We start from the raw sequence: 57,671 nt of genomic DNA on the forward strand, positions 1-57,671 counted from the left end.
CAGGAACAGTTCCACAGCGTCGGCATTGTTGTAATAGCTCACCACGTCAACGGTGTCGCCCGCCTTCCAGTTCCAGTGCGGGTAGAGGTGCAATACGGGTTTGTTGGTAAATACGCTCTGGTACAGGTAATACACATCCTTGGGGAAGCCTGCCAGGTCGATGATACCGAAATAAGAGCTGCGTGCCGGCCAGGGGTAAGGGGTGGGCTCGCCCAGGTAGTCGAAACCGGTCCATACATACATACCGGAAACATGCGGGTAGCGGAGCAATTCCTTAATACTTTCCTCGTGGGTAGAACCCCAGGGAGCGCTCACATGGTCGTAGGCCGATACGGTATGATCGGGGTTGCCGCCACCGGGAATGGGCTTGTCCCAGGCCTCGGGCCAGCGGCGGATGGAGTCCATGGGCAGCAGGTCGTAATGCCCGCGGGTTTGCAGGGCCGATGTGCTTTCGGTAACGATAAAGGGTTTGCCCGGCCAGCGCTGCTGCACCCCGCCCCACTCCTGGTGGTGGTAGTTGTACCCTACCAAATCGAAGGCGCCGGATTGCAGGAGCTGGTTGCTGCTGACGGTTTCGTTGTTGGCGGTGGTAATAGGCCTTGTGGTATCCAGCGAGCGCACGATGGCTGCCAGCTCACGGCTGATCACCCGGCCGGTGCTGTCGCCCTTGGCGGCATCGCCCCACTGCTCGGGAATCTCGTTGCCCACGCTCCATACAAACACCGAGGGGTGGTTGCGGTCGCGGCGCACCAGGGCTTCCAGGTCTTTTTTATGCCACTGCTCCCAGGCAAGGTGATAGTCGAACGGGCTCTTGGCTTTTGCCCACATATCAAAGGCTTCATCCATTACAATAAAGCCCATCTTGTCGGCAAGCTCCAGCAGTTCGGGAGCCGGCGGGTTGTGCGAAGTACGGATGCCATTACAGCCCATGGCCTTCAGTATTTCCAGCTGGCGCTCCAGCGCACGGGTGTTGAGGGCGGCACCCAATGCGCCCAGGTCGTGGTGGTTGCACACCCCCATGATCTTGAGGGGCTTGCCGTTGAGTGAAAATCCTTTTTGAATGTCGAAGTTGAAGCTGCGCACGCCAAACTTTGTTTCGTAGGTATCCAGCACTTCGTTACCCTTTTTCAGCTGCGAAATGGCCTTGTACAGGTAAGGGCGCTCCACCGACCACAGCTGCGGCGTAGTGATCTTCAGGGTTTGCTTTACCGCTCCTTTTGCAGCAAGGGTTGAGGTGGCCACCTGCTTACCCGTAGCATCATAGAGGGTGGTCACCAGCTGGGGATCGGTGGCACCACCGGCAACGATATTGGTTTCGATGGCAACGGTTGCCGACCCGGTATTTACCACGGGTGTGGTTACGAATGTGCCCCAATGGTCGATATGCGTTGGGTGCAAAGTGGTGAGCCATACATTGCGGTAGATACCCGAGCCGCTATACCAGCGCGAGTTGGGCTGCCGCGAGTTGTCCACTTTTACGGCAATAACATTTTGGGCTCCGCCATACTTGAGGTGGGGCGTCAGCTCGTAGCGGAACGACATATAGCCGTTGGGATAAACACCCAGCGAATGGCCGTTGATGAACACCTCGCTGTTGGTGTACACGCCATCAAACTCGATGAACACCTGCTTTCCTTTTGCTGCTGCGGGCAGGGAAAAAGTTTTGCGGTACCAACCCATTCCACCGGGCAAGGCACCACCACCGGTACCCGCAGGATGATCCTTGCTGAAACTGCCTTCAATACTCCAGTCGTGTGGCAGGTTCAGGGTACGCCAGCCGGCGTCATTCACTGCAGGATCGCTGTAGGCGCCCACACTATCCAGCCTGAATTTCCATCCATCGTTGAACCCCTTGCGTGCCGTATGCTGTGCCTGGCTGTACACCGACAGCAACAGCAGGCACGCTATTAAAAACCTTTTATTCATGCTTATTGAAAAAATTAGCCCCTTCTACTTTCCTTGTTATAACTGCAATGGCAGAGACATGTAGCTAGGCTTAGAAAAAGAAACTCCGGTCATAGACATGACTGGAGGAAATGCTTGCAATATGAAAGTTTATACGGCAGTAAACATGCCGCCGCAATATTGTAGGTAGTCCATCCCCATTGTTGCTACGCAAACAAGCAAGAGATGTATAAGGAACCGCACCGCAGCTAAAGCGATGCGGTTCCTACATTTTTATGGAATGATGTAGTGGAAAGACAACCACTCGTCCTTGCCGGCATCGTAGCTGGTACCAAACCAGATACCCTTGGTGCGGTAGTCGGCGTTGAAGGCTTTTACCACTTTGATGACGTTGCTGGCAGGACTCAGCGAGCTGGCCGGGTTCTGGATCAGCAGGTTGTTGTTCAGCGTGATCTCGTTCTTGCCTTCATCGATGCTGAAAGTGCCGGTAGTAATCACACCGTTCTGTGAGCGGGTGTACTTCAGCCCGGTATGTTCAAAACGGATCCAGGAGTTGGCAGCCACCGCATCCCAGCCTGCATTCCATCCCCAATCGGCAGTGGAAGCCTTGCCGGTGGTCCAGCCATTGCCCTTGGCGATCCAGTCAATGGGGTTGCCATTGGCATCGAGCGCCCAGAAGCGGCCGGCGTTGGCGCCGCCGGTAAGCATGTTCAGCAACTCGCCGGGCTGGAAGGTGGGGTTAAACCCTTCATCAGGCTTGCGTTCGGCAGGAGCGGGTTTTACCCAGTTGTCGCTGTACTCCTTGGAAATAAAGTTGAGCACCATGAACTCGGGCTTGGTCTTGTTCTTCACCGCCAGCTGCATGGTGTTTTCCGTCAGCGACAGGATGCGCCAGCTTAAAACAGAAGCCGCATCGGTGGGGGTATAGCTCACACTCAGGGGGGTGGCGTTGCTGGTGGTCAGCGTCATGGTGGCCACGTCCAGGAAGAAGGTGCCCGACTCCGCATTCACACCGGCAACACCCTTGTGATCGGTGGTCAGGAAAGGACCGCCTTTCAGGCTGAAGGTCATCGTGCCGTAATCACGCTTCTCGGCAGCCCAGGTATCGCTGATATAGTTGGGTGCATAGGTCCAGCAATCGGCGCCACCGGGGGTGGTGCATTCCTGCTTCCAGAGCACGCTCTGGCGGTCGTCCGACAAAGAACCATAGGCAACGTCCTGTCCGGCAAAATAGATGGGGCTGGTAAAAAACTTCTGGTCGCCGGCAGCATTGGCATCCAGCAGCCAGGTCTTCTCTTCGCCCACACCACCGGTGAGCAGGGTCCACAGGGGATCGTTTACATAGTTCAGGTTGTCCTGTGTCACCTGGATGGTTACCGGCTCGGCTTCCACCAGGCCACCGCTGGTCATGGCGGTGTACTTAATGGTGTATTCACCCTTGAAGGCAAAACGCACCGTGTCGCGCTGGCGGGTCGATTTACCCGTACCGAAATCCCAGATGGGTGTCGACTCGGGTGTATTGTTGATCAGGATCACCGTGTTGCCACCGGGGTCGATGGACTTGTCCTGCACCACTTCAAACTTGAGTTGTGAAGCATCCATCAGCCCGTCGAGGCTGTAATCTTTGTTACAGGAAAGCAGCGCGAACAACCCGATAAAGAGTGTCCATGCCAGATGTTTATAGCGTTTCATACTTGTTTGTGTTGCTTTTGAAGATGTGAATTACCAGCCCGGGTTTTGTTTCAGCACCCCATTGGAAAGGGTGATCTGGGTATAGGGAATCTGGGCAAGACCCCTGGTTTCCCGCACCTTGGCAGCGCTGATGGTTTTCTGGGCATTTACCCCGCCGTTCTGCACCGTGGTGCTTTCGGCAATGGCTTCCGCAGCCACGTCGATACCCTGGCGCAGCAGGTCCCAGTAGCGGATACCTTCCAGGGCAAACTCCAGCCTTCTTTCGTTGAGGATGTTGGCGGGTGTTGCCGCCAGCGAGGTGAAGTTGGTGCCATAGGCCCTTCTGCGCACCTCGTCGAAATACTGCTGTGCGTTGGGCGAGCCCAGTTCGGCGGCCATCAGCAGCACATCGGCATAGCGGATGGACACATAATCTTGGAACTGGCCAATCTGGAAGTTCACACCACCCATCTTCTCGGCAAGGCTCCGGCCGGTCTCGTCGGCCATGGGCGTGTATTTCTTGGTGTAGTAACCGGTATACTCACGCTGGTCGTTCTTGTTTTTGAAGTCCAGCTTTTCATCGGCAATCGAAATGATGGATGCACCACGGCGGGTATCGTTGGCCGCATAGGCGTTCCACAGGTCGGGGTTAACGGTAACACCACCCCATCCCTGGCTGTACGGCGGGATGGTTTGCACCCGGATGCCGTTCATTACCAGCCAATGGTTGCCATCGGTATTGCCATTGTAATTGCTGGTATAGGTATAGCGGATCGAGAAAACGGTTTCCTTGTTGTTCTCACCCACATAGTTTTCTACTGATGCGGCGGGCCACAGGTTGGCAAAATTTTCCACCAGACCAAAACCACCGTTGGCAATCACGTCTTCCTGGTAGGCCAGGGCCTCGGCCTTGGTTACCACGCCTGCTAGGTCGGCTTTGCCATAATAACCGGTGTAGTACAGGAACACCCGGCCCAGCAGGGCTTCGGCAGCCCACTTGGTTACCCGGCCAAACTCGGCGGCAGGTTGTGCTGCACGGCTAACGGCAGGCAGGTTTTGCGCGGCAAACTCCAGGTCTTCGGCGATGAGGCGGTACACATCATCGGGGTTGGCCTGCGCCACGTTCTCGGTAGTGGGTGTGGTGATCAAAGGAATATTACCCCACAGCCGTACCATGTCGAAATACAGGAAGGCACGGATAAAGCGGGCCTCGCCCTCGTAGGCCTGGCGCTGCTGGGTGTTGGTGCCCCACTGTATCTGGTCCATCTTGCCCAGCAGCATGTTCACCCGGTAGATGGCCTTATAATAAGCCACCCAGTTGCCGTTGAACAGGTTTTGGTCCGAAGGGGAGCGCAGCTTGTCGAACTCGTCGATCATCTGGTAACCCAATCCATCGGAGGCGCCGGTGCCGCCAAAAGCATTGTCCGACATCACTTCGGCCGCCGTGGGCAGGGCCACGCCTTCGGCCCATATACGCTGCAGGCCATCGTAGGAGCCCACCAGTGCCTTGTAGGCATCATCCGGGGTTTTGTAAAAGTTCTGTTCCGTAGCCGTAGTCACGTCCTCGGTATCGAGGAAGTCTTTGGAGCACGAGCCCAGCGTAAGCAGGGACAGTGCCGCTATATAAAGTTTATGGGATTTCATCTTGGTCTTTTTGTGTTGCGTTAAAAACGAATGTTGGCACCAACCATCAGGGTACGGGGACGGGGGTAGTAACCCAGGTCAACACCCGAGGAGAAGCTTTCGCCATACCCGATCTCGGGGTCCATGCCATTGTAGTTGGTAAAGGTGTACAGGTTCAGCACCGAGGCATAGAGGCGCACCTTGCTCAGGAAAGGCTTCTGCAACACCTTGGCAAAATCATAACCTACGGTGATGTTGTTGATGCGCAGGAAATCGCCCTTGTGGATGAACAGGTCGGAGAACTGTGTCCAGTTGCGGTTGTCTTCGGTGACGCGGGGCATGCGGTTGGAAGAGCCGGGACCTACCCAACGATCCAGGATCGCCGCAGAGTAGTTGGCCCTTGCGTTGGCATGGTTGCGCCAAGACTGTACGATTTCGTTGCCGGCCACGCCCGCTGCCAGCAGCGAGAAGTCGAAGCCTTTGTAATCGGCATTCAGCGACAGGCCAAAGGTGAAGTCGGGGTTGGGATCGCCGATCATGGTGCGGTCGGCATCGTTGATGATGCCATCGCCGTTCCGGTCCACAAAACGCACATCACCCGGTTGTGCATTGGGCTGCACCAGCTGTCCGCCCTTGTTGAAGGCACGCACTTCCTCTTCGGTCTGGAACACGCCATCGGTTTTCAGGCCCCAGAAATAACCCACGGGGAAACCGTTCTGTGCGCGGTAAAACTCCAGCGAGTTGTCGAACAGGGCGTTGTTGTTGCCATGGATGATCTGGTCGAGGGTAGGAATATTGCCGATGCGGTTTTTGTTGTACGCACCGTTCACACCTACCGAGTAGTTGAATTCGCCAACGCGGTTGCGGTAGTTGATGGCCAGCTCCACACCTTCGTTGCGCACGTTACCACCATTGATATAAGGTGCATCGGCACCGGCAGTGGCCAGCACGGGTGCTACCAGCAACCAGTCCTTGGTGTTCTTTACATAATAGTCGAAGGTGACGTTGATGTTGCGGTTGAGGGTGGCGTCAAAACCCAGGTTGGTCTGCTCCGAGGTTTCCCATTTCAGGTCGGGGTTGCCCAGGCGGCTGGGATAAGCACCCGGAATAAGCGTACCCTCGGCATTGCCAAAAGTATAGGTGGCGTTGTTGAAACTCACCGGTGCCAGGTACTGGTTGTTGGTGATGTTCTGGTTGCCCACCTGTCCCCAGCTGGCACGCAGCTTCAGGAAGTTGAGCCATTCCACGTTTTCCAGGAAGCGCTCACGGGTGGCTACCCAGCCCAGCGACACGGAAGGGAAATAACCCCAGCGGCTGCCGGGTGCGAAACGTGAAGAGCCGTCGGCACGGAAGGTGGCGTTGAAGAGGTACTTCTCGTTATAGTTGTACTGCACCCGTCCGAAATAGGAAGCCAGCGCCTCCTCGTAGGGCGAGCCCGTGATGCTCATCAGGGTTCCTTCTGTGTTGGTGGCGTTCGACAGCCAGGCATGCTCCAGGTCGGAGAACACAAGGTTGCGGTTGCTGCCAAAAATGCCCGAGCCCGTGGTGCGGATAGCTGTGTTACCCACCATGGTTTCGAAATTGTGCTGACCGCCTACCTTGAAGGAATAGCTCAACAGGTTGTCGAACTGGATATTGCGGTTGCGGCCCATACCCTGGCTTGCCACCGTATTGTTGTTGAACGAGTAGATCGACAAACGATAGATGGGGGTAAAGGAGCGGTTCTCGGAGGCATAGTAGTTCACACCCATGCTGGAGCGGAAACGCAGGCCCTTGATGGGCTCCACCTGTACATAGATATCACCGAAGAGCCGCTGGTTGTTGTTGCGGTTCTGGTTGCCGTAGTACATGGCGGCATAAGGGTTGGCCTCACCGTTGTACCAGGTCGAATTGCTGTTGTCGTAAAAATTACCCAGCGAATCGTACATGGGAACAAAGGGGCTGGTGTTGAAGGCGGCACGCAGTGCGTTGTTGTACTGGTTGCCTACGCCGATGCCGTTGTTCTCCTGGTAGTTGAAGGTAAGGTGCTGTCCCAGCTTGATGATGTTCTGGTACAGGTTGTGTTCCGAGTTGATGCGGAAGGTATAGCGCTCGAAGTTGGACAGGCTTTTACCACCCACAATACCCTGCTGGCCGGTATAGCTCAGCGAAGTGGAATAGGTAGAGCCGCCACCGCCGCCCTGCACACCCAGCACATAGTTCTGGGTGGGTGCATTTTTCACAAACATCTGGTCCAGCCAGTTGGTGTTTACGGGCAGGTTGGCAATCTGCTCATTGGTAAAATAGGGCGCCTTGCCCGAGTTCACGGCAGCCTCGTTCTGGATGGTGGCATACTCACGGGCATTGAGCAGTTGCGCCTTGCGCGGCGGGTTTTGCACACCGTAAAATGCATCCAGGGTCACCTGTGCTTTCTGGTTGGCACGGCCGGTACGGGTGGTCACCAGGATCACACCGTTGGCAGCCTGCGAACCGTAGATGGCGGCCGAAGCCGCATCTTTCAGCACATCGATGGACTGGATATCGGCGGGGTTGAGGTAGGAGATATCGTTGGTATACACCCCATCCACGATGTAGAGGGGACTGGCATTGCCGATGGTGCCCTTGCCGCGGATCACTACGTTGGTACCCGAGCCGGGTTGGCCGGATGCAGCCGTGATCTGTACGCCGGGTGCCTGCCCCTGGAGGGCTTGCAGGGCGCTGGTAGTGCTCTGGCGCTGGATGTCTTCGCCCCGTACCGACAGATTGGAGCCGGTAACCAGCCTCCGCTTTTGGGTACCGTAACCGATCACCACCACTTCTTCCATGCGGTTTTCGGCTTCCTGGAGCTGCACGCTTACGGTGCCGGCGCCGTCAACCTTTACCTCGCGGGGGGTATAGCCTACCGATGTAACCACCAGCACTTCGCCGGGCGCCGCATCGATGGTAAAGCGACCCGCATCGTCGGCCGTGGTGGTGCGGGTGGTTCCTTTTACAGTAATAGTGGCTCCCGAAAGGCCGGAAGCAGTTCTTTGATTGGCAATGGTGCCGCTGACTTTGACGGTCTGCGCCCACACGCTGCCGCTGAGCAGGAGGGCGAAAAAGGCCGTCATTGCCAGCTTCGGTAACCGCTGACTTGATGCAGTTTTTTTCATACAGAAGCGTTTGAAACTTTCAGGTTAAGAGGCGTTAGAGTTTAATAGTGATTTTCTTCCCTTCATACACCTGCTCTTTCGTTGCAGGTGCGGCAAAGTCGAGTGCCTTTGCACCTTTGGGCGTGATGCTGGTGATGCGGAACACCCTTTTGGCAAGCATGCCGGGGTAGCTGCCCTGCTGTGCGCCGATGGTCAGCGTTCCTTCCTGCTCGTTGTAGGTGAGGGGAATATTGGTGAACAATCCTTTTTCATAATCGTAGGTGGTACCGCCATCCTCGTAGAGGGTGAAGGCGGCATCCCTGCCCCGGTACACATACAGGTGAATGGTATCGGCAGGTTTCTCGTCGGTGTACTGCAGCTCCGGACCAAAGGGAACGATGGATCCTTCCTTTACATACAGGGGCATGCGTTCGTAGGGCGCATCGGCGGTGATCTTCTGGCCGCCGGCATACCATTTACCGGTGTAGAGGTCGTACCAGCCCTGGCCCTTGGGCAGGTACAGCTGGCGCTGGCGCTGCTGGTAGTTGTACACGGGGTTCACCAGCAGGGAAGGCCCAAAGAGGTACTGGTCGCTGATGTTGAGCACCGCGGTATCTGTTGCAAAGTCCATCACCAGGCCGCGCATGATGGAGGCATCCTTGTGGTAGGCGGCGCCGGCCAGCGAGTACACGTAGGGCAACAGGCGGTAACGCAGCTTATTATAATACAGGATGCTCTGGTAGGCCGGGTGGGTTTCGGGCGCAATATTGTAGATCTCGCGGTAGGGAAACTGGCCATGGGCACGGAACAGGGGCACGAAGGCACCAAACTGGTACCAGCGGGCATTCAGCTCGCGCCACTCTTCCAGGGCTTTCTCATCGGGCTTTTCAAAACGGTTCTCCACCACAAAGCCACCGATATCCATGGTCCAGTAAGGCAGTCCCGACATCGAGAAGTTGACACCCGCAGGAATCTGGGCCTTCATATCGTGCCAGGTGGCGCCGATATCACCACTCCAGATGGCAGCCGCATAGCGCTGCGAACCGGCAAAACCCGAGCGGGTAAGCAGGAACACCCTTTTGTTGGGGTCAGTGGAACGCTGGCCCTCGTAGATGCCCTTGGCATTTTGCAGGGGGTAGGCGTTCAGGTACTCGGTGGCCGTACCCAAAGCGGTGGGGCGCATTTGCAGCTTGCGTTTCTCCGGCGATACGTTCGACAGGATATCGGGTTCGCTGGCGTCCATCCACCAGGCATCGATGCCCTTGGTGTAGATCTTTTTGTTGATCAGGTCCCAGAAGCCTTTGCGGGCATCGGCATTGAAGGCATCATAAAAGGTAGACACATAGCCCTGCCCGATCCAGTCGCGCTGGCGGTCGGCAATGTTTCTTTTATACAGCCATCCTTTTTTATCGAACTCCTTGTAAGCAGCAATGCCTTCATAAAACTTGGGCCATACCGAGATCATGATCCGGGTATTGTACTGCTTGTGCAGGGTGTCGATCATGCCCTTGGGGTCGGGGAAACGGGTTTCGTCGAAATCCTGGCTACCCCAGGCGTCTTCCTTCCAGTAGCTCCAGTCCAGCACGATATTGTCGAGGGGGATCTTACGCTTCCGGAACTCGGCAACGGTATTGATGATCTCCGCCTGTGTTTTGTAGCGTTCACGGCTCTGCCAGAAGCCCATGGCCCACTTGGGCATGATGGGCGCCTTGCCGGTGAGGGTGCGGTAGCCCGCAATCACTTCGTCCATGTTCTGGCCATGTACAAAATAGTAATCTACCTGCTTGCCGGCCTCCGATGCAAAAGCATAGCTGTTCTCTTCGGCTGCCGACAGGGGTTCCTGCCATTTCAGGGAGATATAGGACTCACTTCCTTCGGGTATCCACTCGATGCGTACGGGGATCTTTTCCCCTTTGCGGATGTTTACGGGTACCAGTGCGGGGGCAGGGTTCCAGGCCTTGCGCCAGCGGTCGAGCACCACCTTGCCGTTCAGGGTCACTTTCAGGCTGCCACCATAGGTAAAGCGGAGCTGGTGCAAGCCAGTGGCGTCGCTGCCGATGCTGCCTTCCCAGGCCACCAGCCCGGTAGCAGGGGTAAAATTGGCAGGCAGCTGCGCCTTTGAATCGCCCAGGAACTCCATGCTGATGGCGGACTCGGCTTTTTGGAGAACCGCCTCATTCAGGTTGGCCTTGTTGTTATAATAAGATGCGGTGAGCCAGCCTTCTACACCTTCCTTTGAAAAGATCTTCAGGTCGGAAAGGGGACGCAGGGGGCGCACATCGCCGGCAGTGGTAAGGGAATAGTTGTCCCACAGGATGCCGTAATTTTTTGAGGAGATCAGGAAGGGAACGGCTACCTCGGTATTGTTCTGGAAGAACTGCACCTGCTGGCCGCGGTAGTTGAACACGTCGTCCTGGTGCTGGCCCATGCCGTACCAGCCTTCGCCGGGAGCGGCCTGGAAAGCCTGTACCAGTTTATAGGTGCGCTCGCCCTCGGCAATGGTGGGGATAAAGCTGCGGCCCATGGCACCTTTTTCGGTCACGATCTGCTTGCCGGCATTGTCCCAGAACGATACAGAGCCGGTTTTCAGGTTCACCAGCGCTTTTACCGTTTTTGTTTTAAGGGTGAGGGCGTCCTTGCCGGGCAGTACGTCCCAGCTCAGGCCGGGCTTTTTTTGGTAAACGGTCACCAGGCTCTGGAACTTAGGCAGCTCCTTTCCGGGGGCGGCGGTAACGCGGATGATATTATCGGTTACCACTTCCAGCTTCACGGTATTGGTGGTACCGGTGTAGGCAGGATCGGTATAGATCAGTACCCCGTCGGGGGTTTTTACAAAAGAAGGGGGGTCGGCCTTCGCCTTGTTGAAGGCGATAAAAAGAAAGCAGCACAGGAGCAAGCTCAGCTTATTCATACAGCAAGATTTCGCAAAAGGGTGTTTGTAAATGCCCGGTAAAACTATGCTTGCTGCGCTCCCGCAAGGGTATCCGAATGTTTCCGATTAGGTATTCATTTGATTCCGGCTATTGATTATCAAATTGTTACGTTTTGAACCACGGAGCCACTGCGGCACAGAGGTACACGGAGTGATACGCTGTGAACCTCCGTGTCATTGTGCCTCCGTGGTTCAAAAACCTCAGGATGCCGGGGTTTTCTGTGTGCCGGGATACTGCGAGGGCAGCACTTTGAACTCCTCCTTGAAGTATTTCGAAAAATTCTTGGGGTTGTTGAAGCCCACCTGGTAGGCTACCTCCGAAACGGTGAGGCCGCTCTTTTCCAGCAGCTGGGCGGCCCGCTTCATCCGGATGGAGCGGATGAACTCGAGCGGCGCCCGGCCGGTGAGCGAAACGATTTTCTTGTACAGGGCTGCCCGGCTCAGGTGCATCTCGCGGCCTAGGTCCTCCACCGAAAAGTCGGGGTCCTGGATGTTTTGTTCCACCACTTCCAGGGCCTGCTTGATGAACTGCTCGTCCAGTGGCGTCACGGTGATTTCGCTGGGGTTTACTTCGATCTGCTTCTGGAACTTTTTCTGGAGCAGCTGCTGCTGGGCCAGCAGGTTGCGGATCCGGGAGGCCAGGATCTCGAACGTAAAAGGCTTGGTGATATAGTCGTTCACGCCGATGGTAAAGCCCTCCACCTGTTTTTCCTCGCTGCCCATGGCCGTCAGCAGGATCACCGGGATGTGGGCCGTCAGCGTGTCGGACTTGATCTTCCGCGCCAGCTCGATCCCATCCACCAGGGGCATCATGATATCGGAAACCACCAGGTCGGGGTCCACTTTTTTCAGCCGCTCCCAGGCTTCCCTTCCGTTTACCGCCTCTTCCACGTGGTACAAACCTTTCAGGTTGTCCTTCAGGTAAAAGCGCAGGTCCTCGTTGTCCTCCACCAGCAGGATGGTCTTCTTACGGTTCCGCCCGGTTTCGGGCTCTTCCCCGGTCTCCCCGGACGGCAGTTCTTCCCCTGCTCCTGCCGCTGTAGCGGGCGTGGAAATCTTGTAGGCCGGTATCTGCACGGTAAAGCAGGTGCCCTTGTCAGGCTCGCTGTCAACAGTTATGATGCCGTTGTGGAGCCTTACAAACTCCTGGGTGATGGCCAGCCCGATACCGGTACCCTGGTTTACCATGCTTTCCGGCACCTCGTTCTGGAAAAAGCGCTCAAATATCCGTTCGTGCTTGTCGGCAGGGATGCCGATGCCCGTGTCCTTTACCTGGAGGGTCAGGGTTCCGCGTTCTTCCTCCCCTGCCTGGTACATCAGGTGCACAGCAACTTTTCCGCCATCGGGTGTGTATTTGAATGCATTGGAAATCAGGTTAAACAGAATCTTCTCAATCTTGTCCTTGTCAAAATAGATCTCCAGTTCCGGCACATTGGTATGGAAAGAAAGCCCGATGGCCTTCTTTTCGGAGATATCGGAAAAGGATTGGGTGATGTCGCGGGCAAACTGTACCATATCGCCGATGGCCGGGTAAAGCCGGATCTCCTGCACTTCCATTTTCCGGAAATCGAGGAGCTGGTTCACCAGGTTCAACAGGCGTTTGGCATTGCGGTGTACCAGGTTCAACTGCTTTTGCTGCTCGGGGTCGCTGGTCTGCCTGATGATCCGGTCAAGTGGCGAAAGGATCAGGCTCAGCGGGGTGCGGAACTCGTGGCTGACGTTGGTAAAGAACCTGGTTTTCAGTTGGTCCAGCTCCTGCACCCTTTCGGCTTCGCGGCGCTGCTGCAGCAGGGTAAAGCGCATATGTGCCCGGTCGAGGGTAATGCGGCGGCCCAGGTACAACAGGCCTGCCACCAACACCATATATAAGGTATAAGCCAGCGGGGTGCGCCAGAAAGGCGGGGCAATATAAATGGCAAGGGTCTGCTCCGGGCTCCACACCCCCCTGCTGTTCAGCACTTTTACCCGGAAGGTATAATGGCCGGGGTCGAGGTTGGTATAGGTAATACGGCGCTGGCTGCCGTCGGTATACAACCAGTCGTCGTTGAAATCCTGGAGCCGGTAGGCATACCGTTCGCGGCTTGCCTGCGAAAAGATGAGCGAGGCAAACTCGATGGAAAAGACATTCTCACTATGCTTCAGGCGGAGCTCGCGGGTTTCGGGCAACGACTGGCCCAGCAGCACCCTTCCGTTGACGGTATCGCCCACTGCCACATCCTGGTTGAAGATCTGCAGCCCGGTAAATACTACCGGCCTGAGGGGCAGGGGCGGAACGGTGCGGGCAGGGTCGATGATATTGAACCCACCGGGGCCACCAAAAACCAGCTCGCCGCTTTTGAGCCGAAGCGCCGCATTTTCGTTGAACTCCCTTCCCTGCAGGTTGTTGGCCTCGTTGTACTGTACCACCGAGAAGGAAGTGCGCCCGCCCTGTTCGCTGGGTACCAGGCTGCACAGCCCATTGGGCGTGGCAACCCACAAATGCTGGCGGCTGTCTTCCAGTATGTTGAGGATGGCATTGTCGGGCAGCCCCTGGGCGGTGGTAAAGATTTCAAACCGGCGGCCTTTTTCGTTCCATAGGTTGAGCCCCTCGCGGGTGCCTACCCAGATGCGCCCTTTGCTGTCTTCGAGCAGGGAAATGACATTGTTATTGCTCAGGCTGTTGCGGTCGGCGGTCTGCACATAGTGCACCGGGCGGGTACTGCCTTTTGGGAAAACGGTGATCCCGTTGGCGGTGCCGATCCAAAGGTTGCCCTTTCGGTCCTGGAGCAGTGCTGCAATATAGTTGGACTGCAGGGGGCTGGGCTGCCCGCCGCGGTAGCGGAAATGCGCAAAGCGGCCGGTCTGCCGGTCCATCAGGTCGAGGCCGCCGTCGAGGGTGCCTACCCAGAAACGGCCATCCCGGTCCTCGAAAATCTCCCATACGCGGTCGTCGGAAAGGCTGGCAGGATCGGCCTCGCTGTGCCGGTAGTGCGTAAACCGCTGCCCGTTGAAGCTGCTCAGCCCGCCAAAATAGCTGCCGATCCAGAGCTTGTCCTCCCGGTCGATAAAAAGGCTGACGATCACGTTATTGCTGATGCTGTTGGGGTTGGACGGATCATGCAGGTACTGGGTAAAGGTGTTGGCCTTCCGGTCGAAATAGACCAGGCCGCCGCCATTCGTACCGATCCAGAGATTGCCTTTCAGGTCCTCCACAAAGCGGTTCACATCATCGTAGGGAAGGCTGCCCGGCTGCCGGTCGCGGTGGTGGTAATGGGCAAATTTTACCGTACTGCCGTTCCAATAGTTGAGCCCCTGCTTGAAGGTGCCGATCCAAACATTACCCCTTGTGTCCCTGTACAGGGTAGTGATACTGTTCTGGCTCAGGCTTCTTGGATCCTGCGGATCGTTGGTCAGGTGCTGGATGGCATAGCCCTTCTTTTTATCCACCAGGTTGATGCCCCCATGGTCGGTAGCTACCCATACCAGGCCGCTACCGTCCTGGATCACCTCGGTGATGAGGTTGGCATTGAGCCTTGCGGGCCGGGAAGCTTCATCCAGCTGGTCTACCGTATTGCTCTTGGTTTTTACTATGAACAGTCCCCGGGGGGTGTTGGCCGTCCACAGCCAGAGGTCGTCGTCGCTGTCGGCATACAGCCGGTAGCTGTACCGGCCGCCCCCCAGCCTGCGGAGCGCATCGAGGGAGCGCACCACCTTTCCCGAGCGGATGTCCACCTGTTGCAGCAGGCCGTCTTCGTACACCAGCCAGATACTGCCCCGGGCACCTTCGCGGAAACCCGTGATCCTGCTGGCCGGCGCCCCGGCCCCATGCCGACGGAACAACTGCGCTTTCCCACCTCTGGCTTCGTAGGTATACAACCCCGCGTTCTGGTAGAGGAACCAATAACGGCCTTCGCTGCCCTTCACACTCCCCAGCAAAGTATCGGCGGGCAGGCCCATGGCCTGGTTGTAAGCGGCTGCCTTGCCGAACTTATCAGTGCGGGCATCATATATACAGGGTACATCGCGGGAGGCGACCCATATTTTGCCATCCGGCAACTCGTAAAGCGCATTGATGTCATTATTCACCAGCGAGGTGGTATCCCCCCGCTTGTTGCGGTACACCTTGCTGGTATAGCCATCGTACCGGTTCAGTCCCGACATGGTGCCCACCCATACAAAACCCCGGGCATCGCGCAGCACGGCATTCACCTGGTTGTGCGACAAGCCATTATAGATATCCAGCCGGGAAAAGCGGTACTGGCCCTGCTGGGCCCAAAGCGGGTTGGAAAGGCATTGGAGCAATACCACAGCCAGTACGCCGGCAAGCCGCACCATGCCCCGGCCAAAAGCAGTTCCGGGTTGCGGCCTGGTGGTTGGTTGGGAACAGTGAAAGCGGTCGGAAAAGAAAAGGGAAAGATTAAACGTTTCGATGGTGTTTTGTCTGGTTGTAAAGGTTAGCGTCTGGTTGTTAAAGCTATCAAGTTTATGCAAGGCATAAACGGACCGCAACAAAGTTACAGGTACTCTTGTGATAACTTTATCAATGCCGCCCATCAGGCCGGGCACCGGCAGTTTTAAAAAAGCTGCGCCCCTTGTTCCGGAACCTATCCGGCATACTTACAAGGGCGGAACCCCTGCCCTGATCGCCGGCGTTTAAAATGCCGCCGTCATTTTCTATAGTAAAAGAAAACACTTACCCTTTTCTACAACAGCCCATGGGCATTTCTCCTTGTGTAGCTTAAACAAGTGCTATTTTACGTTTAAGGATGAGCCTGTTTTAAGTAGTTTTGCTACTACAAATCCAAATTCCTATACCGTGAATAATGTAGCCTGCACCGAAGTTGAGGCCCTTCAAATTCCCAGGTCCTTTTCCACCCCATTGCCGGCAAGGCAGCTCCCTGCCCCTGCAGGCTACACGGGCAAAGATCTTGTTGCCCCTGTACAGGGGAATGGTAGCAGCATTCCAGGAATTGCAGATCAGCTGCTCGACCGCGTTACCGATATGATCATCGCCACCGATGAACACTGGCGTATCACCTATATAAACGCCCAGGCGGCCCGTACCCTGCGCATCGGGCAGCAAGAATATATGGGCAGGCTTTTCTGGGAGTGCTTTCCCCGCCTCCTGAATACCGAGATAGAAACCTATTACCGGAACGCCATGCAAACCGGTGAAGCCATCCATTTCGACGTATTTTTTGAGCCCATGAGTAAATGGTTCGGCATCAATGCCTACCCATCTGCCACCGGTCTTTCCATCTTTTTCCGCGACATCAGCAGCAGGTACCATACCGAGGCGGAGCTACGCAGCTCGAACGAGCGTTTGAAGCTGGCGGCAAAAAGCGATGCCATTTACGACTGGAATATCAATACCAATGAACTGCACTGGGATGAGGGCCTGAAAAACCTGTTTGGGTATGACGCCAACCAGTTTTGCCTGAAAATCTGGGAGGCCGCCATCCATCCAAACGAAAGGAACAAGATTGTAGCGGAACTGTATAAGGCCTTACACGACCCGCAATGCAGCTTCTGGAAGATGGACTACCGCCTGAGGTGCACCAACGGCACTTACTGTTTTGTGTTTGAAAAAGGCCATATCCTGAGAAACAGCAAAGGCAAGGCCATCAGGATGGTGGGGGTGATCCAGGATATCAGCGACCGGAAAAAAACAGAAGAAGAGCTGCTAAGGCTGTCCCTTGTGGCACAGCAAACCAATAATATCGTAGCCATCACCGCCCCCGATGGTACGATCATGTGGGTGAATGATGCTTTTGTACGCATTACCGGTTATACCGTTGCGGAAGCCGTGGGCAGGAAAAGCGCCGAAGTATTTGATGGTCCTGAAACCGACCCCGAAACCATCCGGCTGGTACAGGAAAAATTCCGGAACAAGGAAGCCTTCCAATTACAGGTGCTCAATTATAAAAAGAACGGGCAAACCTACTGGTCCGAACTTTCCTGCCAACCCGTGTTTGACGCACATGGCGAACTGCTCCATTTCTTTTCCATTGCCACCGACATTACGGAAAAGAAAAAGTTGCAACAGGTACTGGAACAGGAAAAAAGAAAAAGACAGCAGATGATCACGGCTGCGGCCATCAAGATACAGGAGCGCGAAAGAACACAGGTAGGGCTGGAGCTCCACGACAATGTAAACCAGATCCTCACCACGGTAAAATTGTATACCGAGCTGTGCAGGGACGGGCTTTGCGATGTGGATACCACCCTCACCAAATCATCCCAGCTGCTTCAGGCCTGTATCGACGAGGTGCGGGCACTGTCCAAAAGATTGTCCGGCCCTACCCTGGGCAAGGTAAAACTGTACGACAGTGTAGTAGAACTGGTAGCATCCATCCACAGCAGCAGCCGGCTGACCATCAACCTCCATGCCTGCGCCATTGCCCACCTTATTGTAAACCAGGAGATCCACCTGGGTGTTTACCGCATCCTTCAGGAGCAATTCACCAATATCATCAAGCATGCGGCGGCCACTACCGCCGATATTGTCTTTAGCATTGAAGACAATCATTTGTGCTTTACCATCAAAGACGATGGTAAGGGTTTCGATATACATGCCAAAAGACCGGGCATTGGGCTGACCAATATGCAAACCCGCGCCGAGAGCCTGCAGGGCAACCTTTTCATCAACAGCACCCCGGGCAGGGGATGCACCATGCTGGTGGAGCTGCCCCTTTAACCCTGCCACCGGGCAATAGGTACGGGTGCGGGCACGTTCGTTGCATAGGGTTGGTGCACTGCTCCGTAAGCGCCCGCAACCAAGGAGGCTGAAGCCAGCCATGCGCTTTACGGAACCCCGTCCCGGAAAACCCAGGCATGATCAAACAACTGACGCTCCTTTTTATGACCCTATCACAGGCTGCCCACACCAATGCCCAGGTTCCGCCCGAACTGCTGGCATTTGGCCACCACAAGCAAATACCGGAAAATTTAGCCAAGAACATACTGACCGCCCTGTCGTTCTACCCCGAACTGCGCGACACCCGCATCCATTTTATTTTAAAAGAAAACATCCGGGGCTCGGTGATGCAGGCCCAACCGGTATTTCATACGCTGTTGCGCAAAAGGGCCCACCGCCGCTACCGCATCCATATCAGCGAGGAATTCAAGCTGGTAAATGCACGGCAGTCCATCACCGAAATCCCCGATACCGTTATGATCGGGTGGATCGGGCACGAGCTGGGACATATCCTCGATTATGAAGGCCGCACCAATAAAGGCCTGATGCATTTTGGCTACCGCTATGTGCTCGACCCTTCCTTTGTAAAGCAAGCAGAAAGAGTAGCCGACACCCTGGCGGTGGCGCGGGGCATGGGCCGGCATATCATTGCCACCAAGCGCTTTATCCTCGATCATGCATCCCTGCCGCAGGCCTATAAGGACAAGATCGCAAGGCTCTACCTCTCGCCCGATGTAATATTGGAGCAGGTGCAGCAGTTAGAAGCGAAAGCTTTAAAAGATGATTTGCCACAAAGGCACCAAGACGGAAAGGAGCACTAAGCATTTTCTTTGTGTTGCTTCCTGTCTTTCTGCCCTTGTGGCAAATACTCAGACTCCTTGCAGCATAAATTCCCGGAACTCCCTGAAATCCTCTTCCTTCATCACCCGGGGAATCTTAGCCTGCCCGCCCAGCTTTTTATAGGTTTCACTCCAGTTGTAAAACTGTGCTACCGGAACGGCTTCCACAGCTACACCTTTCAGTGCCTTGGTACGGGCAACGGCGTAGTTCTTATTATTGTCGACGAGCTCGGTGTCGATGATCTCAGCGGCTTTTACCCTATCTATTTCCTTGTCGGTGCCAATTACCCACTGCATGATGAACTGCTCGTCCTGCAGCACGGTGGAAGCCACGAACTCCTTGACCTCGATATCAAATACTTCTTCCAGTTTTTCGATGGCCGCATTCATCTTCTGCACCGACAGCTGCTCGCCCACCACGTTGAGGTAGTGCTTGGTACGGCCGCTGATGCGGATCTCGGAGCGTTTTTTATCGGTGATGATGACGGTATCGCCAATCATATAGCGCCAGGCACCCGACACCGTGGAGATCAGCAAAACATACTCCTCCCCTTCCTGTGCCTGCTCCAACGTCAGCACGGGTGCACCCTCTTTCACGCTGCCGTCCTCGTTGATATTGAACTCCTCGAAAGGCACAAACTCGAAGAACACCCCATTGTTCAGGATGAGCGCCATGGCATCGGTATCGGGTCTTTTTTGCGTAGCCAGGTAGCCTTCCGAAGCCAGGTATGTATCGATATAGGTGAGCGGGCGTGCCAGCAGTTTTTCCATGCTCTTGCGGTAGGGCTCAAAGGCTACGCCGCCCGAAGTGTACACCTGCAGGTTGGGCCATATGTCGTGGATATTGTTCAGCCGGTTGTGGCGGATCACTTCCTGGAGCATCAGCTCTACCCAGGAAGGGATACCCGAAATGCTGCCCACATCCCACTTGGGTGCCTCCTGTGCAATGCGGCGCACCTTTTCGTCCCAGTTTTCGATGGAGGCGATCTCGATACCCGGTTTGTAGAACGACCCGAACCAACCGGGGATATTGGCCGCACTGATGCCGCTGATCTCACCTTCCTGGTGGTCGATCTGCTGGATGAGGCTGGTGCTGCTGCCCAGCATCAGGATGTCCTTGGTAAAAAAGTCGGGCGGCAGGTCGAAGTTCTTGAGGCTCATCACCTGCTGGATCCCCGATTTGCGGATGGCCGCGATCATATCGTCGGTTACGGGAATGTATTTCTTGTTGCTGGTGGTGCCGCTGCTCAGGGCAAAATACTGCTGCCCGCCGGGCCAGGTGATGTTCTGGTGCCCTTCGAGCAGGAAGTGCCACCACTCGTTGTGGAGCCGGTCGTAATCGTACAGGGGCACCCGCTGCTGGAAAGCCACCACCGGGTCGGGGCTGGCCAGTATGTCGGTAAAATTATATTTCAGTCCAAAAGCGGTCAGCCTGGCTTTTTTGAGTAACTGCAGCAACACTTTGCGCTGCGCTTTATAGGGATTGGGCTCGCGGTTAACGAGGCCGTTGAAATTGATTGCTCTTTTGATCACTCCGCCTAATAGGGCCATGGGTTAAAGGGTTTGCCCCTTGTTTGGCAAGATTTGTACCCGATTTGCCGGGGTTTCCTTTAAACCTCCAAGGTCTTAAAGACCTTGGAGGTTTTTCCATTCCGCCCTGATTCTCCGGACCATCGTTGGTGAGCCGCCATGGTACCCGATACCCAAACCCCTGCCCGCCAGGGGTTTGATCCGGCCCTGCAGCCGTACTTCCGGCAACACCCCGGGTTTTGTTTTATCGGGGGCAGCCGCTTTTGTGGTCAGTTCTGCCAGCAGCTGGTCGCCGCTAACCGCCACACGCAGGGTACAGGTGCCCCGAAAGGCACTCGTGGAAAGGGCTGCTCCAAAAGGGGTAGCGGTACCATTGGCGTACTGCACCAGTACCGCATCCACCGCGTCCGAATGCCTGGTGGTACGGATGAGTCGAAGACCATAACCGCTGCGGGTAGTGCCATCCCATTGCACCAGCACATCCATGTAGCGGTGGGCTACGCTAAAGCCCTGCCCTGCCGTTTTGAAGGGCACCAGTTCCAGCTCCAGTTCCATATTGCCCGAAGGCATGCCCAAGGGGGTATAGTACAGCACGCCTTCGCGGCCCTGCAGCAGGCCCTGCATGCCGCCGGCGCCTTCACTGCCGGCACCAAAGTACCACGCATCTCGGGTGGTATCGGCGGGGTACTGGTTCTCGCGGTATTGGGGCGCCACATGCCCCAAGGTCCAGAAGCCGGGCAGCACCCGGGGCTGGTTGCGGGTAGACAACTGGGCAAAATCGGTTACCAAAAGGTTGCGGGGTGCCAGGATGTCGGTGGCTTTTACGGGCCGGGGCGCAACAACCATAACCGCCGCACCCGCTTCCGATCGGATATGCCGGGGGCTGATTCTTGCCATCAGCCACCACCCTTCATCCCCGGCAGTGAAGGTATAGGTGCGCAAGGGCAGCTTGTCACGCGATACAGCCACCTCAATTGGGTTGGCGCCCTGCGCATCGCGGCAGCGATACCATTTAATATCGCTCTGGTCGCGGAAGGGAGTTGCCAGGGTATAATCCAAGGCCAGCTGGCCATTTCTAAATACAAAGCGGGGTGCTTTTTTGAAAAGGGGTGCCTCCAATATCTGCGGCAGCACCGTTACCAGGGCTGCAGCCTCCAGCCCCGATGCGGCGGTTGCCTGTATCACCACCTGTACGGCGGAATCCCTTTCGTTGGTGGGCGCCACCCTGCACCCCAGTCCATCTGCGCTGGGCTCCAGTCTTACCAGTTGGCGGTGGGCAGGCGCAACCGTCCACTGCGGCGGGCCGGCAGTACCGGGGTAATTGCCAAAGCGAAAAGCTTTTGCAACGAGCAGGGTTTCGTTCTTTCCTGTTTCAATCGTGTCGCGGCTTTGGGTCAGCACCAGTTGCACGGGCAGGCTGGAAAGCTTCTTACCCGTAGCCCGCTCGGTTTGCTCCACTGTGCTTTTAATGCCCATCGGATCCCAGTTGTCGTTACCCCGCAGCAGGTTATAGGTATTGTAAACAGGTTTGCCGTTGGCTACAAACCTGTATCCATCCAGTGCGGTGTGCCCTTCCAGGTCTACGGTCGCCTGCGGGTTTTGGGCGCCAATCAGCAGGGGCTTGCCGCCGTACTGCACGCCCCACTGGTAGTTGCGGAGGGTATGGGGCACCACTTCCTGCCAGCCCCAGTAGGTATTTGTTTCGGAAGCAAAGCGGCTGTCGATAACTGCAACCGGGCCACCCGCCTTGGTAAGATACTGGTGCGGGCCGGCAAAGGAGCGAAGGGCGCACCCGAGAAATACCGCCCCCGTCCCGGTAGTATTGTAAAAAGGCTTGGAGGAATAAATATCGAAAGTGGAATGCAGGTACACCCCGGTGCCACAAAGGGCATCGTCGGTACTTTCGAAATGACAGCTGTCAAACAACACCCTTTTGGCGCCGGTAAAAGGACAAAGGTTGAGGCGGCTGATAAAGCGGGTATTGCGGGCCAGCACCTTATCGCCGTTGCAGTGAATAAGCTGTGCCTGCACAATAGCTTGCGCCCTTTGGGGCCGGTTCAGTTCCGGCTTCAACGGAAACTGCAGGTCCACATTACAGTAGTTGCCAAAAGTGATGTTCTCGGAGCGGGTACCATCGCCGCTGATGCGGAGCATGGTGAAGTTGCCCACCGCACCAATGGTTTGCCCCCTGTTGCAGGCCAGCACCACGTTGGCTGCATCGGGGTTAAGGCCCTGGAAGCGGAGCCAGGGGCAGTCAATTTCCAAAGCATAGGGTGTATTGCCCCTGTGTGGCCGGCGGGTGACGGTATCGTCGGGGTTGTCGAGCCAGTATACCCAGGGCGCTATGTACAACACCATGGGTTCGGCTTCACTGTCTGCGCTCAGTTGTGCAGCTGCCTTGTTTACTGAATTGAACACATAGGGTTGCCTGGCCGCCTCCGCATCGGAAAGCTGGCCGTCGATAAAGAATGCTCTGGGACCTAAGGTGATGGTATCGCCGGCATAGGTTACCTGCTTCCCTGAAAACAGGATGGGATGTGCGGGATCGAGGGAGCGGTAAGCACCCTGGGCAAAAGCAGTAAGAGCGCACAAAAAGGAAAATACCAGCAGGAGCAATCGGGGCATGCATTCTATTTGTATCCAAGATAAATCATGCCGCCCGCCTGGCAGCCAGGGAACTGTGGGGTGCTATCCTGCTCCCGGGAGTTGAACCACAAAGACAGGGAGTACACGGAGAAAAGGAAATGTTTCATTTACCACTGGCTGTCTTGCATTATCCCGCCTTTGCCAAACCGGTTTTATGCTGCTTTTGTTCAAGCTTAACTTGTTCCTTTACTTTTTAACGGGCAACGAATGCCAGCCCATGTTGCGGTAGCTTTCAAACTGCGGTTTGTTGAAAAACAGGCCGGGGGATGGGCCACCACACCCTGATGGGGTTAAAACTCAAAAGCCTGCCGGATGCACCCACCCGTGTTGCCGCCCGAAATGATTGGGTGAAAACCCCCTTTCAACTGCCTGTTTCAAACTGTAACTTGGTAGGTACTTAACCAAATCCACTTGCCATGTCATTGTTGCCCAAAGTCGAATTCGACAACCCCGCCGAGATCGCCCTCACCCACCAGGACACGCTCCGCAAAACCGTTGGCATCCTGGGCATGCTCCTGCCCATCCTGTTGTACCTGGCGCTATGGATCGACCTGGGTCATACCCGCACCCTGGAGTCCATCAGCCATTATTACCTGACCCGTGCCGGTGGTGTATTTGTGATCATCGTAAGCCTGCTGGCCGTTTTCCTGATGGTGTATAAAGGCCGCGACCCCATCGATTTTTACGCCAGTACTTTTGCAGGCGTCTGCGCCCTCCTGCTCCTGCTTTTTCCCACCAGCAATATCAGCGAGGTGGAATGCTGCAGCAGCTATGCCATCACCCAGCTCAAGGAGTCGACCTTCAGGCCCAAATTCCACCTCATTGCCGCAGCCCTCTTCCTGCTCACCCTGGCCCTGATGTCGCTCTTCCTGTTCACCCGCTCCAAGCATGCCCCCGAAGTACGCGGCAAACAAAAGCGCCGCCGCAACCGCATCTTCCGCACCATGGGTGTCATCATGATCCTGGCCCTGCTCACCATTGTTGCCGGTTTCTTCCTGCCCGCCTTCCAACCTTTTTACGACCATTACCGGCTTACCTTCTGGATGGAAACCGTGGCAGTGGAAGCCTTTGGCTTTGCCTGGTTTGTAAAAGGCGAAGCCATCCTCAAAGACCGCAACACCCAACAGGAACCCAGGGAAGGCGGCAATATCGTTGTCATGTCGACCGGCAAGCCAGTGAATAAATAAGTTGGGAGTTTGGGGTTTGGGGTTTGGAGTTAGGGGTGGAGCGTTCAAGTAGTTCAATGAGTTCAATGTAACCCAGCAGGCCACCAGCAAACTGAACCTGTTTCTTTAAAACAGGTTACCCGCCAACCCAAAACCAACAACTAACAACCAAAAACCAAAAACCCCAAACTCCAAACCCCTAACTCCAAACACAAAACCTAAACACATGTCCACATTCAACATCACGCCCAAACTGCTTGAGCAACTGTGTACCGTAAACCAGTACCGGCTCCGTGCAGACGAACTGGTTTTTGTAGGCATCAGGGGCGCCATTACGGCCCTGCCCAACGACAATAGCTGGAAAAGCAAACACAGCCTCTCGCTGATGGATGTCAACTATACCAACCCGCGCTGTACCCTGCTGCAATGGCGGCCCAAAACCGGTGAACTGGCGGCCTTTCCGGCCAGCACGGTTCCGCATATGCGGCATATACGGGAAGCCAAACAGCGCGATGGGAAGGGCGCCAACTGCCTGATGACCGGCTTTTATACCGATTACCGCAAGGGCGTACACAATGCCAGCAAACCCAGCGGCCACGAAGCATTCAGGCAAAATGCCGTACAGCCCATCCGCCGCAATACCGACGATTTTGACTTCGACAAGGACGACCGCATCGAGTACAGCAATCCCTTCGACAATATCCATTGCGGGTGGTTTGCCGGCCTCAGTGCCGATGCCTATGCAAGCGCCGGCTGCCAGGTGGTGATGGGTTTTCCCAGGTGCAAAAAAGAAGGCCGCACCGAAAATGTGGGCCCCTGGAGGGTGTTTCATAAAAATGCCTACAGTATTGCACAGCAAAGTTTCCAGTACCTCCTGTTTTCGGGTACCGAAGTTTTCAGCCTGGGTGCAGGTGAAAAACCCAAAAATGCCAAATTGCGCTATGGTTCTCAGGGGCCACTGGTAGCGGAACTGCAGGCAGCTTTGAAAGAAAGGGAGTTCTATGAAGGCACCATTGACGGCGAATTTGGCGAACGCACCATGAAAGCGGTGATCCGCTTCCAGGAACATAATTTCGGCAGGAGCGGCGCCGATGGTATTGTAGGTGCAATCACCGCTGAAGCCCTCGATGTGGCCCTGCAACTGGCACCCAGGCTGGAGCCGGGCAATGTAATGGGGTGAACATAATTACACCTCACAGGTTTTATACACCCCACAGGTTTTTAGAACCTGTGGGGTGTTTTATTTTATTACCGTACCGAAACCGCCTGGCCGATACCCGCCACCAGGTACACTTTCCCTTTTTGGGTAGCAAAACGGGTCACGAAACCGTGCTCGGTTTGCACCGACTGGCTTTTTACCCCGGCAATCCGGATGGGGTCGGGCGTGCGCAGGATACATTCCGCGCCATTGAGCGACCGGATGGCAGCGGCCACCAGGTGCCCCCTTTTCCACTGCATACCCACTTCAAAGCCGCCCCGGGCCCTTAATCCCTTCACCGTACCATCGGTCCAGGCATCAGGCAGGGCGGGCAGGAGGTGTACTTCGCCCAGGTGGCTCTGGAGCAGCATTTCGGCGATGCCGGCCGTGCCGGCAAAATTACCGTCGATCTGGAAGGGCGGGTGGGCACAAAACAGGTTGGGATAGGTGCCGCCGCCACCGCCGGCATAACGGGTGCCCTGCTCGCCGGTAAGGTGGAGCAGGTCGCGCACCAGCTTATAGGCATGGTTGCCATCGAGCAGCCTTGCCCAGAAATTGATCTTCCAGGCCTTGCTCCAGCCCGTGCCCTCATCGCCCCTTATTTCGAGGGTGCGGCGGGCGGCTGCGGCCAGTTCAGGCGTTTTCACCGGTGAAATCTGGTTGGCGGGGTGCAGGGCATAGAGGTGCGACACGTGGCGGTGCTGCGGTTCCACATCCTGCCAGTCCTTGTACCATTCCACCAGGTTGCCGGCCTTGCCTACCTGGAAGGGGTAAAGTTTGGCTTGCCTTGCCAGCACGGTATCGCGGAGCGAAGCATCCAGCCCCAGCTTTTGCGAAGCGGTTATGAAGTTGGCAAAGAGCTCGCGGATGATGCTCATATCCATGGTGCTGGCCTGGGCAATGGCGCCCTTCACGCCTTTTTCATCCATAAACTCGTTCTCAGGCGATCCCGAAGGCGCTGTTACCCAATAACCCTTTGGATCCTGCACCAGCCACCCCAGCGTAAACTGCACGGCGCCCCGCATCAGGGGGTAGGCGGTATCGCGTAAAAACTGCTGGTCGCCGGTATAGAGATAATGATCCCAGAGGTGCTCCGACAGCCAGTTGGCACCCATGGCCCAGTTGGCCCATTTGGGATCGCCCTCGCCCTTATTGCCCACGGGGTTGGTGAGGGCCCAGATATCACTGTTGTGGTGGAGCACCCAGCCATCGAGGTTGTAAAATTCTTTTGCCGTAACCGCTCCGTTTACGGCCTGCGCCTGTATCAAGCGGAACAGGGGCTCGTGGAGTTCCGACAGGTTGGTAGGCTCGGCGGGCCAATAGTTCATCTGCACATTGATATTGGTGGTGTAGTTGCTGCTCCAGGGTGCCCGCAGATGGTGGTTCCAGATGCCCTGCAGGTTGGCCACCGTACCGCCCGGGCGGGAGCTGGAAATCAGCAGGTAGCGGCCAAACTGGAAATAAAGCGCTTCCAGCCCTGGGTCGGCGGCACCCTTGCTATAGGCTTCCAGCCGCTGGTCGGTGGGGAGGGTGGCGGAAGTTCCGCTCCTGCCCAAATTGAGGGTTACCCGGTTGAAGTATCGCTGGTAATCGGCCTGGTGGCGCGCCAACAGCTGGCCATAGTTTTTCTGGACCGCGGCAGTCAGGAATGCATCGGCTTTTTTCACTTCATCGATGCCCTGGCTGTCGGGGCACTTGTCGAAACCATTGAAGCTGGTGGCTGCCGACAGCAGGAGCACCACTTCCGTAGCATTTTTGATATGGATACCCGAAGTATCAGTTTGTACCGTACCATCCCTGTTCAGTGCTTTTGCCAGCAGGATGTAGCGCATACCGGCACAACCTGCGGTATCGCCGTTGATCACGGCGTTGGGTTTGCGTACGTAGTTGGGCTCCACATGTGCGGGCGCCTTGCCTTTAAGCACCAGCAAATCCTTGCCCCTTGCCTCTTTTTGGTGGGCAAACAAACTGCGGGCGCCCACCAGCAGGTTGAGCGCACCTGCCTTGCCGGCGCTGATGCGTACCACCATCACCCCATCGGGGGCGGAGGAAAACACTTCCCGTGTAAACTGTACGCCACCGGCCTCAAACCGGGTGGTAGCCTTTGCCCCGCTGATATCCAGGTCGCGGTAATAGTTGGAAGCCGTAGCGCCGCCCAGTTCCTGCCGGATGCTGAGGTCGCCCAGGGGCAGGTAGGACTGCGAGTACAATCCCTGCATCTGCTTGCTCAGGTCGGAAGCTTTTTTATAATCGCCGGCAAAAACGGCTGCCCGCACCTGTGGCAGGTACTGCGGCGATTGGGGGTTCACCGATTTGGGTACCGGCCCGCCCGACCACAGCGTGCTTTCGTTCAACTGGATCAGTTCATTTTCCACCCCGCCAAATACCATGGCGCCCAGGCGGCCATTACCTACCGGCAGGGCTTCGGTCCATGCGGCGGCGGGCTGGGTGTACCAAAGTTTTAAGGGGGATTGACCAAAGCCGAAAACCGGCAGGGACAGCAGCAGGCCAAGTACAGTTCTTTTCATGGTGTTCGATCGGGATAAAATAAAACCCGGAAAGGGTTGACGTATGTCCTACAATATAGACCATCATTACTGGAAATAATCAGGGACTGGCAGGCACCACAAGATGTATGGGCTGATCCGGATTTTCACTGCCTAATTTTTTACAGGTGGGTCGATGACCGGGGTCATGGGCTGCCAGCTGCACCCGGCTAATTTGGTATTGCTTTTCCCGCCCTTTGAATACGCACTGTACGGTCAAATTCTGCTCACACTAAAACAGGACGTATGAAAAAGCACTACCTACACCTATTGTTGCCGGCACTCCTTTGCCTGGCCGCGCTTTCCTCCTTCGGCCAGGTACAACAGCAACTGGTGCTTCGCTACAATGGACCCGGCAGCAATAACGACCGGGCAACCGCAATGACGTTTGATCCTGAAGGATACCTGTACGTTTTAGGCAATGGCGGCTTCAAGCAGTATACCGGTAAAGGGCAGGAATACTGGAGCTACCATTTTATGTATTTCGGTGCAGGAAGGCGTGCGGTGGCGGACCATGCATACAACATCTACATTACTGAGGAGCATAGGCTGATCAAGGGCAGCATGAGTGATTATGGTTATTCCTATATTGGCAATTACGGCGGCAATGAACTCAAGCTGGATGCCAGCGGCAACGTATATGTGGGCGGACAACAGGAAGGCGATTTTGCCACTGCCAAATTCGATGCCGCCGGTCAGCTTGTTTGGGCAGCCCACTACAACGGTCCCGGCAATGGCCCTGATTCCCTCACCGGCCTCGCCGTAGACAGTTCCGGCAATGTATATGTATGCGGGGTCAGCAGGGGCCTTGCCGATGACGATTTTACCACCATCAAGTACAATGCACAGGGGCAGGAACTATGGGTACAACGCTATGGCGGCGGGGGCAGTAAAGACGCTGCCTACGACCTTGCCATTGACACCCTGGGGAACGTGTATGTTACCGGCGAAAGCGGCGGCGATTATGCCACCGTTAAGTACAGCCCTTCGGGAGCACTATTGTGGGTGCAAAAATTCAACGGGCCTGCAGGGCTGATGGATGCGGCACGTGCCCTTGCCCTAGACAGCGCCGGCAACCTGTATGTTACCGGCGGCAGCACGGGTGTGGGCAGCGGCCTGGATTATACCACCCTTAAATACAATACTGCAGGCAAACTGCTGTGGGAGCAAAGGTATAACGGGACGGGCAATGATGCAGACACGGCAACCCTGATGGCGCTGGATGCATCCGGGAACATCATCATCACCGGTAGCAGTATGGGCAAGGGCAGCGGTGAGGATTATGCCACCCTTAAATACGACCCTGCCGGCAACCTGTTGTGGGCCAACCGGTTTAGCCAGGATGACGAGGGAGAGGGCGGCGCCCGCGACCTGCTGCTGGACAGGGAGGGGAACGTGTATGTTACCGGCGTGGCCACCGTTAGGTACAATGCAGCAGGGCAGGAACAGTGGAGCAGGCATTATTATAAGAGCGGCCATGGTTGGGACGCGGCCAGTGCCATGGTGGTGGACAGCTCGGGCAATATGTACCTTACCGGCAACAGCGAACAGGATTTTGGCCACAACCCCGACTATGCCACCGTTAAGTTTGACCCCAATGGAAAAATGCTTTGGGTGAGCAGGTACGAAAGTCCGGTGGGTGGAGCAGACTTTGCGTCAGCAATTGCCGTCGACCGCCAGGGCAATACCTATATCACCGGGTGGAGCGCAGGAAAGGAAACAGGTTTCGACTATACCACCATTAAATACAATGCGGGTGGTAAGGAACTGTGGGTGCGCAGGTATAATGGACCTGGCAATGGGGAAGACAAGGCCGTTGCGCTGGTACTCGACAGCCTGGGCAATGTGTATGTAACCGGCTCCAGCCGGGGCAGCGGAACGGGGCTCGACTATGCCACGCTTAAATACGATAGCGAAGGCAGGTTGCTCTGGGAAAAAAGGTATGACGGCAAAGGATCGGACGACAAGCCCGCAGCCATGACCATCGACCCAAAGGGTAGGTTGTACATCACCGGGCAAGGCCATGTGCCGGGTGGCCCAACACAACCGGGTTATCTCACGCTTAGCTACGACAGCGATGGCAACCAGCGATGGGTACGCGGGTATGGCTCCGGCGCCTATGCTACGGCACTGACCCTCGATGCATTAGGCAAGCTCTATATTACCGGCAGCAGTCCCGCAGCAGCCACGGGCCATGATTTTGTTACCCTTAAATACGACCCTGACGGCAGGCAGTTGTGGGCCGCCCGGTACAACGGACCGGAAAACGGCGCCGACCGCGCCAATGACCTGGTTGCCGACCAGGATGGCAACGTATATGTGACCGGTGTTACCCAAAGCGGAACCTATTTTACCACGGTTAAGTTCAACAAGGACGGGGTAAAAGCATGGGATGCCCGCTACCGGTTCCAGGATGATCCCTATAACACAAACGAAGCCAGGAAAGTCGCCCTTTCACCCGATGGCAGCATCATTGTCACCGGCACAAGCTGGGCGGATTTTGCCACCGTGGGTTACGACAGTTCCGGGCAGGAGCTTTGGGTGAAGCGTTATGACGAAAGTTATGGCAGCAGCGAACCGAGTGCCCTCCATGTTGACAAGGCAGGCAATATCTATGTTGCCGGCACCAGCGATACCGGAGAAGACCCCCTGGGTGATTGGGATGATTATATTCTTTTTAAATACAAACCCATACCCGGTGGCATCATATCCCGGTTTTCTGTACCCGATGCCATCTGGGATGCGGAAGGCAATACCTTAAGGGATGGCGACACCCTGAACCTGGCGACTATGTCCCATAGGGAAATCAATATCCAGGCCCATACCGATCCCCAGCAGGCAGACAGCGTGTACATGGTGCTGGACGGCCCCCAGCATCACAGCCAGATGGAAACGGCAGCGCCCTTTGCTTTGTTTGGCGACAATAATGGCGACTACAATGCGTGGATACCAGCCCCCGGCCATTATACCGTTACTGCCACCCCCTATTTCAACGGTATCAAGGGTCAGCCTACAACCATTCGCTTTTACGTGCTTGACCAGGCGGTTACCCACTTTGTGCTGGTAAATGCCGATACCGATAAAGATATCGCCCCACTGCAGTATGGCGACACCCTCAACCTGAGCGCCCTGCCCACCCGCAACCTCAACATACGTGCGGTGGTGCAGCCCGAAAAGGTAGGCAGCGTGGTGTTTAACTGGAACGGTACCCAAAGGGTGGAAAATGCTGCGCCCTATGCCCTGGGCAGCGACAATGCCGGCAATTACCACCGCTGGACGCCTGCACCCGGCGAACATTCCCTCACTGCCACGCCCTATGCCCACAAACATGGTTATGGGAAGGAAGGTGCCTACCACGGTATCCGGTTTACCGTGATTGATAGCCTCTCCCTTTCTGGTTTCACCCTCCTGGATGCGGACCGCGACAAACCCATCATGCCGCTATACGACGGGGCCGTGATCGACCTGGCACAGCATCCCCGGATCAATATCCTTGCAGTGCCGGGCATCGGCAGGATCGGCAGTGTGCGGTTTGGCCTGAACGAGCGGGCCAATTACCGCCTAGAGAACCATGCACCTTTTGCACTGGCAGCCAACCGCCTCCAGGATTATCTTCCCTGGCAGGCCGCACCCGGCACCTATACCATTACGGCTACGCCCTTCGGGCAACACGATGGCGCAGGTAAAAAGGGCACAGCGCTGCGGATCAGCATTACCCTTATCCACAGTACCAACCTACCGGCCATCCTTACCCGCAATACGCAGGTAGGAACCCCGGCACTGGCGGAAAAAGGCCTGTACCTGCAGGCATGGCCCAATCCCGTTGCTACCACAGGACAGGTAAGCTTTGGTGCCGACCGGGACACTTACCTGAGCGTGGAACTGCTGGCAACAAACGGGAGCAGGATACAGCAGCTGTTTGCGGGAGCGGTAAAAGGGAAGACCCCGTACCGGCATACCCTATCCATGGCGGCTTTGCCCCCGGGCACCTATATCCTGAGCCTGGTGACGCAAACAGGTGAAAGACGCACCCAGAAGATGGTCAAGCCGTCCTGGTGAGTACAAAGCTGCCCTGTCCAGGATGCGGGATTAAGCAGGAAAAAGCAATTACCCCATACCGGTAGGATTATTGCAGGCAAATGTCTTTTTTACCACGACAATAAAAACTTATGCGCATCTCTTCATTTAAAACGACCCTCCTGGGTATGATCCTCGTTCCGGCTGGCTTGCTTACCGCCTGCGGCAATAGCGAAGGCAATGGCGGCACCGGCGCTTCCGACACCGCGGCTTTAAGTACCACACCCATGACCACCGATACCGGTACTGGTATGACCGGTGGCAACGGAGCCGGTGGTGCACAGGCCGTACTGAGCGGCACCAAGGCCGATACCACCCTGAGCGGCACCGCCCGCTTTATGGAAGCCGGTGGCCGGGTAACCATGAACCTCGACATCAGCGTGCCCAAGATGGCCAACCAGACCGTGGCCGTACACATCCACGAGCACGGCGACTGCGGCGAAATGGGCAATGGCGCCCACGGCCACTGGAATCCCACCAAGGAGCCGCATGGCAAATGGGGCGAGGGCCAGTTTCACCGCGGCGATATCGGTAATGTAACACTCGATGCTTCGGGCAAGGGCACCCTTCAGCTCGACACCGACCTGTGGTCCATCAGCAATACCGACAGCACCCGCAATATCCTCAACCGCGCCATCATCGTGCACGGCGGCAAGGACGATTTCCAAACCCAGCCTACCGGCGGTGCCGGCTCAAGGATTGGTTGTGGGGTGATTGCGAAGATGTAATAATCTGTAAAGCAGGTTGGCGTATCGGTGTATAAAAGAGGATGCCGAAACAAGTTCGGCATGACAGGGGCTGTGGGTTCCGCAATATGACGCCGCGTGATCACTATCCAAAAACCCAGCAAAAAAGGCAGCCCCTCCAGGCTGCCTTTTTATATGTAATCGGGGTTGCTACAACCGGTTCAGTTCATCAGGACCGCTGCGCTGTTTGAGTTCCGCCTTCAGCCCTTTGCTAAAATTGTACCGCAGGGTAAGCCCCAAGGTGCGCCAGCGCATATACTGGTCAAACTCGTTGATATTGCCGCCATAGTTGGCCGCCCACCTGTAGCGCCAGCCCTTAGTGAGGTCGGTGATGTTGAGGGCCAGCTCCCATTTCTTTTTTGCGAAGCTTTTGTTGAAGGCCAGGTCGATGCGGTGGAGGGCCTTTTGCTGGTACAAACCGGAAGCCGCAGGGCCCCGGTACAGGAAGGTGGCTTCTACCCGGAAGGCCTTGGGCAGCAGCACCGTGTGTGCCGACTGTACATAGTAGAACAGCTGCTCGTTCACCAACTGTTCGGTACCCTGGAAGGTGGTGAACTTGCTGTAGGAGAGCTGCGCAGTATTGCGGGTATCCCATTTCTTGGCCAGCTTCACCGGTATGATGGCCGAGAGGCCGCCGCTGTATGCATCGTCCACATTGCCCGTGGTGTATACCGTTACCGCATTGGCGGCATCGGGTATGGGCAGTTCAGTCATCACGTCCTTGGTATACTGGTAAAAGAGCTGCACCACGTAAAGCTTTTTGATGGTCTGGTTCAGGTTGAAGAGGTCGGTGTACTGGGGCCGCAGATAAGGGTTGCCCACCGTCCAGGTATAGGGATCGCGGTAGTACCGGAAGGGGTTCAGGTTGCCGTAATTGGGCCGGTTGAGGCGGCGGCTGTAGCTGGCGGCGACATTGTAATTATCTGAGTATTTGTGTTGCAGGAAAACCGACGGGAACAGGTTGAGGTAATCGCGTTCCGTAACCTCGCCGGTGGTAAAGGACTCGCCTTTCGAATGGGTTTGCTCGGCACGGAGGCCCGCCTGCAGGGTAGTGTTTTTACCCAGCGAGCCGCTCCAGTTGAGGTAGGCCGCATAGATGCTTTCGGTATACCGGAAATAGTTGGTGCGCTGCGGGTCGGGTACCTTGCCGTTGTTGTTGAAATAAAACCGGAAATCATTGTCCGATTCCACGCGGCTCACCCTGCCGCCGGCCTCCAGCTTCTGTGTTTTGGTGAGGGGATGGCTGAAGTCGATCTTTCCCGAGTAGATATCAAAACCGTTGGGCGTATAAGTATAGAGGTTGTCGGTGGTTTGCTGCCCGTCGGCCAGGCGGAGGAAGCGGTTGAAGAAATTGCCATCGCCCTTGTTTCGTACTCCTGCCAAATCGAAATCGGCAGATAGGGTGGTACCTGCCGTGTCCAGTTTGCCCGTATAGTGCAGGTTGACGATCCCGTTGCGGATGGTATTGCTGTTGAAATTGTCGGCGTCAATGTACTGGCTGGGCGACCGGGGCGCATCACCGATATAGGTTTCGGTTAAAAATTCGGCTTCGGCGGTATTGGTAAAATAGGAACCGATAATGCCCACGCTGTGGTTCTGATTGATGGTAAAATCGGTGCCCACGCGGATGGAGGGCGGCCCGATATTGGACCAGTTGCCGATGGCCGTCTGGTCGAAATAAGTAGTGCGTTGCGGGGTGCGGAACACCCGGGTGAAAGTAGCTTCACGGCCGCCGCCCCTCCGGTTGAAGTCGGACACCAGGAAGGCATTCCAGCGGCCGCTTTTATAGTTCACCGTGGTGCCGGCGCCGTAAAAGTGCTGTTTGAAATTGGTGGAATAGCTGCTGTACACGCTGCCGTTCACACCCTGCAACACATTTTTTTTGAACACAATGTTGACGATGCCCGAAGTGCCCTCGGCATCGTATTTCGCCGAAGGGTTGGTGATCAGCTCGATGCTCTTGATGTTTTCGGCCGGCGTGCTTTCCAGCAGGTTGCGGAGGTCGCGTGCCGACAGGTAGGTAAGCCTGCCGTCGATCATCACCGTTACGCCGCCACGGCCATTGAGCTGGATACTGCCTTCGGGGTCTACAAATACCCCCGGCGACTTGGACAGCAGCTGGAAAGCGTTGTTGCCGGCGGCCATGGCGGTACCCTGCACATTGATCACCATCCGGTCGGCCAGCTGGGTGATGGTGGGCCGCATGGAAAGGATGTCCACATTCTGCAACTCCTTGCTTTCCCTTTGTACCGTGATGGTGCCCAGTGCAATGCTGGCCCCGCCGGTAACCGCAACGGGGTCGGTTTCCTTTTTGGCAAACCCGATGGCGGTTACCTGCACCACGTAAGTGCCGGCCGCCGGGGCCGCCAAGGCGAAACTACCCAGCGAATCGGTGAGGGTACTGGCAGCGGCTGCACCCCGGTTGGCGGTATTCACCAGGGTGATATTGGCAAGGACCACATGGGCTTTTTGCCCATCTACCACCTTGCCGTACAGGGTAGCGGTTTGGGCGTAGGTGCTGCAATAGAGGGCCAAGCAGGTTAGCAGGAGGAGCAGTTTAGGCATGGGTAAGTATTTGCGGTGTGTGTCAGCAAAGCTTACGAAATCCTTCGTTTTAATGACGCCGCCTGTCCTTGGTTTGGTGCGTTGGTGGAATGGGCTTACTGAATTTTGGATGGCTTGTAGCAGGTGGACATCCCGAGATACGTAGGCATGACAGTACTTAAAGATTCTGTCATGCTGTCTCGCCTTGGGCGAGATTAGTATCTGTTAGTATACATGGGTACTCCGAAAGTGCAAGGAGATGCCGAAACAAGTTCGGCATGACAGTACCCGAGGACACTGTCATGCTGAACTTGTTTCAGCATCTCCTTCTATACACAGGTATTTCGAAAACAAAAGGAGATGCTGCGACGTCGACCTGACCATTTCCTAAACTCCGTAACCTATCCAAAATCACTCTGTGCGCCTCCCTATCTTCCCTGGCTCCGTGGTTCTGCCCCCCACAGCCGGGCTAGCACAGTTTTTTATACAAAGGCCACAAAACCACCACCATGCAGAACGGAACCATGATGCAGTACTTCCACTGGTACTACCCCGCCGACGGCAGCCTATGGAAAAAAGTAAAGGCCGAAGCCCCCTACCTGGCCTCGCTGGGTATCAATGCCGTATGGCTGCCCCCTGCCTTCAAGGGCACCGAGGGCGACCAGAGCATCGGCTACGATGTATACGACCTCTACGACCTGGGCGAGTTCGACAGCAAGGGATCGGTACGCACCAAGTACGGCACCCGTGCCGAATACCTCGAGGCCATTGAAGCCCTCCACCAGCACCAGATACAGGTATACGTAGACGTGGTGCTCAACCACCTGGGCGGCGGCGATGAAACCGAAACGGTGCGGGTGCTGGAGATGGACCCCGAGAGCCGCAACCAGGCCATCAGCGAGCCTTATGATATTGAAGCCTATACCCGTTTTACCTACCCGGCCAGGGGCAACAAGTACTCCGCCTTTACCTGGAACCATACCTGTTTTACCGGTGTGGACTACGACCATGGCCGCAACTGCAACGGCATCTATAATATCCTCAACGAGTTTGGCCACAACTGGGAGGACATGATCTCCGATGAGAAGGAGAACTTCGACTACCTGATGTTTTGCGATGTGGAGTTCCGCAACCCCCATGTACGCGATGAGCTGAAATACTGGGGCCGCTGGTATTACGAAAACACGAAGTTCGACGGCGTGCGGCTGGACGCGGTGAAACATATCGCCCCCCAATTCTTCAACGAGTGGCTGGCCCATATGCGCGACTTTACCGGCAAGGAGCTTTTTGCCGTTGCCGAATACTGGGACCCCGGCAACCTGCCGCTTCTGGAACGTTATATCGAAGCCACCGAAGGCAAAATATCCCTGTTTGACGCGCCCCTCCAGAACCGCCTCCATGCAGCCTCGCAAAGCGGCGCCGATTTCGACCTGAGCACCATTTTTAACGATACCCTGGTAAGTGCCCACCCGCACCTGGCAGTGACCCTGGTGGCCAACCACGACACCCAGCCCCTACAAGCCCTGGAAGCTGCGGTGGCGCCCTGGTTCAAACCCATTGCCTATGCCCTGATCCTGCTCCGCGACAAGGGCTACCCCTGTATCTTCTACCCTGACCTGTACAGCGCCGAGTACACCGATCTGGGGCAGGACGGCAACGAACACCACATTGTGATGCCGGCGCTGGCAGCCCTCCCGCAATTCCTCAAGTTGCGCAAGGAAGCCGCCTATGGCACCGAGCACAGCTACCTCGACCATCCCAACTGTATCGGCTGGACCCGCGAAGGACTGGAAGAAATCCCCAATAGCGGCTGCGCCGTGGTGATCTCCAACGGTGAGCCGGGCAACAAGTATATGTATGTGGGCAAACAGCACGCAGGCAAATTCTTTGTAGACGCCATTGGCAATGCCGCCGAAACCATCACCATCAACGAAGCAGGAGAAGCAGAATTCTACTGTGCCGGTGGCACGGTTGCGGTGTGGGTGGACCGGGACTTGTTGGGAAGGCTGGAGTGATTACCTGGGTTACAGGTTGCAGGTGGCAGGATGCAAGTTGCCGGCTTCCAATATTAGTGAGCGCTATTGCAGCGGCGGCAGGCGGGTGCCAACACATCGGTATGATTGTGCCATTAGCCTCTGTCCTGCCGTCTCGCCTTAGACGAGATCGGCATCCATGCTAGCATCAGGAACTCCAAAGGGCAAGGATATCCGACATACGCCGGGATGATAGAACTCTTTGCCACTGTCATGCTGACGAATGTCAGCATCTCCTCCTGTTGTTGTACACTCCGACGGGCTGAGGGGGATGCCGAAACAAGTTCGGCAAGACAATACCCTAGTACACTGTCATGCCGAACTTGTTTCGGCATCTCCTATTACCATCAGGAACTCCGGAGATTGCAGGGGATGCTGACATTCGTCAGCATGACCGTGTCTTTTACAGCACATAGTCCTTGGTGAATCACCAGTCCCTTTTATATAATCCATCTTTGCAAAAGCATTATCGCCATCTGTGCCCCTTCCTGTCCTCCCTGCCTTAGTTGACCCTGAACTTGTTTCCAAGAGGTTCAAACCCGCCGCACCACCATCGCTACATCCGTTGTCACCGTCCAGGGCAAACACAATTCCTTCCCGCCTTCATGGTGTGCCTCCAGGTTCTGGAGCACCACACCTTTCCGTGTATCCCATGTAGTAAGCCGGTAATTGCCCGCTGCGGTAAGAGGCAGGTGCACACAACCGCTCAGGGGTTCGACATCGGTGCGGAGCATACCATTTTTGCCAATGCTGTCCTTGCGCAAGAGCCAGAGGATAGCCTGGTCCGCATCGCCACAGCCAAAGGGCACCACCGCTGCATGGGAGGCTACCAGGGAGCCGTTCCAATTGCTGCGCTGGAAATTTTGCCAGTCCACCAGGGGCAGAAAGCGGCCCAGTGCTGCCTGTGCCTCCCGCATACCCGCTGTCAGGCTGTGCGGGTGCCGGTTGGGCCAGCGCATACCCCCGCCTGCGCCACCCGACGCAAAATGCGCCCACTGGATGTGCCGGAAATACTCATCATCAAAAGGCTCGGGAAGGGTCTTCTTCTTATCCTTGAAAAGGTGGATGGGCCCGTGCTCGCTGTCGAAAAAAGGGCGCTGGTCCCTGATCTGGGCGAGGGCATCGGCGGTTAGGCGGCCCGTGCTGATGGCCGCATCCACGGTATTGCGGGGATAGTCGATGGTCTTGCTCTCGTAAAAATGCACGGAGGCAAAATCGAGGGCGGGGTGGCGGAAGGCCGTTTCCACCGCCAGGGGATGGTTGAGCAGCACCGGCCCGAACACCGATACGGTCTGGGGATGGACCCGGCCATGGAGGCGTAATTCGGTTTCCTTCAGGAAGCCGCCAATATCGGCCACAAAATCGGCAAAGATGGTAGCCTCGTTCCCCGCATGGGCAGGGTGGATCTCGTTCCAGATATCCCAGGCAAAAAGGGCCCCGCTCCCGCCCCACCGTTCCGTAACAAAGGCCAGCCGGGCCTTGATGGCCTGGCGGGTATCCCTGCAGAGCAGCCATTGGCCCCGCTTGTCGCAGGTGCCACCATTGGCCTTTCGGTAGGGATGGTACTTCCAGCGGATCCACATCCAAAAGGTATCGTAAGGCGTGAGCAGGATGCGCATGCCATGCTTTTCGCAAAGCGCAAAGAGGTCGTCCCACAGCCGGATCATATTGGGCTGGAAGCGGCCCACCGGGTCTTCAAAATAGCGGTGCTCGCCCTGGCAGTATTCCAGCATCAGCCGCATACAGGTAACACCCTTAGCCACCAGCATGGCGATATAGGCCTCCGCCGTAGCCAAATCCTTGCGGCGAAAGATCCCTTTCAGCTCGGGCCAGGTGATGGCATCGTTCTGCCCGATGGGTGCCCAGGGGCTGCCGTCTTCGGTAAAAAAGTAGGGATGCCCGGGACGGGTCTGGATCCAGGAGAGCGAAGGGTGCACGGATTGGTAGGCGGGGATTGGTTGTGGGGCCATAAACAGGAAAAGAGCAGGAGTAAAGCGAAATTGGTGCCATGAGCGGCAGTTGGGGTATTGTGCAAAGGATTGAGGAAACCTGAGATCTTTTGCAAGATGCATCAGCAATACAAGGTGCCAGATAAAGAAAATACAAAGCTTCCTACTTAAGACACCCAACCAGCCAGAGCGGTCTCTCCTGGCTCGCCCCGAATCGTCGACAAAGGTTTAATAATATAATTTGTGGCTAAGGCCCTAAACAGGAATTGTGCTGCAATGAAATCAGAATAGCCCCCATTCATCCGTGAAATCATCTTTCTGGAACTTGCTTACCCACCTGCGAAAACAGGCTTTGAACCGGTCTAGTTCAGCTTCAATTACCTGTTTGTGTACCGGGTCGGCAGCACCGGTTAGCACCGTATAGGCTACCTGCTCCCAAAGTTGCCGGCAATTAAACCGGATCAGGGCGGCGTTTTCCATCTTGATTTGGTATAGCGTATCACCACTGGCACCGATGATTTTGGGTGCAATGATGCCGGCGTTTTGGTAAATCAATACCCTGGCCGGGTGCGGATCGTCCCCGGCAGCAGGCAGGTTCTCGGCAAATGCCTCCACCAACTGGTACACTTCCCGCCACTGGTTGTATAGCAGCTCGCCCAATTCCAGTTCTTCCTTCCACTTCCAGGCTTCTTCTTCCGCTATGTGGGAAAGCATGTTTTTCCAGGCAGGAAGGCAGTTGAATTGATTCAATTCCATGATGCAGTTGTTTGGCGGTTTTGGATGGGACAATTTACTTTGTTCCAAGGGCAATTTCAATAACATGGAACTTTCCATTCACTACAGCGGGTAACTGAAGGAGCAGGCAAATATTGCCATGTTTACCGAAGAACTTGTGGACATCTGCACCTCCCTGTATTGGACTTACCACCTGTTCAACGACCACCAGTTCCGGGGTATTTGTTTCAGCCCTGAAGGTTGCGAGCCCGTGCTTGGCCCATGCGACAGCCCGGTATGCAAACGAAAAGCAGCAACAACTACCACAAGAACACACGGTGCTCCGGTTGTTGGATTGGCTTGCCGCTATTTGGCCGAGCCCATAGGGCTCGAATTTAAATAGCCACCGGTGCAACCGGCGGAAAAGAAAGAATAGCCAATCCATTAACGCCCAACCCCGTAGGGGTTGAACCTCCAGGCATCAGCAGGTTCAAACCCTACGGGGTTGGGCGTTATTAAATCTGATGCCGTTACAATTACCGCCGGTTGCTCCGGCGGCTATTCAGATGGAAGCCCTACGGGCTTCAGCAGCCATCCTCAATTTAAAAACAATACCCCCGGCAAATGCCAAGGGTATTGTTTTGATAGTACCCTAATTCCATTTCCAGGTTGTTGTGGAAAAGCTGCAAGCTTATAGCCACAGGCCGTAAGGGTTTTGGCCAACGGCCGCATATCCGCATCCAAAATATAACCGGTATGATATAGCATAGAGGTTATTGGATGGACCGCAAACAACAGACAACCGGCATCGCTACCGTCGCCTTTGGATGGGGCGCCAATGGTACTGTGACGATACTCATTCTTGCCTGCCGCATTTATCGCAGCCTGATATTCATAGGCCACAGCGGCAGGCCAAGAACCACTTCATTTTTCATAACCACCAATCACTACTCACTAATCACCAATACCTAATACCCAATACCCCTACTGCTTTACCAGCTTCACCACGCTCCGCTGTTTCCCCTGCACCACTTCGGCGAGGTAGATGCCCGGGGCAAAGCTTTGGCCGATGGTAAAGGTCTGCCCGTTGCGGAGGCCCTGCTGCTGTTGCAGTAGCTTGCCGGTGCCGTTGAGCACCCGCAGGGTGATGGGTTCGCGGTTGTTGCCCTGCACCTGCAGCTGGAAGGAAGTACCCCTTTCTGCGGGGTTATTGGTCACCCCTACCTGTAACTGCGCCGTTTCCATTTCGGGGGTACGGGCAGCCTGTATGCTATTGGTAACCGGTGCGGTGCAGTTGGGAGCACAGCTGCCCAGGTAATCGCCATGCGCCAGGTGTTCGGCCACCTCGGAGGGGTCAACGCAAATGGCTACACAGGGGTTTTTGGCACTTCCGGTACGGTGGCAGATACCCACCTTGGTGGTACCGCTTTTACCTGCCAGGCAACGCACATCCTCGGCATCAACAGCCACCGTGGCCATTTGCACGCAACCACCGGCATCGGTAACCGTAATGGTGAATACCGCGTTGGCCAGCAGGGTGGTATTTACCGAGTAGCTACCGCCGGCAGCAAGCCCCGAGATGGTGGATACCGGTATGCCACCGGTCGTGGCAGGTACCGCGGGACAGCTGTTGTTGGTGGTAGTACCCGCAGCAGCGCTCCAGGTTTCATCACCCGCATCGTTGAGCACATTACAGCGCAGGGCGCGGTTCAGGGTCACCGACACGGTATAGGGCGCTACGCCACCTGTGGGCACCACTTTGATGGTGGAAGACTGGTCGCCGGGGAGGCCAAAATACAACTGGCGCTTGCTGGCGGTGGCCGTAGCCGTCACACAGCTGATGGTTTGGTTCACCAGCCCTCTTTCGGGGAAGGTTGGTTTTTTGTCCAGGTAAATCCGGAACTCGCCGGGTGCCAGGCTCACCTGCCCCGCCGTGGAACTGATATTGAAGGTATTACCCGAGAAGTACTCGTACCAGGTGCCGGTATGCTGCCATTGGGGCTGTATGCTGCCAGCAGTAACGCCGAAATTGCCCACGATGGTCACATTCATATCGTGATGACTGAGGGTAATGCGCCGGAACTGGCCCGTGGGCGTCCAGGCAAACTGACCTTCTTCGAACACTTTGCTATTTTGGGCTACCAGGTTGATAATGGCTGCCGTGGCCTTGTAGAGGCGCTGGCGTTCTGCATCGCCGTAATAACCCAGGCTGCCGGCGCCCCAGGGCAGGGGTTTGTTGCCGGTGCGCCCGTTGAAGTCGATGGGCACATCATAACCCAGCTCGCCAAACTGCCAGATCATCTTGGGTCCCGGCGTGGTGAAGTAGAAGGCCGAAGCCAGTTTCACCCGTTCCAGTGCCGTTTTCACGTCTTTGATATTGTAGTCGCCGCTGCCCAGGCCTTCGTTCCTGGCCCTTACCATCAGGCGCTCCTCGTCGTGGCTTTCCATATAGGCCACCAGGCCCTTCTGCTGCCAGCCACGGGTAGCCGCCAGCGACCAGCCCAGATCGGTATTGGTCTTACCGTTCACCACGTCGTTGTAGGGGTGGTTCATATTACCCCAGAGCATGATGCCGTAGTCGGCCAGTACCTTTTCCTCGCTATTGTCGGCCAGGTGCTCCATGATCACGTAGGCGCTGGCATCCACTGCGCGGATCTTGTCGGTCATCCTTTTCAGGATATCGATGCGCGACTGGTCATAAGCGCTCCAGGCACCCACATCGTTGGGATTGTTCTTTTGCGTAAAGCCCTTGCTCAGGTCGAAACGGTAGCCGTCGAACTTGTACTCCTCCAGCCAGTAGCGGTTCACATCATCCACATAGCGCTTGGTATAGGCGCTTTCGTGGTTGAAGTCGTACCCTACGTTGAAGGGGTGGGTAGCATCGGGGTTGAACCAGGGGCTGTTGGCCGCGGGTTTGCCGTTGGCGGCATCCCAGTACATCCGCACCATGGGGCTCTGGCCAAACTGGTGGTTGAGCACCATATCCAGCAACACCACGAAACCCAGCTCGTGTGCCTTGTCGATAAAAGCCTTGAGGTCGTTCCTGGTGCCGTAGTATTTATCGGGGGCAAAGAGGTAAGACGGGTTGTAGCCCCAGCTTTCGTTGCCTTCGTATTCCATGATGGGCAGGAGCTCGATGGCATTTACACCCAAACGCTTCAGGTAGGTAAGCGTATCGGCCAGTTCCTTATAGCTGTGCGAGGCCAGGAAATCGCGGAGCAGCAGTTCGTACACCACCAGGTTTTCTTTGGCGGGGCGGCCGCCCTTCACCGAGGGGTTCTTCCAGGCATAGGCCTGCTGTCCTGTTTGCAGCACCGTGGCAATGCCATCTGCCGTGCGGTTGTAAGCTACCGGGTTGGGGTAAACCGATGCAGGGATCTTGCTATCGTTGAAGGGGTCGGCCACCTTGTCGGCATATGGGTCACCAACCTTGATGGTACCGTCCACCCAGTACTGGAACACGTATTCCTTACCCGGTGTAAGCCCGGCCAACTGCAACCAGAAGTACTCGCCATCGGGGGTTTGGTTCATCTGGTAGTTGTTGGCAACGGTCCAGTTGTTGAAATCACCCACCACGTAGGCAAAGGCCTTTTTAGGCGCCAGCAACACCAGGGTAGCCCTGGTGGGATCGGCGGGATCGTAGTTGATGCCATTGCGCAAACCCGCAGGCATGGCCACAATGTTATTGGGCAGGCGTATGGTAAGCGACAAGGCCTTTTCCGCTACCACTTCTTTCCCATCCAGCAGGGCCCTTACCCGCAACTGGATGCTGGTAGCCGCACCCACGGTATAGGTGTAGCTGATGGTTTGGCTGTTGGCAGCCTGTGCCACCTGTTTATAACCACTGCCCTCGTTGATCTCCAGGATAATGGAACTTGCCTGTGCCGAAGCTTCGGCGTTGATGGCGATCCCTTCACCCGCCAGGGCAAAGAGCTCGGAGGCCATAGGTGCCCCGAAGCGTACAAAATCGCCGGGATCGGTGTTGACAAAAATATCACCGTCGCTGGCCGACTTACCCGTTTGGGTACCCGCGGCATTGCGGAACACCATGCCCAGCCGGAATATGGGTACACCCGCCGCCACGCCATAGTACTGGCGGATGCTGGGCAGGGTGATCTGCCATTTTTGATTGTCGCCGGGCACCTTGGTCATGAGGCCGATGCCATCGTCCTGTCCCCAGTTGCCTACCACATTGCTCCAGGTGGTACCATCGGGGCCCGAAAGCACTACGCCCGAATGTAGGTACACTTTGGTGGCGTCCTTTAATCCCGATACGCCCTGTGCCGCATCGTAGGTGAGGGTAACGGGCTCGTCGGCGGTGGGGTTGGCGGGACTCAGCTCCACGATGCCGCCGGTGGGTGCACCCACCAGCGCGAAATCATAGGCGCCGGTTACATCGTTGAAGGTGATATTGTACCTGCCCGCGGCAATGGGAATATTGGGACCATCCTGCGTGCCCACACCTGCGGGAAAGGCCTTGTCGCCCCAGTTGATGGTCCAGGCATCGTTGGCGCGGAACTTGGCCTCACCGGCAAAAAGCGCGGTGTTGAGCAGGGTCCAGCTATGGCCATCCGCGCCCCTCGTCATGGGCGTGGATGTATTCCACCCGTTGGGGGTAGCCGAACCAATGATTCCCACGGTGGTATAATTGGTGGGGTTAAGTTTTTCGAAGGTATAAATACCCGACAAATCGTTGAAGCGGATGGTGTAATAAGCCGCTTCTGGGATACCCATATTGGGCCCGTCCTGTGTGCCGGTACCGGAAGGGAAGCCCGCAGCGCCCCAGTTTACCGTCCAGGCATCGTTGGCCCTGAATTTCAGCTCGCCCCCTTTCAGGTAAGCCGTGAGTATCCAGTTGTTGGGATCGCCGGTATTCACCAGCTGCATGGGTGTGGAGCCCTCCCAACCTTTGGACGTAGCCGAACCTATGATGCCCACGGTGGCATACACGGTGGGGTTGAGGTTTTTGAACAAATACGCCTGGGTAACATCGTTGAAGCTAATGCTGTACTGACCCGCAGGGATCTTAATGTTGCCCCCGTTGAACTCGGCCGTGCCGCCGGGAAAGCTGCTGCCGCCCCAGTTCACATCCCATTTATTGTCCACCCTGAATTTCAGCTCTCCTTCTTTGAGGGTGATGTCTGCAAGCTTCCAGCTATGCGGATCATCAGGGTCCTTGGTCATGGCGGTGGACTGATCCCATCCGCCCGGTGTGGCGCTGCCCGCAATGCCTACACTTGCATAGGTAGTGGGACTAAGCGCGGTAAAGTTGTAATTGCCCGTGGCATCGTTGAAGCCAACGGTATAGTAGCCGCCGGTGGCCACCGGTATATTGGGACCGTTTTGGGTGCCGATACCTGTAGGAAAGGTGGTGGCGCCCCAGTTGACGTCCCAACTGTTGTTGGCGCGGAACTTCGCTTCGCCGGGCTTCAGCCGCAGGGTGAGGCTCCACTGGCTGGCGCCCCCCGTTTGGTTCATGGGGGTGGAGGCTTCCCAGCCGGCAAGGGTTGCCGAGCCGATGATGCCCACGGTTGGGTAAGGGCTTTGGGCAAAACCTGTTGCCGCCAAAAGCAGGCAAAGGAGCCAAAGCAGGGGTTTGGTAAGGAAGGGTTTCATACAATCGTTGTTTCGGGTGATGGAGATGTTGCGATTCCGAAAGGGAAGCGGGTGCAGGGACGACAGATGACGGACGACTTTTTAACCGGTGGTCTGTCGCCTGTGGTCCGTGGTCGCTGTTTCATTTTCCGCGCTCCTTTATGTGTTTTCGCTACACATTATAAAAGCGGCAAAATGAGGTGAGGGGGCAATTTCAGGTCATAAAAAAGGATTGAGGGTTTAGGAGATGAGGGAACGAACCGGGTTACCAACAGCACGCCATCCATCGCCATTTGTGGGCGGGAGGGGCTTTGGGCAAAAGAAAATATGTACAGCGATCAGGGTTCATATGGCCTGGAGCGGGGCTGTGGGTTACAATAGGCGCCCACAAAAGGGTTATTAGTTTGTGTATGGTACAGCCTTTACATCTTTTTGAATGGGGTAAAAGCTGCTGTTAAAGCAATCGTATGTATAAAAAAAAGCATTTTTTGAATACGGTGCAGCGTGGCGCCTAAAAAATGCGGCAAAGCCAACAGAAAAGCAGCCAATCAACATCGGTGTAAGCGCCCATTGCCCTACCGCGGAAAAAGGCTAAGTTGCTGTTTTACAAAGGACAAAAGCATAGGCCGGATGAAGCGCAGCACCAGTAAGGGTGTGAAGCAAAAAGGGCTGTGCCACAGGTAAATCCTTTTGATCAAAAAGCTTTCCAACAGCTGACAACCCAATACACAGACCAGCATAACAAACCATACAGGTTTCTTAATCCTCTCCGAAAACCGCTTTCTGCATGGCGCTTTCCAGTTCAGGATCGTCGTCGGCTACTAGGGCCAATATTCGGAACCAATCCATATCGAGGTTATAATCCCTATCCAACTTTTCCATTTGCCTGATCAAAGAATAGGGTCCCCAAATGTCTTTAACCCTTTCCCATAACTGCACGCCTTTTCCACCAAAATCACTTGAATAACAAGCCAACTCCAAACTGTACACTTCATTTTCTTTTGATAAGGTGCAAATCGTTTCGCCACTGGAAACCATGTTCATACTATCTGATGAATAAATCTCAACTTCATAAAAACTAACTGCTAAAGCTTCTTCGGGCTGCACGATTAGTTTACGTGGAGGATCACCGGGTTTCGGATCATCAAGCCGGTATACTGAATGGTTGTTAGCGCAAGCAAATGGTGCGTACCCCAAATGCCGGATCAATGAATGCAGCGCCCGGTCGAAAATGCGTTTGGGGAAGAAGTTGTTGGCACCATAACCTGCAATAACAACAACAGGCAGGTCTTCATTTTTTAATACGCCAGCCATCCTCCGGTCTAAACTAACCCGGGGCTCATGCCCCCTGCCCGATAAATTGAATGGCCCATTATATTGTTCGGCAATAACAGCTTCCCTGAGAGACGCTCTGATGTACTTGTTGACTTTACGGGGATGAAGTGTACGCATAAGGATTTGAGTTGGTTTTAGTATTACAAAAGCCGGGTGATGCAGCTTACCGGTGTGATTCCAATGGTGCCGGATGCATTTGCGCATGTTTTATCATCCCTTTATAGAATCATGCATCTTTAAAAATTATGCGGGATTGATTTGGACAGCTGTTTTTATGCAGGATGTTGTTACAGTATTTACATTTGAAGCATAAGCACAGGCATCAAACAACATGACAACCCAATCAATCCCTGCAGACCTATACAAAGCCTACCTGCATACTACCTACCAGGTGTATAGGCCATCCATAGCGATCAAGATTGGCAACACCCATCCGCAACTGGACGCCTTATTGGCAACACACGATGCTGTGAACTGGGCTTTCCTTACTGCATACAATCCCTACTCGCAGGTGCTGCCGGCAACTGAAAACGAGCAACGCAACAAAGCACTGGAAGCCTTGCTGGCACCCTACCCTTATTATGCCGGTGCGGGTATGGGCGAAGACCCTTCATGGACACCCGAAGCCTCCTTCCGGGTACTGGGAATAGATTGTGCAACGGCGCACCAACTGGGCAAACAGTTTGGCCAAAATGCAATCGTTGCAGGTATCAAAGGCGAAAGGGCCGAACTTATAATTACCCTATGAGTCATCCCGCAAGGCAACAGTTGTTCAATAGTACCGCAGTGCCTTATTTTTCTTCGGGGTCGGGCAATTCTTCATCGATGTATGTTTCCATTTTTTCGAAAACAGCATACACATCTTCGGCATATACCACGTACATCTTGGAGGTATAACCCATACCGCTTACATCATCCAGATCAATCACCCGGGCACCATAGCTAGCTGCCTGCTCCAGCAGCCAGTCGTGAAAGATATCCAGGTCGATGTCTACGGAATCTTCTGTTGGTAAATAGTTGCGGCCCGCATGCCGTACAATCCCGGCCAGCAGTTTATCCTTTCCGGTATAGAGAAAGCCTTCAGTAACATAGGGCCGCAGCAGGCCCTCCAGGTGGTACCGTAGGCTATCAACCCCCGAGGTGTCGCGGTTGAAGCATTCGTTATAAGTGCGGTCGAGCAATACCAGTACATGATCGCAGTCGCCTGGCTCACCGCAATGGGGACAAAGTGGCATGCCTTCCTCGCTTGCTTCCGGTTCGTCCAAGCAATCTTCCATTGTGGTTGTTTTGATAGTTGTAAAAAATAAAATGCAGTACCGTTATTGATTGAATTCCCGTTCAGAAATCTTCTTTGCACTGAATTGGTTAGCAAAAGGCTTTTGGGAATACACTACATTGAGCGATAGTTCGTAGGAAGGCAACTGCCAGTTTTCATACTCCGTTCCACCCACCCAGGTATTGGGTTGTTTCCACTTGCGGAAATCAAGGGCATCCGATCCCTTTTCATACATCGCATACAGCAGAAACTGCACTTTGCATTGGCCTTCCACATTCGATTTGCGCAAGTCCTTACCATAGGCCACTTTCACGTAGTATTTATTTTCCGGAATGTTTTCCATCCGGTAGGTATCACCTGCTTTTACATAAGCAATGCGGATGCATTCGTTGCCCTCTAGGGTCATAAGCTTTACCACCACATCGGCATTGACGCCCACTTTGATGCGCAACACATTATCCAGTGTAGCATCGTATGCCGGTGTGATATTGTCGCAATCAGGATTGTCGCCGGTGGCAGCGTACACTTTTTGTAAATGTTTCGTTGCTTCCACCTCTTCAATAGGCAGCAGCCATTTGGCGGCCACATAACCTTCTGCGCCTTCAATACGAACCTTATACCACCCGATGCTGGCTGTTTCCAGCACACCAACGATCCTGCCTTTTTCCAACTGTCCCATCAGCACACCGGTGGCTGTTGGTGCACGGCGCATATGTACCTTGTCGCCAACAACCACATAGCTATCCTGCGCCTGTACCACAAGGCCTGCCAACAGGAAGTAAACAAAGGAAACAAACCTTGGAATGCCAGTAGCCGGTTGCCTACAGCAAGGCGATACGGAACAGCGAAATGAAAAAGAAGACCACAGTACTTTTAGCATAAAAGGAATTGTTTAAAATTTTAGTTCACCACTGCTATCCATCCGCACCGGCATTGCCTTTTGCAAGGGAATGGCTTCGTGTTCGATGGGCAGTGAAATATCCAATGGTTTGATCGGGGGCATTTCCTTGTTCAACAGGTTGGTGTCGATGCGCATGGACCGCAAGGCTGTATCCACCCGGTCATAACCGGGCAGATACCACGACGAGCCGCCAGCCGTATCGGCCACCTGTTGAACAGGTACTGGGTTGGAGTACTTCGAAGTATCACTATATCGGCACTCCCTGAGAAAAGCAGTAACCAATACAAAAGCGAAAACCCTAAAAAAAGGCTTTACCCATGGTGGGTCGGCATCCGGGTCTGTCACTACTGTTTGGGTGGCGGTTGCAGGTGCTGCAGTATTTGGCCGCGGGCGCACCGGTGCTCTTGCAGCTGCCAGCAGTTCATCATAGCGCCTGCGCTTATCCCTATCCGATAAGATATCGTATGCCGCATTGATGCTTTTCAGCTTTTCTTCGAAATAAGACGCACCGCCATTCCGATCGGGGTGATACTGAAATACTAGCTGCCGGTAGCGGTTCCGGACCTGTTGCGGGGTGGCATGTTCCGGAACACCTAACAGCTGGTACAAGGTTGGGGAATGAGGCATATGGGTTTTGGTTGCGGCGCAGGTACCGGTTTCAAACAGTGCACACCTTGTGGACGGCAAATATAAACGGCCGCAAAGGGCGGGTATTGTTGGTGCATCAATTTTCGAATACATCCTACAACGGTAGTTGCAAGATGCAGGAACAGATCACGCCGGGTGCAACACTTCATATAAAGCATACAGGCCCCACCTGGTTGCAGCCAGTATTGCATCAACCTGCAATGCCGATACTGATTTCCGCATCACACGGCTCTTGTTGTTCATCGGCAGTATCATCCTGAACCGGTATAAAACGGTAGGCGCGGTAACTACATACCGGTTTGATGTGCATCCGTTCTTCCACGAAGTAATAGTGGTGCCCATCGGTTTCATCATAATAGGTACTGGCAATGGTGTATACGGCACCTTCGGTTAACAGGTGTTCTGGCTTGATCCTATCCGGCCGTTTTGGATTGGAGCCATCGATAAACATCATTTTTTTCCCTGGTTGCATGTTGTTATGGTTTTTGTTGAAAAATGAAAGGATGTATACTTCCAGTAAAGCAATACCGGCCGATACATCAGCCAAATTTTATTTTCAGTCCTTTGTATCTTCGACATCAGTGCCATTCAGCCACTGTTGTACCTCTTTTACCTCGCGGCAGGTGAAATAGTACAACCTGATCTTCTGCTGCAGGGCAGCCTGTTCTCTGGTAAGCACGGTTGCCGATCTTCTTGCCCGGTACATGCGATGCAAACCTCCCTGGTAATCATCGTACAGTTCTTCAAGCGCTTCGAGCGCTTCCATTACCTCCGCAATGGTTTTACCGTTCACCGCCACAAAACGGCTGGTCATGGTTACCAGGTCCTCAAGGAAGGGCTCCATAGTATCATCAAACTGATCTAAGCCTTCAAGGGGCAAGGCATGTTTCTGTAATTCCATGTGGGCTTCTGTGGTATTGAACGGTTTTTAAATAGTGCTTGCCACCTGTTGGTTATAGCGCATGTTTCTCGGTATACCAAGCAAAAGCGGGCTGGCTGGCATCGCTGTTACGCTCCGGGTCGAAATGGCCTACATCGTAGTTGTAGCGCAACAGCCCGGCCTTACAGTAAACCTTCAGCGGCCAGCCATAATTCCATCCGAAGCCCAATGCCGTACCGCCCTTCAATGCCTTACCCACCAACTGACCGTCTTCAAACAAAGACACGATGGCCTGCCCCCTGCCCGCGCCATAGAGGCCCAGGTAAAAATGATCGAAATGGTAGTGATGACCTGCGAGGTTAAAACAGGTATGTACATGGTGATGATAAGTGCCCCCGGAGTTGATGGGCGTGACTTCGGTAAACACAAGCGGTACCGGCCATTTTTGCAACAGCCATACTTTGCCGGGCACATTTAAAGTTTGTGGCGGCGCAGGCTGGCCCAACTCCCGCATGTTCAGTGTTTGTGGGGTTAGGTCAAATGGTTTGCGGTGGTGCCAGGGATTGAAGAAAGTAAGACACTCGGACCGGTTGAATGCTGCCGGGCAGCTGCAGGGTTGTTGCATGTGCTTTCTGTATTAAAGGTTACAAAAAGCATCAGGGAGTAAATACGCAGGAGATGAAGCAGGTACTTCAAGCTTTTGACCATCTGGATGATCCGCATACTGTTCCACCGTTAGCCTGGGCCCGGTTGGCATCTTCACCCGCAGGTGAAGAACTCCTGATGCTGTACAAACCATAAACGTAGTAGGGCTTGTACTATTGTATGATGCAAAAAATATTTTCGGTTGTACGTTCCCGTAAACAGTATACTGATAAACGGAAACTTCCGTTGGATAAAGCTGTAAGATTCTATATATGTCCACGACCTGGTTGAAAACGGAATACAATTAAACGATGCCCATTGTACCTGTATGTAGCCCACGGTTTCAACCGTGGGATAGCAACAGCATAAACCTTGGTCAATAAAACCGTTTCAACGGTTTTACCGCCGTCAATTATTGGTTGGATACAAACTGAATAGGCAGCTACAATGCCGCATGTGTTCAAATTTTTATGTCGGCAGATTGCCAACAGCTCCAAACAAAAACCGTTGAAACGGTTGGCTCATAATTTTGTAGGTGCGATACCCCCCACGGTTAAAACCGTGGGCTAAACACGCTGCTTTGAAAAAAATACCGGCGTTCTCCGAGTTGGCCACAGGTTGGCTCAAAACCTATGGAACGCATCAAACCAATGCAACCCATTGAACTCATTGAACCTTTTGAACCCATTGAACTTACTAAACGCCCTATACCGGCAGATCGCACCGAACTACAGCCTGATTGAAACTTGCTCCAACTCCCCATTCATCACTCCTTCCCAACCCCTATCAGTACGCCAAAGCTTCCATAATCACTTCTATCCGGCCCGTAAGCCCCCGACACACCGCCATCGAGGTACAATGCGCTGGTGCAGCCCTTATCGATAAAGTATTGGGCAAACTCCCGGAAGGTGACCCCAAAATCGCTTACTGCCAACACCACCTTCCCATCGGGGCGGATGCCTACCCCGTTACGGATGGTTTTGCGCCTGCTATGGGGCAGCATGGGATTGATACTGCCATCAAGCACCAGTATGGGCGCCGACTGGGTAGCAAAGCGCACGCCTTCGGCCTTAAACTGATCGATGGTTACCACATCGGCCTTACCATCGCGGAGCAGGAAAACACCCTGGGGTTGCAGGCCGAAATTTACCTTGGGATTGTTGTAGCGGCGTATGCCTTTCAGCTGCCGGCCATTTTCTATATACAAGCCTACGGGGCCATAGTTTTCCATAAACATCCCGCCATTCATGGCAAAGCGGGTATCGGGCGCTACGCGCAACAAAGTATCAAAGCTGTTGATGATCCTGCCCCCATGTTTCCAGTACATGCGAATGCTGCCGGGCGATGCGATATAACCATAACACAGGTCATTCAGCAATGCGCTGTCTTTAACCCGCACGGGCAATGTGTTTACGAGTGCCGTATCCTGTACATAGCTGGTAGATACGAGCAAACTATCCTGAGGGGCAATGACTGCGGCAACACCTTGCGTTGTGGCAGTGTCCCTTGTATGGCTGTTTTTACAGGATAGCAGGGCTGCCAGCAGCAGGAACCGGAAGCAGTAGTAAGGTTGCATATAGATAGTGTTGATTGATGGTGAAAATTATACCCTGGAAAACCTGCAGGCAAAGAGCTGCAAGCTTGTAGTTGGATAAATGAATACAGTTGCAGTGATTATGTACACCCATCAAACATTTACCCGCCATGTTGATAGCAATATCCACCCGAACGGGCACTGCGGCTGCAGCGGCTGCCTTTCTGTGTAGTGGCATTGCATTGCCCGCCAGCTTGGGGTCTTACGGGTTGAACGCTGCCCAGTCCAGCGCCATCACCCGAAGGGTAACAGAAATCGCAAGGGTCTTTTCGCCTACGGATGGCAACACTACGCGCCACCCGCCTGATGCTGTGGGTACAACGGTTCAGGCCTTGGCATTGCCTGTTGTGGTAGGCATGTGCATCTGGGCTAATACACAGTAAAACATCAGGCTCCTGCAGCAACCTCGTAAGCAGCAACAGAAACAATAGCAATAATTTCACAAGTTTGAATTCAGTTTAGATATAAAACAGTTAACACATCAATGTTTGGCAATCAATACACAGGTGTAGCTGATATAATTGCTGGCACCACCAGCCCATGCATAACCAATACCAATATCAACTAGACTGCGGCTCCAATCATTCAAACCCAGCAGGTGTGTGCGATGCCCGAATGAAGGAACCCCATCATCAACCAACAACATGGCAATAGCCTCTTTACCTGTCGTAGCCCCGGCAGCGCAAGACTCAAAGTAGTTGGCTGTTTTATCCTGTATCCATGAAGGCTGCAGTTTGTAGCCTGCTTGGTTAATAAAATAGTTCATACCAAAACCATCAGGATTGGTATGGGCAAAATAATTTCGCGTAGCCATGTCCAACGCCTTTTGTGCAGCAACCCTTGCTAGGGTATCGTTCCACTTCAGGGCAGGCATGGGTGGCAAACCTTTTAAAAATGAAAGGGTGTCTGCAAAAGCAGCTGGATGCATTCTGATTTCATTCAATAAGCTAAAGGCTGCTCTTGCTTCAGAAGGCCTGAGTTCTGGTGTTGCAGCCAATTTACTCACCAAAAAGGCTGTGAGGAATAAACAAATACGTATCATGGTAATTAATAAAAATCTGCCGGGCAGCGCACCTTCGCTGCCGAACTGTTGCGGATGTTCAAAAAGCTCTTGTACGATACCGTCAGTTCAAAGCCACCCCGAAACTGTGAGGCGGTGCGCAGCTTGCTTACATTTACATCATAGGTCAAACCTATTGCCAGTTTATACAGGTCCAGCTTTACCACCGGCACCACGGCATCGTTCCAACGGTAAAAGGCACCTACCGAAAAACCCATGCTCTGGTCTTCGTCTTCCTGCAACAGGTCGTGTTTGAAAAGGGCGCCACCCTGCCCCTGTCTGTTACCGCCCTGCATGAAATAATCGGCGTACAGGATCAGCCGGTCAAACTCGCTGGTGGCTACCGACAGGCCCGCATTGAGCACGTACTTTTTATTGAGCCGTATATCGCTGGTACGGGCAAAAGCCACCTTGGGTTGTGTGAAGTGGAAATAGGAAGCGCCCACATAATAGCGGGTATCATAGCCCAGCACACTGCTGTACGACAGGCCTGCGGCGGCATCCCAGTAAGTAACATTGGTATTGCTAAACGTTTGCCTTGTAGGATTGGTAGGGCTGTAGGCGCCATTTACAAACTGGTCGTCAAAACTCAGTTTGGTAGGATCAAACCGTTGTTGCACCATACCGCCCAGGAAGCCGGCCGTGAGGTAGGCATCCCGGTCTTCATTCACCGATTTGTGGTAGGCCAGCAGGGGCAGAAACTGGGTACGCCCCAGCCGCGAGTCGCCGGCAATATCGTTGGTTATTTGTGCACCGATGCTGATATAATCGTTTGAGAATTCGGCAACGCCAAACTTCACCTCCGTACCCAGCGCCACGGTTTGGTAAGGCGTACTTACGCTGCCCCATTGGCTGCGGAAAGCACTGGTGGCCCGCACATCGCCTTTGTAGTTACCCGCCAGCGCCGGGTTGCGCAGCAGGGGCAGTTCGTAAAACTGTGAGAAGTTGATGTCCTGTGCCGCCGCCTGCTGTACTATGGTACAGCACACTAATCCAATGGCAAATGGCTGGAACCGGCCAGCATACCGCTGAACAACCGGCACATCCAAAGCAGGCCCCTTCCTGTCGTCCGTCGTCCCTCGTCCGTTGTTATAATTACGCCCCCTGCCAATCAATAGCACTATATATTTCATTATACAATTACCCAGCTCCATAAAACAGTTATTTCAGTAAAGAAGTATTTCCCTTATACGTATAAGTGCCGCCATTATCGCACACCACTTCGGCAGTGTACACATACACTTCAGGCTGGCCGGCTACGCCGCGCACCTTACCATCCCATCCATAGGTAGGATCATTGGGCCGAAAGCTGCTCTTTTCAAACACCACCTCGCCCCAGCGGTTGAACACCCGAAAGGTTTTCACCATGGCAATGCCTTTTCCGCGTACCATCAGGATATCGTTTACTCCATCGCCATCGGGTGTGAAAGCGTTGGGAATAAATACCTGGCTACCCTCACAAAACACCTTGATGTTAAGTGTATCGGTATCCACACAGCCATAAGGTGTTGTGCCTTTTACCGTATAAGTAATATCCTTGCGGATATAAGCGGTAGGCAGCGGACAGTTGGTACAACTGAGGTCGGTAGCAGGACTCCACTCCCAGGTGCGAATGGGCCCGTTTTGCACCACGGTGCGCAGGGGCAGCTGGGTACCCGTAGACAGGGTAAGGTCTGGGCCCAGCGAAATGGTGGGCTCGGTGCCCACGGCAACGGTTACAAAGGCCGTATCGGTGAAACAGTTGAAGCCGTCGTAACCCACTACGCGGTAAATGGTGGTGGCGTCGGGGCGTGCCAGCGGGTTGGCTATAGCGGCATTGCTCAGGCCTGTTGCCGGCGTCCAGCGGTAAGTGGTAGCGCCGCTTGCCTGCAAGAGGGTGGAGCTGCCGATACAGATGCTGTCGCTGGGCGAAACCCGCAGTTGCAAAGGTTGTATTACGGAAACCAATACGGTATCGGCTTGGCTGCAGCCTGCGCTGTTGGTACCCGTTACCACATAGGTGGTGGTAACCCGGGGTGCGGCAATGGGGTCGGCACAGTTGGTACAACTCAGCCCCGCAATGGGCGACCAGCTGTACCGCGTTGCGCCTGTTGCGCTCAGTGCCGTTTGTTCACCCAGGCAAAGCCTTTTATCGGCACTCACACTTACGTCGGGCGAAGTATTGATGGTGATGGTTTGCGATGCGGTATCGTAGCACCCGTTTACCGTTCCTACTGCCAGTTGCATATTATAAACACCCGCACGGGCAAAGGTGTAATCAAATGCTGCGGTATTGCTTTGTACCCCGTTCGACAGGGACCAGTTGACGGACCCGATGGCATCTACAGCCCGGATACTGGACCGGAACTGCGTACTGCTTCGGGTACATGCCAGTGCCTGCGCGATGATATCAGCAGCAGGTATATCGTTTACCTTAACGGGTACAAAACGGGTAAGCGTATCCCGGCAACCACCCATGCTGGTGGTGATCAGTTGCACAGGGAAAGTACCCGAATTGACATAGGTATGCTGTGGCTGTACACCGGCCCCCGTTGCACCATCCCCAAACTTCCAGGTGGCTGCCGCCTGTCCCGAGTAGGCCCTTGCTCCCTCCCTGAACTGCAGGGTAGTACCGCCACAGAAACGGTCTTCCACAAAGGTGAAGTCGGCTTTTACCTTATCCACGCTGATAGAATCCGAGCCCTGCAGCAGCACACTGCAACCCGCCCTGTTGAGCAGGGTTACCGAAGGGCGGTACTTACCGCCATTAGCATAGGCATGGTATACCACATTGGTGGTGGTTTTCAGTACCACCCCATCGCCAAAGTTCCACACTAAGGTATCGGTACCCGAAGCCTGCACCTGGAAGCGAACGGCATTATCATTACACAATATGGCGTTGCTGTATTGCAACACACCACGCGGACCATTGAGGGTAACGGTACGCTGGGTTTGGTACACACAACCGCCGGGTGCCTGTGCCACCAACTGCACCGCATAGATGCCGGCTTCTTTGAAAGTATGGGTCACCACATCGCCGGTGGCGGTAGTGCCATCGCCAAAATTCCAGACGGCACTGGTAGCAGGCGTATTGCGGTTGGTAAAGGTGACGGTCAGTGGTGCACAGGCACTTACGGTATCGAAGGCCGTAAACCAGCCCGCCTGGCTGCGTACCACGTTGATCTGTTGTGCCACACTGTCGGGGCATACACTGCCCGCACTGTTGGCACGCAGGCTGGTCAGCAACACGGTATACAAACCTGGGTTGCGGTACTGGTGCACCGGGTTAGTAGCCGTGGAGGTAGCGCCATCGCCAAACTGCCAGGCATACCCCGTGGCGCTGTCGCTGTTGTTCTGAAACTGCACGCCTTCTCCAATACAAAGGGTGTACTGGCCGGCATTGAAAGCAGCTTTGGGTTTGGGGTAAACGGTTACCGCTTCCGTGCTGCTGGTATCGGTACAGCCATTGGTGGCAAACAACCGCACAAGGTAGTTGCCCGGCTGGCGGTACAGGTGGCTTACGGTATCCTGGTTGCGGGTAGTGCTCAGGATATCGCCATCGCCAAAATCCCAGCGGAAGGAGGCGGCACCCCGGGTATTGTTGATAAAACGAACGGTATGGGGCGTACAACCAGCCTGCTCGTTGCCATTTACCGCAAAATCGAGCACAATGGTATTGGGTGATACCACCACGGCAAAACGGGCCGTATCGGTACCACAGGTATTGGTGGCAACCAGTTTTACAAAAAACGTATCGCGCACCGAAGTAATAAACGTGTGGCTGATGGTATCGGCATTGGACCTGTTGGCAATGGTGCCATCCCCAAAATCCCAGGTATAGCTGTTGCCGATA

Annotated in this window: 33 protein-coding genes (1 of these 33 only partly in view); 8 read left to right on the forward strand and 25 right to left on the reverse strand. The window is 54.9% G+C overall.

Going from position 1 to position 57,671, the window contains the following annotated elements; translation table 11 throughout:
- From BUE76_RS01200 to BUE76_RS01225, 6 genes are all read right to left on the reverse strand, one after another.
- A partial coding sequence (locus BUE76_RS01200; RefSeq protein ID WP_254049517.1) for a glycoside hydrolase family 2 TIM barrel-domain containing protein occupies window positions 1-1,926 on the reverse strand: 1,926 nt, incomplete at its 3' end.
- A gap of 252 nt (window positions 1,927-2,178) precedes the next feature.
- Window positions 2,179-3,597 carry a hypothetical protein gene (locus BUE76_RS01205; protein ID WP_073039333.1) on the reverse strand — a complete coding sequence of 473 codons (1,419 nt, stop codon included), beginning with the start codon at window positions 3,595-3,597 and terminating at the stop codon, window positions 2,179-2,181.
- 30 nt (window positions 3,598-3,627) lie between these two features.
- Window positions 3,628-5,220 (reverse strand): RagB/SusD family nutrient uptake outer membrane protein, encoded by a 1,593-nt coding sequence (locus BUE76_RS01210; RefSeq protein WP_073039334.1) that lies wholly within the window; start codon window positions 5,218-5,220, stop codon window positions 3,628-3,630.
- A 20-nt stretch (window positions 5,221-5,240) separates the two neighbouring features.
- Window positions 5,241-8,330: a SusC/RagA family TonB-linked outer membrane protein gene (locus BUE76_RS01215; RefSeq protein WP_073039335.1), complete on the reverse strand. Its 3,090-nt coding sequence runs from the start codon at window positions 8,328-8,330 to the stop codon at window positions 5,241-5,243.
- A 34-nt stretch (window positions 8,331-8,364) separates the two neighbouring features.
- The gene (locus BUE76_RS01220; protein WP_073039336.1) at window positions 8,365-11,220 is read right to left on the reverse strand and encodes a TIM-barrel domain-containing protein; all 2,856 of its coding nucleotides are present in this window, start codon (window positions 11,218-11,220) and stop codon (window positions 8,365-8,367) included.
- Between the two features lie 222 nt (window positions 11,221-11,442).
- Window positions 11,443-15,711 (reverse strand): hybrid sensor histidine kinase/response regulator transcription factor, encoded by a 4,269-nt coding sequence (locus BUE76_RS01225; protein ID WP_216820604.1) that lies wholly within the window; start codon window positions 15,709-15,711, stop codon window positions 11,443-11,445.
- A 325-nt stretch (window positions 15,712-16,036) separates the two neighbouring features.
- Here BUE76_RS01225 and BUE76_RS01230 point away from each other — a divergent pair, with 325 nt between their 5' ends.
- Window positions 16,037-17,917: a PAS domain-containing sensor histidine kinase gene (locus tag BUE76_RS01230; RefSeq protein ID WP_073039337.1), complete on the forward strand. Its 1,881-nt coding sequence runs from the start codon at window positions 16,037-16,039 to the stop codon at window positions 17,915-17,917.
- Between the two features lie 137 nt (window positions 17,918-18,054).
- On the forward strand, window positions 18,055-18,738 hold the full coding sequence (locus BUE76_RS01235; RefSeq protein WP_245798260.1) for a hypothetical protein: 684 nt from the start codon (window positions 18,055-18,057) through the stop codon (window positions 18,736-18,738).
- Between the two features lie 48 nt (window positions 18,739-18,786).
- Here the strand turns inward: BUE76_RS01235 and BUE76_RS01240 are convergent, their stop codons facing one another.
- Both BUE76_RS01240 and BUE76_RS01245 read right to left on the reverse strand, forming a co-directional pair.
- The gene (locus tag BUE76_RS01240; protein ID WP_073039338.1) at window positions 18,787-20,307 is read right to left on the reverse strand and encodes a GH3 family domain-containing protein; all 1,521 of its coding nucleotides are present in this window, start codon (window positions 20,305-20,307) and stop codon (window positions 18,787-18,789) included.
- 75 nt (window positions 20,308-20,382) lie between these two features.
- Window positions 20,383-22,911, reverse strand: a complete 2,529-nt coding sequence (locus tag BUE76_RS01245; protein ID WP_073039339.1) for a hypothetical protein — start codon at window positions 22,909-22,911, stop codon at window positions 20,383-20,385.
- 437 nt (window positions 22,912-23,348) lie between these two features.
- Between BUE76_RS01245 and BUE76_RS01250 the strand changes: the two genes are divergently transcribed.
- A complete protein-coding gene (locus tag BUE76_RS01250) occupies window positions 23,349-24,119 on the forward strand; it encodes a hypothetical protein (protein ID WP_073039340.1) in 771 nt (256 codons plus the stop codon).
- 205 nt (window positions 24,120-24,324) lie between these two features.
- Complete coding sequence (locus BUE76_RS01255; protein ID WP_073039341.1) at window positions 24,325-25,278, forward strand: peptidoglycan-binding domain-containing protein; 954 nt, start codon at window positions 24,325-24,327, stop codon at window positions 25,276-25,278.
- Between the two features lie 68 nt (window positions 25,279-25,346).
- Here BUE76_RS01255 and BUE76_RS01260 read toward each other — a convergent pair whose 3' ends face one another.
- Window positions 25,347-27,824, reverse strand: a complete 2,478-nt coding sequence (locus BUE76_RS01260) for a glycoside hydrolase family 95 protein (protein WP_073039342.1) — start codon at window positions 27,822-27,824, stop codon at window positions 25,347-25,349.
- Window positions 27,825-28,088: 264 nt separating this feature from the next.
- Between BUE76_RS01260 and BUE76_RS01265 the strand changes: the two genes are divergently transcribed.
- Together BUE76_RS01265 and BUE76_RS01270 are read left to right on the forward strand one after the other, a co-directional pair.
- Window positions 28,089-31,901: an SBBP repeat-containing protein gene (locus BUE76_RS01265; RefSeq protein WP_073039343.1), complete on the forward strand. Its 3,813-nt coding sequence runs from the start codon at window positions 28,089-28,091 to the stop codon at window positions 31,899-31,901.
- Window positions 31,902-32,011: 110 nt separating this feature from the next.
- A complete protein-coding gene (locus BUE76_RS01270) occupies window positions 32,012-32,647 on the forward strand; it encodes a superoxide dismutase family protein (RefSeq protein WP_216820605.1) in 636 nt (211 codons plus the stop codon).
- A gap of 168 nt (window positions 32,648-32,815) precedes the next feature.
- On the opposite strand, the gene BUE76_RS01275 is transcribed toward BUE76_RS01270, so the two are convergent.
- Window positions 32,816-35,230, reverse strand: a complete 2,415-nt coding sequence (locus BUE76_RS01275; protein WP_073039344.1) for a TonB-dependent receptor — start codon at window positions 35,228-35,230, stop codon at window positions 32,816-32,818.
- Window positions 35,231-35,718: 488 nt separating this feature from the next.
- Here BUE76_RS01275 and BUE76_RS01280 point away from each other — a divergent pair, with 488 nt between their 5' ends.
- The gene (locus BUE76_RS01280; protein ID WP_073039345.1) at window positions 35,719-37,224 is read left to right on the forward strand and encodes an alpha-amylase; all 1,506 of its coding nucleotides are present in this window, start codon (window positions 35,719-35,721) and stop codon (window positions 37,222-37,224) included.
- Window positions 37,225-37,775: 551 nt separating this feature from the next.
- Here the strand turns inward: BUE76_RS01280 and BUE76_RS01285 are convergent.
- The 4 genes from BUE76_RS01285 to BUE76_RS01310 form a co-directional block, all read right to left on the reverse strand.
- Window positions 37,776-39,212 carry a glycoside hydrolase 5 family protein gene (locus tag BUE76_RS01285; RefSeq protein WP_143157167.1) on the reverse strand — a complete coding sequence of 479 codons (1,437 nt, stop codon included), beginning with the start codon at window positions 39,210-39,212 and terminating at the stop codon, window positions 37,776-37,778.
- Window positions 39,213-39,473: 261 nt separating this feature from the next.
- A complete protein-coding gene (locus tag BUE76_RS01290) occupies window positions 39,474-39,947 on the reverse strand; it encodes a hypothetical protein (protein ID WP_073039346.1) in 474 nt (157 codons plus the stop codon).
- Window positions 39,948-40,889: 942 nt separating this feature from the next.
- Window positions 40,890-45,521, reverse strand: coding sequence for an alpha-amylase family glycosyl hydrolase (locus tag BUE76_RS01305; RefSeq protein WP_073039349.1), 4,632 nt, complete (start codon window positions 45,519-45,521; stop codon window positions 40,890-40,892).
- A 738-nt stretch (window positions 45,522-46,259) separates the two neighbouring features.
- On the reverse strand, window positions 46,260-46,952 hold the full coding sequence (locus BUE76_RS01310; protein ID WP_073039350.1) for a hypothetical protein: 693 nt from the start codon (window positions 46,950-46,952) through the stop codon (window positions 46,260-46,262).
- A gap of 214 nt (window positions 46,953-47,166) precedes the next feature.
- On the opposite strand from BUE76_RS01310, the gene BUE76_RS01315 reads away from it, so the two are divergent.
- Complete coding sequence (locus BUE76_RS01315; protein WP_073039351.1) at window positions 47,167-47,583, forward strand: DUF3293 domain-containing protein; 417 nt, start codon at window positions 47,167-47,169, stop codon at window positions 47,581-47,583.
- Window positions 47,584-47,626: 43 nt separating this feature from the next.
- On the opposite strand, the gene BUE76_RS01320 is transcribed toward BUE76_RS01315, so the two are convergent.
- The 11 genes from BUE76_RS01320 to BUE76_RS01375 form a co-directional block, all read right to left on the reverse strand.
- Window positions 47,627-48,112: an NAD(P)/FAD-dependent oxidoreductase gene (locus BUE76_RS01320; RefSeq protein WP_073039352.1), complete on the reverse strand. Its 486-nt coding sequence runs from the start codon at window positions 48,110-48,112 to the stop codon at window positions 47,627-47,629.
- A 42-nt stretch (window positions 48,113-48,154) separates the two neighbouring features.
- Window positions 48,155-48,991 carry an SH3 domain-containing protein gene (locus BUE76_RS01325; RefSeq protein WP_073039353.1) on the reverse strand — a complete coding sequence of 279 codons (837 nt, stop codon included), beginning with the start codon at window positions 48,989-48,991 and terminating at the stop codon, window positions 48,155-48,157.
- Between the two features lie 12 nt (window positions 48,992-49,003).
- Entirely contained in the window at window positions 49,004-49,639 is a 636-nt protein-coding gene (locus tag BUE76_RS01330) for a J domain-containing protein (protein WP_158069911.1), read from the reverse strand.
- Between the two features lie 211 nt (window positions 49,640-49,850).
- Window positions 49,851-50,132 carry a hypothetical protein gene (locus BUE76_RS01335; RefSeq protein ID WP_143157168.1) on the reverse strand — a complete coding sequence of 94 codons (282 nt, stop codon included), beginning with the start codon at window positions 50,130-50,132 and terminating at the stop codon, window positions 49,851-49,853.
- 84 nt (window positions 50,133-50,216) lie between these two features.
- Window positions 50,217-50,561, reverse strand: a complete 345-nt coding sequence (locus BUE76_RS01340) for a hypothetical protein (protein ID WP_073039356.1) — start codon at window positions 50,559-50,561, stop codon at window positions 50,217-50,219.
- Window positions 50,562-50,613: 52 nt separating this feature from the next.
- Window positions 50,614-51,165: a hypothetical protein gene (locus BUE76_RS01345; RefSeq protein WP_143157169.1), complete on the reverse strand. Its 552-nt coding sequence runs from the start codon at window positions 51,163-51,165 to the stop codon at window positions 50,614-50,616.
- A 786-nt stretch (window positions 51,166-51,951) separates the two neighbouring features.
- Window positions 51,952-52,761 (reverse strand): phosphodiester glycosidase family protein, encoded by an 810-nt coding sequence (locus BUE76_RS01355; RefSeq protein WP_083596304.1) that lies wholly within the window; start codon window positions 52,759-52,761, stop codon window positions 51,952-51,954.
- A gap of 119 nt (window positions 52,762-52,880) precedes the next feature.
- Window positions 52,881-53,222 carry a DUF5763 domain-containing protein gene (locus BUE76_RS25405; RefSeq protein WP_394333528.1) on the reverse strand — a complete coding sequence of 114 codons (342 nt, stop codon included), beginning with the start codon at window positions 53,220-53,222 and terminating at the stop codon, window positions 52,881-52,883.
- A 38-nt stretch (window positions 53,223-53,260) separates the two neighbouring features.
- Window positions 53,261-53,821, reverse strand: a complete 561-nt coding sequence (locus tag BUE76_RS01365) for a CAP domain-containing protein (protein WP_073039360.1) — start codon at window positions 53,819-53,821, stop codon at window positions 53,261-53,263.
- 5 nt (window positions 53,822-53,826) lie between these two features.
- A complete protein-coding gene (locus tag BUE76_RS01370; RefSeq protein WP_158069912.1) occupies window positions 53,827-54,972 on the reverse strand; it encodes a PorP/SprF family type IX secretion system membrane protein in 1,146 nt (381 codons plus the stop codon).
- A 28-nt stretch (window positions 54,973-55,000) separates the two neighbouring features.
- On the reverse strand, window positions 55,001-57,671 hold the 3' end of the coding sequence (locus tag BUE76_RS01375; RefSeq protein ID WP_073039361.1) for a PKD domain-containing protein. It continues 5,687 nt past the right edge of the window; only the last 2,671 of its 8,358 coding nucleotides appear in the window; the start codon falls outside the window, past its right edge — the gene reads right to left on this strand; its stop codon occupies window positions 55,001-55,003.

It is taken from the genome of Cnuella takakiae (assembly GCF_001953305.1).
GTDB lineage: Bacteria > Bacteroidota > Bacteroidia > Chitinophagales > Chitinophagaceae > Flavisolibacter > Flavisolibacter takakiae.

What these genes read in the sequence shown, in the direction of transcription:
- BUE76_RS01205 (WP_073039333.1), bottom strand. Translation starts at nt 3,597, where the DNA reads ATGAAACGCTATAAACATCTGGCATGGACACTCTTTATCGGGTTGTTC.
- BUE76_RS01210 (WP_073039334.1), bottom strand. Translation starts at nt 5,220, where the DNA reads ATGAAATCCCATAAACTTTATATAGCGGCACTGTCCCTGCTTACGCTG.
- BUE76_RS01215 (WP_073039335.1), bottom strand. Translation starts at nt 8,330, where the DNA reads ATGAAAAAAACTGCATCAAGTCAGCGGTTACCGAAGCTGGCAATGACG.
- BUE76_RS01220 (WP_073039336.1), bottom strand. Translation starts at nt 11,220, where the DNA reads ATGAATAAGCTGAGCTTGCTCCTGTGCTGCTTTCTTTTTATCGCCTTC.
- BUE76_RS01235 (WP_245798260.1), top strand. Translation starts at nt 18,055, where the DNA reads ATGATCAAACAACTGACGCTCCTTTTTATGACCCTATCACAGGCTGCC.
- BUE76_RS01240 (WP_073039338.1), bottom strand. Translation starts at nt 20,307, where the DNA reads ATGGCCCTATTAGGCGGAGTGATCAAAAGAGCAATCAATTTCAACGGC.
- BUE76_RS01245 (WP_073039339.1), bottom strand. Translation starts at nt 22,911, where the DNA reads ATGCCCCGATTGCTCCTGCTGGTATTTTCCTTTTTGTGCGCTCTTACT.
- BUE76_RS01250 (WP_073039340.1), top strand. Translation starts at nt 23,349, where the DNA reads ATGTCATTGTTGCCCAAAGTCGAATTCGACAACCCCGCCGAGATCGCC.
- BUE76_RS01255 (WP_073039341.1), top strand. Translation starts at nt 24,325, where the DNA reads ATGTCCACATTCAACATCACGCCCAAACTGCTTGAGCAACTGTGTACC.
- BUE76_RS01260 (WP_073039342.1), bottom strand. Translation starts at nt 27,824, where the DNA reads ATGAAAAGAACTGTACTTGGCCTGCTGCTGTCCCTGCCGGTTTTCGGC.
- BUE76_RS01265 (WP_073039343.1), top strand. Translation starts at nt 28,089, where the DNA reads ATGAAAAAGCACTACCTACACCTATTGTTGCCGGCACTCCTTTGCCTG.
- BUE76_RS01270 (WP_216820605.1), top strand. Translation starts at nt 32,012, where the DNA reads ATGCGCATCTCTTCATTTAAAACGACCCTCCTGGGTATGATCCTCGTT.
- BUE76_RS01275 (WP_073039344.1), bottom strand. Translation starts at nt 35,230, where the DNA reads ATGCCTAAACTGCTCCTCCTGCTAACCTGCTTGGCCCTCTATTGCAGC.
- BUE76_RS01280 (WP_073039345.1), top strand. Translation starts at nt 35,719, where the DNA reads ATGCAGAACGGAACCATGATGCAGTACTTCCACTGGTACTACCCCGCC.
- BUE76_RS01285 (WP_143157167.1), bottom strand. Translation starts at nt 39,212, where the DNA reads ATGGCCCCACAACCAATCCCCGCCTACCAATCCGTGCACCCTTCGCTC.
- BUE76_RS01290 (WP_073039346.1), bottom strand. Translation starts at nt 39,947, where the DNA reads ATGGAATTGAATCAATTCAACTGCCTTCCTGCCTGGAAAAACATGCTT.
- BUE76_RS01305 (WP_073039349.1), bottom strand. Translation starts at nt 45,521, where the DNA reads ATGAAACCCTTCCTTACCAAACCCCTGCTTTGGCTCCTTTGCCTGCTT.
- BUE76_RS01310 (WP_073039350.1), bottom strand. Translation starts at nt 46,952, where the DNA reads ATGCGTACACTTCATCCCCGTAAAGTCAACAAGTACATCAGAGCGTCT.
- BUE76_RS01315 (WP_073039351.1), top strand. Translation starts at nt 47,167, where the DNA reads ATGACAACCCAATCAATCCCTGCAGACCTATACAAAGCCTACCTGCAT.
- BUE76_RS01320 (WP_073039352.1), bottom strand. Translation starts at nt 48,112, where the DNA reads ATGGAAGATTGCTTGGACGAACCGGAAGCAAGCGAGGAAGGCATGCCA.
- BUE76_RS01325 (WP_073039353.1), bottom strand. Translation starts at nt 48,991, where the DNA reads ATGCTAAAAGTACTGTGGTCTTCTTTTTCATTTCGCTGTTCCGTATCG.
- BUE76_RS01330 (WP_158069911.1), bottom strand. Translation starts at nt 49,639, where the DNA reads ATGCCTCATTCCCCAACCTTGTACCAGCTGTTAGGTGTTCCGGAACAT.
- BUE76_RS01335 (WP_143157168.1), bottom strand. Translation starts at nt 50,132, where the DNA reads ATGCAACCAGGGAAAAAAATGATGTTTATCGATGGCTCCAATCCAAAA.
- BUE76_RS01340 (WP_073039356.1), bottom strand. Translation starts at nt 50,561, where the DNA reads ATGGAATTACAGAAACATGCCTTGCCCCTTGAAGGCTTAGATCAGTTT.
- BUE76_RS01345 (WP_143157169.1), bottom strand. Translation starts at nt 51,165, where the DNA reads ATGCAACAACCCTGCAGCTGCCCGGCAGCATTCAACCGGTCCGAGTGT.
- BUE76_RS01355 (WP_083596304.1), bottom strand. Translation starts at nt 52,761, where the DNA reads ATGCAACCTTACTACTGCTTCCGGTTCCTGCTGCTGGCAGCCCTGCTA.
- BUE76_RS01365 (WP_073039360.1), bottom strand. Translation starts at nt 53,821, where the DNA reads ATGATACGTATTTGTTTATTCCTCACAGCCTTTTTGGTGAGTAAATTG.
- BUE76_RS01370 (WP_158069912.1), bottom strand. Translation starts at nt 54,972, where the DNA reads ATGAAATATATAGTGCTATTGATTGGCAGGGGGCGTAATTATAACAAC.